General features: G+C 69.3%; 40 protein-coding genes and 6 pseudogenes (2 of these 46 cut by a window edge). 24 read left to right on the forward strand and 22 right to left on the reverse strand.

Translation table 11 applies throughout. The annotated features are described in order from the left end of the window. Together F4560_RS03940 and F4560_RS03945 are read right to left on the reverse strand one after the other, a co-directional pair. Nucleotides 1-576 carry the 5' portion of an SGNH/GDSL hydrolase family protein gene (locus tag F4560_RS03940; RefSeq protein WP_184916345.1) on the reverse strand. 237 nt of this gene lie to the left of the window's left edge, so the window shows 576 of its 813 coding nt (coding positions 1-576); the start codon lies at nt 574-576; its stop codon lies off the left edge, out of view. A 24-nt stretch (nt 577-600) separates the two neighbouring features. Next, nucleotides 601-1,107 carry an NAD(P)-dependent oxidoreductase gene (locus F4560_RS03945; protein WP_312868382.1) on the reverse strand — a complete coding sequence of 169 codons (507 nt, stop codon included), beginning with the start codon at nt 1,105-1,107 and terminating at the stop codon, nt 601-603. Nucleotides 1,108-1,264: 157 nt separating this feature from the next. On the opposite strand from F4560_RS03945, the gene F4560_RS03950 reads away from it, so the two are divergent. The 6 genes from F4560_RS03950 to F4560_RS03970 all read left to right on the forward strand — a co-directional run bounded on the left by F4560_RS03950 (nt 1,265) and on the right by F4560_RS03970 (nt 12,144). Beyond that, complete coding sequence (locus F4560_RS03950; RefSeq protein WP_246477715.1) at nt 1,265-2,158, forward strand: carbon-nitrogen hydrolase family protein; 894 nt, start codon at nt 1,265-1,267, stop codon at nt 2,156-2,158. A 65-nt stretch (nt 2,159-2,223) separates the two neighbouring features. Then, complete coding sequence (locus F4560_RS03955) at nt 2,224-3,030, forward strand: hypothetical protein (protein ID WP_184916349.1); 807 nt, start codon at nt 2,224-2,226, stop codon at nt 3,028-3,030. A 524-nt stretch (nt 3,031-3,554) separates the two neighbouring features. Next, a complete protein-coding gene (locus F4560_RS03960; protein WP_184916351.1) occupies nt 3,555-6,389 on the forward strand; it encodes a helix-turn-helix transcriptional regulator in 2,835 nt (944 codons plus the stop codon). Between the two features lie 33 nt (nt 6,390-6,422). Then, nucleotides 6,423-6,557: a hypothetical protein gene (locus F4560_RS45385; RefSeq protein WP_281391872.1), complete on the forward strand. Its 135-nt coding sequence runs from the start codon at nt 6,423-6,425 to the stop codon at nt 6,555-6,557. A 44-nt stretch (nt 6,558-6,601) separates the two neighbouring features. After that, nucleotides 6,602-10,471 (forward strand): S8 family serine peptidase, encoded by a 3,870-nt coding sequence (locus tag F4560_RS03965; RefSeq protein WP_184916353.1) that lies wholly within the window; start codon nt 6,602-6,604, stop codon nt 10,469-10,471. Between the two features lie 314 nt (nt 10,472-10,785). Further along, nucleotides 10,786-12,144, forward strand: coding sequence for a tetratricopeptide repeat protein (locus F4560_RS03970; RefSeq protein WP_184916354.1), 1,359 nt, complete (start codon nt 10,786-10,788; stop codon nt 12,142-12,144). Between the two features lie 425 nt (nt 12,145-12,569). Here the strand turns inward: F4560_RS03970 and F4560_RS03975 are convergent, their stop codons facing one another. Beyond that, nucleotides 12,570-13,034, reverse strand: coding sequence for a hypothetical protein (locus tag F4560_RS03975; RefSeq protein ID WP_184916356.1), 465 nt, complete (start codon nt 13,032-13,034; stop codon nt 12,570-12,572). A 303-nt stretch (nt 13,035-13,337) separates the two neighbouring features. Between F4560_RS03975 and F4560_RS46470 the strand changes: the two are divergent. Further along, nucleotides 13,338-13,748 (forward strand): annotated as a pseudogene (locus tag F4560_RS46470) (AfsR/SARP family transcriptional regulator); the annotation flags it as partial. Nucleotides 13,749-14,082: 334 nt separating this feature from the next. Then, nucleotides 14,083-14,925, forward strand: coding sequence for a tetratricopeptide repeat protein (locus F4560_RS44010; protein ID WP_376775414.1), 843 nt, complete (start codon nt 14,083-14,085; stop codon nt 14,923-14,925). A 174-nt stretch (nt 14,926-15,099) separates the two neighbouring features. On the opposite strand, the gene F4560_RS03990 is transcribed toward F4560_RS44010, so the two are convergent. The 4 genes from F4560_RS03990 to F4560_RS04005 all read right to left on the reverse strand — a co-directional run bounded on the left by F4560_RS03990 (nt 15,100) and on the right by F4560_RS04005 (nt 17,982). Further along, the gene (locus F4560_RS03990; protein WP_184916361.1) at nt 15,100-15,582 is read right to left on the reverse strand and encodes a YbaB/EbfC family nucleoid-associated protein; all 483 of its coding nucleotides are present in this window, start codon (nt 15,580-15,582) and stop codon (nt 15,100-15,102) included. Next, nucleotides 15,579-16,496 (reverse strand): hypothetical protein, encoded by a 918-nt coding sequence (locus F4560_RS03995; protein WP_184916363.1) that lies wholly within the window; start codon nt 16,494-16,496, stop codon nt 15,579-15,581. The genes F4560_RS03990 and F4560_RS03995 overlap by 4 nt, the downstream gene beginning before the upstream one ends. Before the next feature lie 3 nt (nt 16,497-16,499). After that, a complete protein-coding gene (locus F4560_RS04000; protein WP_184916366.1) occupies nt 16,500-16,808 on the reverse strand; it encodes a hypothetical protein in 309 nt (102 codons plus the stop codon). 226 nt (nt 16,809-17,034) lie between these two features. Beyond that, a complete protein-coding gene (locus F4560_RS04005; protein WP_184916368.1) occupies nt 17,035-17,982 on the reverse strand; it encodes a helix-turn-helix transcriptional regulator in 948 nt (315 codons plus the stop codon). 60 nt (nt 17,983-18,042) lie between these two features. Between F4560_RS04005 and F4560_RS04010 the strand changes: the two genes are divergently transcribed. The 3 genes and pseudogenes from F4560_RS04010 (at nt 18,043) to F4560_RS44015 (ending at nt 19,739) form a co-directional block, all read left to right on the forward strand. Beyond that, on the forward strand, nt 18,043-19,176 hold the full coding sequence (locus F4560_RS04010; protein ID WP_184916372.1) for an epoxide hydrolase family protein: 1,134 nt from the start codon (nt 18,043-18,045) through the stop codon (nt 19,174-19,176). A gap of 169 nt (nt 19,177-19,345) precedes the next feature. Further along, nucleotides 19,346-19,447, forward strand: a pseudogene (locus F4560_RS46475) (hypothetical protein); the annotation flags it as partial. A gap of 52 nt (nt 19,448-19,499) precedes the next feature. After that, nucleotides 19,500-19,739 carry a beta-xylosidase family glycoside hydrolase gene (locus F4560_RS44015; protein ID WP_246477716.1) on the forward strand — a complete coding sequence of 80 codons (240 nt, stop codon included), beginning with the start codon at nt 19,500-19,502 and terminating at the stop codon, nt 19,737-19,739. Between the two features lie 136 nt (nt 19,740-19,875). Here the strand turns inward: F4560_RS44015 and F4560_RS45390 are convergent, their stop codons facing one another. The 7 genes from F4560_RS45390 to F4560_RS04045 all read right to left on the reverse strand — a co-directional run bounded on the left by F4560_RS45390 (nt 19,876) and on the right by F4560_RS04045 (nt 33,282). Beyond that, entirely contained in the window at nt 19,876-20,739 is an 864-nt protein-coding gene (locus F4560_RS45390) for a glycoside hydrolase family 6 protein (RefSeq protein WP_312868387.1), read from the reverse strand. Nucleotides 20,740-20,804: 65 nt separating this feature from the next. Further along, complete coding sequence (locus F4560_RS45395) at nt 20,805-21,635, reverse strand: cellulose binding domain-containing protein (protein ID WP_281391873.1); 831 nt, start codon at nt 21,633-21,635, stop codon at nt 20,805-20,807. Between the two features lie 455 nt (nt 21,636-22,090). Continuing rightward, nucleotides 22,091-24,976: an ATP-binding protein gene (locus F4560_RS04025; RefSeq protein ID WP_184916376.1), complete on the reverse strand. Its 2,886-nt coding sequence runs from the start codon at nt 24,974-24,976 to the stop codon at nt 22,091-22,093. Between the two features lie 243 nt (nt 24,977-25,219). After that, nucleotides 25,220-26,314, reverse strand: a complete 1,095-nt coding sequence (locus F4560_RS04030; protein WP_184916379.1) for a cellulose binding domain-containing protein — start codon at nt 26,312-26,314, stop codon at nt 25,220-25,222. Between the two features lie 81 nt (nt 26,315-26,395). Then, nucleotides 26,396-27,922 carry a cellulase family glycosylhydrolase gene (locus F4560_RS04035; RefSeq protein WP_184916382.1) on the reverse strand — a complete coding sequence of 509 codons (1,527 nt, stop codon included), beginning with the start codon at nt 27,920-27,922 and terminating at the stop codon, nt 26,396-26,398. Nucleotides 27,923-28,376: 454 nt separating this feature from the next. Continuing rightward, nucleotides 28,377-30,710, reverse strand: a complete 2,334-nt coding sequence (locus F4560_RS04040) for a beta-glucosidase family protein (RefSeq protein WP_184916385.1) — start codon at nt 30,708-30,710, stop codon at nt 28,377-28,379. A gap of 112 nt (nt 30,711-30,822) precedes the next feature. Then, entirely contained in the window at nt 30,823-33,282 is a 2,460-nt protein-coding gene (locus F4560_RS04045; RefSeq protein ID WP_184916388.1) for a glycoside hydrolase family 2 protein, read from the reverse strand. 233 nt (nt 33,283-33,515) lie between these two features. Between F4560_RS04045 and F4560_RS04050 the strand changes: the two genes are divergently transcribed. The 4 genes from F4560_RS04050 to F4560_RS04065 all read left to right on the forward strand — a co-directional run bounded on the left by F4560_RS04050 (nt 33,516) and on the right by F4560_RS04065 (nt 40,080). Next, nucleotides 33,516-35,198, forward strand: a complete 1,683-nt coding sequence (locus F4560_RS04050) for an ABC transporter substrate-binding protein (RefSeq protein ID WP_246477717.1) — start codon at nt 33,516-33,518, stop codon at nt 35,196-35,198. A gap of 107 nt (nt 35,199-35,305) precedes the next feature. Continuing rightward, nucleotides 35,306-37,036, forward strand: coding sequence for a glycoside hydrolase family 13 protein (locus F4560_RS04055; protein ID WP_184916391.1), 1,731 nt, complete (start codon nt 35,306-35,308; stop codon nt 37,034-37,036). 1 nt (nt 37,037) lies between these two features. Next, a complete protein-coding gene (locus tag F4560_RS04060) occupies nt 37,038-38,549 on the forward strand; it encodes a glycoside hydrolase family 43 protein (RefSeq protein WP_184916394.1) in 1,512 nt (503 codons plus the stop codon). Between the two features lie 271 nt (nt 38,550-38,820). Continuing rightward, nucleotides 38,821-40,080, forward strand: a complete 1,260-nt coding sequence (locus F4560_RS04065) for an ROK family protein (protein ID WP_184916397.1) — start codon at nt 38,821-38,823, stop codon at nt 40,078-40,080. Nucleotides 40,081-40,274: 194 nt separating this feature from the next. Here F4560_RS04065 and F4560_RS04070 read toward each other — a convergent pair whose 3' ends face one another. Beyond that, a complete protein-coding gene (locus F4560_RS04070) occupies nt 40,275-40,886 on the reverse strand; it encodes a LacI family DNA-binding transcriptional regulator (RefSeq protein ID WP_184916400.1) in 612 nt (203 codons plus the stop codon). A 57-nt stretch (nt 40,887-40,943) separates the two neighbouring features. Between F4560_RS04070 and F4560_RS04075 the strand changes: the two genes are divergently transcribed. The 9 genes and pseudogenes from F4560_RS04075 to F4560_RS45935 form a co-directional block, all read left to right on the forward strand. After that, entirely contained in the window at nt 40,944-41,084 is a 141-nt protein-coding gene (locus F4560_RS04075) for a hypothetical protein (RefSeq protein WP_184916403.1), read from the forward strand. 463 nt (nt 41,085-41,547) lie between these two features. After that, nucleotides 41,548-43,023: a proline-rich domain-containing protein gene (locus tag F4560_RS04080; RefSeq protein ID WP_184916406.1), complete on the forward strand. Its 1,476-nt coding sequence runs from the start codon at nt 41,548-41,550 to the stop codon at nt 43,021-43,023. Nucleotides 43,024-44,307: 1,284 nt separating this feature from the next. Then, a complete protein-coding gene (locus tag F4560_RS04085; RefSeq protein WP_184928886.1) occupies nt 44,308-47,310 on the forward strand; it encodes a 3-keto-alpha-glucoside-1,2-lyase-like domain-containing protein in 3,003 nt (1,000 codons plus the stop codon). A 258-nt stretch (nt 47,311-47,568) separates the two neighbouring features. After that, nucleotides 47,569-47,733 (forward strand): annotated as a pseudogene (locus tag F4560_RS04090) (ABC transporter permease subunit); the annotation flags it as partial. A gap of 89 nt (nt 47,734-47,822) precedes the next feature. Next, nucleotides 47,823-48,077 (forward strand): annotated as a pseudogene (locus F4560_RS44020) (sugar phosphate isomerase/epimerase); the annotation flags it as partial. Between the two features lie 102 nt (nt 48,078-48,179). Continuing rightward, nucleotides 48,180-49,160 carry a helix-turn-helix domain-containing protein gene (locus F4560_RS04100; RefSeq protein ID WP_246477718.1) on the forward strand — a complete coding sequence of 327 codons (981 nt, stop codon included), beginning with the start codon at nt 48,180-48,182 and terminating at the stop codon, nt 49,158-49,160. 29 nt (nt 49,161-49,189) lie between these two features. Continuing rightward, nucleotides 49,190-50,350, forward strand: coding sequence for an inositol-3-phosphate synthase (locus F4560_RS04105; RefSeq protein WP_312868396.1), 1,161 nt, complete (start codon nt 49,190-49,192; stop codon nt 50,348-50,350). A 57-nt stretch (nt 50,351-50,407) separates the two neighbouring features. Beyond that, entirely contained in the window at nt 50,408-50,878 is a 471-nt protein-coding gene (locus F4560_RS04110; protein ID WP_184916414.1) for a peptidoglycan-binding domain-containing protein, read from the forward strand. Nucleotides 50,879-50,972: 94 nt separating this feature from the next. Beyond that, nucleotides 50,973-51,038: pseudogene (locus F4560_RS45935) on the forward strand (hypothetical protein); the annotation flags it as partial. Nucleotides 51,039-51,259: 221 nt separating this feature from the next. Here the strand turns inward: F4560_RS45935 and F4560_RS04120 are convergent. From F4560_RS04120 to F4560_RS46480, 7 genes and pseudogenes are all read right to left on the reverse strand, one after another. Continuing rightward, on the reverse strand, nt 51,260-52,888 hold the full coding sequence (locus F4560_RS04120) for a sensor histidine kinase (RefSeq protein WP_184916417.1): 1,629 nt from the start codon (nt 52,886-52,888) through the stop codon (nt 51,260-51,262). After that, nucleotides 52,885-53,568, reverse strand: a complete 684-nt coding sequence (locus F4560_RS04125) for a response regulator transcription factor (RefSeq protein ID WP_184916420.1) — start codon at nt 53,566-53,568, stop codon at nt 52,885-52,887. Before F4560_RS04125 ends, F4560_RS04120 begins: the two co-directional genes overlap by 4 nt. Before the next feature lie 12 nt (nt 53,569-53,580). Further along, nucleotides 53,581-54,771, reverse strand: coding sequence for an ABC transporter permease (locus tag F4560_RS04130; RefSeq protein WP_184916424.1), 1,191 nt, complete (start codon nt 54,769-54,771; stop codon nt 53,581-53,583). Then, nucleotides 54,768-55,442: an ABC transporter ATP-binding protein gene (locus F4560_RS44030; RefSeq protein ID WP_312868400.1), complete on the reverse strand. Its 675-nt coding sequence runs from the start codon at nt 55,440-55,442 to the stop codon at nt 54,768-54,770. The genes F4560_RS04130 and F4560_RS44030 overlap by 4 nt, the downstream gene beginning before the upstream one ends. Continuing rightward, nucleotides 55,439-56,602, reverse strand: coding sequence for a peptidoglycan-binding protein (locus tag F4560_RS44035; protein WP_312868401.1), 1,164 nt, complete (start codon nt 56,600-56,602; stop codon nt 55,439-55,441). Before F4560_RS44035 ends, F4560_RS44030 begins: the two co-directional genes overlap by 4 nt. Then, entirely contained in the window at nt 56,599-57,156 is a 558-nt protein-coding gene (locus tag F4560_RS04140) for a hypothetical protein (protein WP_184916430.1), read from the reverse strand. The genes F4560_RS44035 and F4560_RS04140 overlap by 4 nt, the downstream gene beginning before the upstream one ends. A 283-nt stretch (nt 57,157-57,439) precedes the next feature. Beyond that, nucleotides 57,440-57,671, reverse strand: a pseudogene (locus F4560_RS46480) (IS5/IS1182 family transposase) (its annotated part continues 4 nt past the right edge of the window); the annotation flags it as partial.

Consider the following 57,671-nt stretch of genomic DNA (forward strand, 5'->3'; position numbering starts at 1 on the left):
CACCGGCACGTAGTCCACTCCGGCCCGCGCGGCCGTCTCCTTGATCGCGGCGTTGTACCCGGACAGCGTGCGGTTGATGTCGGTGTTCAGGTCCTCTCCGAGCGGTGGCAACGACATCAGTGAGATCCGGGCGGTCGTCCGGGCCTTGATCCGGTCGACGATCGCGGTGAGGTTGTCGCGGTACTGGTCCGGTGGTGTGCCGTTGCGGACGTCGTTGCTGCCGACCAGGATCGTCACCGCCGCCGGGCGGCACGCCATGACGTCGGTGTCGACGCGGGCGAGCAGGTCGGCGCTGGTGTCGCCGTTGATGCCCGCGTTGACGAACTCGTACTCCGCGAATTCCGGTCTGTCGCGCAATGCGCCGACCCAGTCGCCGCCGAGTGTGCCCTGGGTCATGCTCGCCCCGGCGTTGACCACGACGGGGCGAGCGCCGGGTGTCCCACCGCAGGCCTCGGCCGGTGCGTTGTCCGGTGAACGCACGAAGGCGAGGTATCCGGCGGTGCCGGTGGCACCCAGCGCGGCGGCCAACAGCAGGCACACCCCGACGACGACGCGCTTCCTGGTGAAGATGCTCATGTTGGTGCTCTTCCGTTCCGTTGGTCAGTTGGCGACGGCGACGGCCGCGCGCACGGTGCGTTCGTCGGCGAGGCAGCGCAGGAGTTGATCGGCGAGGTCGGCGCGCGACACCCGGTTCCCGCCGCGCACGTTGCGGTCGATCTCGGCGCGGTACGTGCCGGTGCGCGGGCCGTCGGTGAGCATCGGCGGGCGGACGATCGTCCAGTCCAGTCCGCTCGCGCGCACCAGGTCCTCCATCCGGCGCATGTCCGCGAAGGAGTGCTTGAGCACCCTGCCGAGGATCGGCTTGACCGCGAACCTGGTCACCGGCCCGTCCGCCTCGTCGACGTGCATGCCGCTGTTGCTGACCACGACGAGCCGTCGCGTGCCGCGTTCCCGCATCGCGGTGACGATCGCGTCCTGGCCTGCGATGGCAGGGCCGATCGCGGTCGGGTCCATCAGGTCCGCGCGCAGCACGGTCAGGTTCGGCGGGCCGCCCGCGAGCGACGCCGGGTTGCGCGCGCGTGCCTCGAACGCGCGTTCCTCGGCCACTTCACAGACGTGACCGAGAAACGGCCGAGCTCCGACGAGTTCGCCGGCTCGCTGGTCGACACGCTGCTCAACGGTCTCGCGCCTCGACAGCCGTGAAACATCCGCTACCTGGGCAAGTGCCATCGTGGATTCCGGGCCGGATGAGGAAGATGGTCATATGAGTCAGACCTTGCGTTTGGCGGTCGCGCAGAGCACGGTGCCCGAGGACCCGTCGGATCGGGACGCTCTTCGTGCGAGTGGGGTGGAGATCCGCGATCTGATGAGGGAGGCGAGTGCCGCAGGAGCTCGGCTTGTGCAGTTCCCGGAGGGCGCGATCACGTACCCCGACAAGTACGCGGTGTCCGGGGGTGGACGCGAGGAGTTGCGCGAGGCGGACTGGTCACGTGCCGCGTGGGACGTGATGCGGGAAGAAGCGGAGGCCGTCGCGGACCTCGCGGGTGAGCTTGGGATCTGGACGGCGTTCGGTTCGATCCACCGGCTGTCCGGGGCGAACCGCCCGCACAACAGCCTGTACGTGGTCTCCGATCGAGGCGAGTTGGTCGGGCGCTACGACAAGCGGTACCTGTCGCACAGCGAGATCAGTTACATGTACACGCCGGGAGTGGCGCCGTTGGTCTTCGAGGTCGACGGCTTCCGGTTCGGTTGCGTGCTCTGCATCGAGGTCAACTTCCCCGAGCTGTTCGCCGAGTACGAAAGACTTGATGTCGACTGCGTTCTGGCATCGGTGATGGTCGACGATGCACCGAGGTCGGTCGTGGCGCAGGCGTACGGCGCGCTCTACAACTACTGGGTCGGCTACTCCGTCCCGGCGCAGTTCAGCGCGACGGCTCCAGCCGGCCTCGTCGGACCCGGCGGACGATGGATCGGACGCTGTAGCAGCGATGGAAAGCCCGGTCTCACCGTCGCAGAGCTTGATCGCGACGCCCCGGACAACGACATCGACGTGGCCATCCGGTTCGCACGGCCGTGGCGCCGCATCGCGCGTGCAGGGCTCTACGAACCCCATGTCGTGCGCGGTGACCCACGAAGCGACACACGCACGGCGTTCTGAACCGTCCCTCCGGCCAAGGTGGATATGAGGCGCTCGGATTCGGTTGCCTCCCTCATAATCCATGGATGGAGTCCTGGGAGCTGCACGCGATGGCCCGTCGGCACCTGATGGACAGGTATGACGAGTTGACCGACAGGTATGCCGCGCTGCCCAATCAGGGGCGGGCGTGGGACGGGTACCGCTACAGCGTCGAGGCGAAGCGCCTCTATCCCCGGTACAACGTGGTGGCAGCGATGTTGGAGGAAGTCGAGCGACTCGACCCCGATCACCTTCCTGCCCCTGGGCCCCTTGCCGCCGCTCTGGTGGATGCGGCGGAGACCGCGCGGTCACCGCTCACCGAGCCGCCGATGAGCCGGGTCGAGGCGGAAGCGATGGAGTTGGAACGTCGGCGGTTCAGTGCCACCGTCCACACCTGGATGTCGACTACGGACCTCGCGGTGGACCCGTTGCCGTACAGGCGTGTGCTACGCCCGGAGGAATCCTCGGAGTGGCGTCGACGGCTGGAGTCGCGGTGGGGCCTGCGTACGTTGTCGTGGTACCCCATGCTCGACGACCCGGTGCCGGAGCAGGTGTTGGTGCTTCGCGAAGAGTCCATGTGGGACGGTCCCGGAGTCGGCTTGGTCCGTGAGGTGCTACACGGCATGGGCCGGGCCCGCGCGGTGGAGCTGCGCGAGTACGGGGCCGGGTACGTTCTGGATGTCGACCTGCTCTCACCCCGCTACACCGGTGCCGAGGGCGTGTGGACCGACGACACCCTCGACTGGATCGCCTTCGCCTCTCACGAAGGAACGATCGCGTTCGGCGGCACGCTCGCCGCGATGCTCCCCGAATCCTGGCCACACCTGGACGAATGGCGCTGGACCGGCTGGTAGCGCCACCGACATGGTGCGGCAGCGACGGAATAGCACACACTTCTGATACTGGGTGATCCGAGTTCGAAGGAATTGGGAATACAGCAGCTTCGTTATTGCTGGATGTCGCGGAGGCAGACGGTTCCGCCGGCGGAGACGACCTGGTGCTGGAGTTCGCGGTTGGAGTCGATGTCGGTCGAGACCACGCCGTCCAAAGCGGGTAGCGGCGTGTTGTCGGGCCGTCGGTGTCGCCGAGCTCGAAGGTGACGTCACCGATCTTCCGGAGCAGCGCTGCCCGTCCCCACCGGTCGGCCGCGAAGGCGCGAAGGCGCGAAGTAGCCGTGGCTCCGGGCCGAGGGGATGAGGTCGACGTCGCCGTTGGTGCTGCGCTCGAACGCCGGTAACAGCTGTGGTGTTTCGCCTGCGTCCTTGACCTGCGTCCTTGACCTGCGTCCTTGACCCCGGTCGTTCCGGGCAGCAGGATCCGGGCTGTGGGTGGTGATATCGCACCAGGTGAGACGGGCCGGCGTGTGATCGCGCCTGCCATGGTGGGCAGGACGGCGGAGCTGGCGGTGCTGTCGGAGACGGTCTTGGCCCTGTCCGCGGTGGTGTCGGTCGAGGGGGAGGCCGGAGTCGGCAAGAGCAGGCTGGTGGCCGAGCTGTTGCGTGGTCCGGCTGTCCGGGGCCGCAGGGTCCTCGTTGGACGGTGCCACCCGATTCGCGAGTCGTTTCCACTCGGGCCGTTCGTCGAGGCGGTCGGGGGGATCGGTGACGGGCTGAGCGGATCCCGGCTGTCCAGTGTGGCCGGTGCGCTGAGGCCGCTGCTGCCGGAGCTGGCGCCGTGGTTGCCGCCGATGCCGGTGTCGCTGGACGACGCGGTGGCCCAGCGGCACCGGGTGTTCCGAGGGCTGGCCGAGGTGCTGGGGGCGGTGTCGCCGGCGGTTCTGGTGCTGGAGGACCTGCACTGGATGGACGAGCAGACCGGCGACTTCCTGACCTACCTGCTCGACGGCGTGCCCGCCGGTCTCGCGGTGGTGCTCACCTACCGGGGTGAGGAGGCGGGCGCGGCTCTGCGGGCGTTGACGGCGCGGCCACCGACGGGCACGGCACTCGCCCATGTCCCGCTCACCGCACTGGACGCGACGCGGACCGGCAGCCTCGCCGCCGCGATCCTCGGGTTGGACCGGGTGTCGGACGAGTTCGCCCGGTACCTGTGGGAGCGCACCTCGGGGCTGCCGTTCGCGGTCGAGGAGGTGCTCGCGCTGGTCCGCGAACGTGGTCTGGTGGTCCGGCGCGGTGACCGGTGGGCCAGGCGGGCGCTGGACCAGCTCGAGGTTCCCCGTGGCATCCGCGACTCGACCCTGGCGCGGGTGGCCCGGTTGTCCGAGGTCGCGCAGCGGCTGGTGGAAGTGGTCTCGGTGGTGCGAACGCCGGTGACGCAACCGGTACTGGCGGCGATGACCGGACTCACCGACTCGGTCGAGGCGCTGGTCGAGGCGGTCGACCGGGGCGTCCTCGCCGAAGCGGGCGGCGGGTTCGGGTTCCGGCACGCGCTGGCCGCACAGGCGGTCTACGAGCACCTCAACCCGGCGCGCCGGATGGCCCTGCACGGGCGTGCCGCCGAGGTGCTGGAGGCGGTCACGCCGACGCCGCTCGGGCAGGTGGCCCACCACCTGCGGCACGCGCACCGGCCGGCGGAATGGGCCTCGGCCGCGGAACGAGCGGCCGCCCAGGCGGCCGCGCTCGGGGACGAGGACGAGGCGGTTCGCCTGCTCGCCGCCGTGCTCCAGAACGCGGAACTGCCGCCGGAGCGGCGTGCGGCGCTCGCGGTCGCACTCGGCTGGGCGGCACTCGACACACTCCACGCACGCGAGGTCACCGAGCCGCTGCGTGCCGCCATCGACCTCGATGTCCCCGCCGCGCTCCGCGGTGAGCTCCGGTTCCTGCTCGCGGTGATCCTCGGGCAGTCGGGGGAGGACCCGGCGGCGCAGCGCCGCCTGTTCCTGGCTGCGCTGCCGGACCTGCCGCACCGGCCGGACCTGCGTGCGTGGGCCATGGTGGGCCTCGGCGTCACGGTCCCGCCCGAGGTGTCGGTGGCGGAGGCGCTGCGCTGGCTGACCGACGCGGTGGCGCTGACCGACGGCATCGACGACCGGTTGCTCGCGGTCTTCGTCCTCGGCAAGGCAGGCGCCATCCTGATGGAGAACGGCGACAACGCGTGGCGTGCCATCGCCGGGCGGGTGGAGGAGCTGACCGGCGGTGCTCCCCGGCAGCGGCGGGAGGCGAACGCCTACTACTCGCTGGGGGTCGCCGCCTGCTACACGGGTCACCTGCCGACCGCGGAGACGATGCTCGACGCCGCGATGCGCGCCGACGCGGCGCAGCAGAACCGCAGGCTGGCGGTCATGATCCGCGCGGGGCTCGCGCTCACGCGCTACTGCACGGGGCGCTGGGACGGCTTGGCCGCCGCCGTCGAGGAGATCCTGGCCGACGCCGCCGACTACGCCACCACCCGGATGGACCTGGAGGTGGTCGCGAGCGGGCTCGCCCTCGCTCGCGGCGACCTCGACCGCGCGGCAGCCACCTCGCGCCGGGTGACCGAGTTCGCCGTCGAGATCGGTGCTTACGAGGTGGTGCCCGCCGCGGCCGCGACGTGGGCTCGCGCCGCACTGGCCCGCGGGGACCTGGCCGGTGCGCTCACCGGCGTGCGGACGCTGCTGGCCGTGCTCGACGCGAAGGGGGTGTGGGCGCCCGCCTGCTGGGCGGTGCCCGCCGCCGTCGACGTACTGGTGGCCGGAGGCGAGCAGGTGGCGGCGCGGCGGCTCGCCGACCGGACCGCCGACGCGTTGCACGGGCTGGACGCCCCGCTGGCCGGAGCGGTGCTGGCGTACACGCGGGGGGTGCTGGACGGCCGTCCGGAGGAACTGGCGACCGCGGCGGCGGAGTTCGAGCGGGTGTCGGCGGGCCACGAGGCGGGCCGGGCGCACGAGGCGGCGGCGGTGGCGTGGCTGGGGGCCGGGGACGAGCGCGGCGTCACATCACTTCGTGCGGCCGTCGCGGTGTACGAACGACTCGGGGCCTCGTGGGACGCCGGCCGCGCCGCTGCGCTGGCCCGTGCGCACGGGGTGTCACTGCCCGCCCGCCACCGCAGCGGTCGTCGCGGCTACGGCGCCGAGCTGTCCCCGAGGGAGCGGCAGGTGGCCGAACTGGCCGTGGACGGGCGGACCAACCGGGAGATCGCGGAGGCGCTGTTCGTGTCCCCGAACACGGTCGGCAAGCACATGGCGGCCGTGATGCGGAAGCTGAACGCGCGATCGCGAACCGAGCTGGTGCGGCTGCTGGTGGACGACCCGGGCAAAGATGGTGCGTTCTTGCCATAGCTGGGCGGCGACCGCGGCACGCAAGGTGTCGCCATGGACGAGACGACCTTCCCGGTGGGTGACACCGACCCCGACAACGCCACCGACCGGGACTCACGGACGCCGCCGGATCAGGTGGCCGAGAACCCGGCCGACGCCGACGACTCCGACGAGTGGCTACCGCTGTGACGTCCCGTCCCCCGGTGACACCCCTGCCCCTGGAAGGAACCCTGATGCGTCGTAGACGGTCATCCGTGGCGCTGCTGCTCGCGGGTGTTGTGCTGCTGGCCGAGGCGGGCCACGCCTCTGCCGCCCCGCCCTCGTCGGCCGCGCCACCTCCGCCGCCCGCGCAGACTCCGCGCGCGGAGGCCGCCGAGTTCGTCCCCGGGCCCACGTTCACCCTGCTGTCCGGCGACCAGGTCCGCCTAGACACGGCCGCCGACGGCCGCCGGCAGGGCGAGGTGGTCTTCGACGCCGGCGAGCAGGACGACATCCGGTTCGACCAGGTCGAGGACGACCTGTACGCGATGCCCGTCACGGCCGTGCGGCTGGTCGGGGAGGGCAGGCTGGACCGGGAGCTGTTCAACCTGACCAAGCTCGCCGAGTTCGGCTACGACGACGCGAGCGTGGCCGAGCTGCCGGTGATCGCCACCTACCCGCCCGCCGAGGCCGGGCAGCGGACAGCGGCCGGGACGGCGGCGGTGCCCGCGGGCGCGAAGCGGACCCGCACGCTGACCGCGATCGACGCCGCGACGCTCAAGGTGGACAAGAAGCAGGCGACCGCCGCCTGGGCGGACCTGACCAGGCCGGACGCACCCGCGCGGAAGGTGTGGCTCGACGGCAAGGTGCGGGCGTCGCTGGACGTCAGCGTGCCCGCGATCGGCGCGCCGCAGGCCTGGCAGGCGGGTCTCGACGGCACGGGCGTCAAGGTCGCGGTGCTGGACACCGGCATCGACGCCGCACACCCGGACTTCGCGGGCCGGATCGCGGTGAGCCAGAGCTTCGTCGCGGGGGAGGAGGTGGCGGACGGACACGGGCACGGCACGCACGTCGCCTCCATCGCACTGGGTTCGGGCGCCGCGTCCGACGGCACGCACAAGGGCGTCGCACCGGGCGCCCGACTCGTGGTCGGCAAGGTGCTCGACAACGCCGGGGACGGACTCGACTCCGAGGTGATCGCCGGCATGGAGTGGGCCGCCGCGCAGGGCGCCAAGGTGATCAACATGAGCCTCGGCGCCGGTCCCACCGACGGCACCGACCCGATGTCCCAGGCCGTGAACCGGATCACCGAGGACACCGGCGCGCTTTTCGTCATCGCCGCGGGTAACGACCACGCTCACGAGACGGTCACCAGCCCTGGCACGGCCGACCGCGCGCTCACCGTCGGCGCGGTCGACAAGACGGCGCCGCACTTCGTCGCGGGGTACTCCTCCAGGGGCCCGCGCATCCTCGACCGCGCCGTGAAGCCGGAGATCACCGCACCCGGCACGGGCATCGTCGCGGCGAAGACCGGTGGCGGGTACGTGTCCCTGCAGGGCACGTCGATGGCGAGCCCGCACGTCGCGGGCGCGGCCGCCATCCTCGCCCAGCAGCACCCGGGCTGGACCGCGGAACAGCTCAAGGACGCACTGGTCAGCACGGCCGACCCCAACCTCGCCGAGGGAGTGACCGAGCAGGGCGCCGGCATGGTCGACCTGGCCGGCGTCACGACGACCAGGGTGGTCGCCACCGGCACGCTCAACCTCGGCGCCATCGAGCCGCCGTACGCGGCGACGAGCGGGACCGTGACGTTCCGGAACGTCTCCGCCGAGCCCGTCCACGCCGACCTGGCGCTGAACCTGCGCAAGGGCCTGTCCGGCAACGAGGCGCACAGCCCGCCGGACGGCGCGGTCACCATCGAGCCGTCCACAGTGGACATCCCGGCCGGTGGCGCCGCCACGGTCCGCGTCACCGTCGACATCGAGGCGCTCGACAGCGCACCCTACTTCGGCTGGCTCGAAGCACGGTCCGGCGACTCGGTGCTCGCCCGCACCACCGTCGGCTGGACCAAGGAGATCCAGAGGCACCGTCTCACCCTCAGGGGTGTCGACCGGACGGGCAGCCCGGCGAACACCTCAACCTGTTCGCTGGTGAACATCATGAACCTGGACACCGGCGAGCAGATCAAGGGCTGGTGGGTGGACGGCCGCGCCCACACCTCGCGCTATGGCGGCCCCGACCCGCTGCTGCCCGCGGGCCGGTACGGCGTGCTGGCGAACGTCTGCACCTACACGGCGGAGGCGCCGTACTTCGTGTTGTCCGACACCATCGGTGGTGCCGCGGAACTGGTCCTCGACCGGGACCGTGAGATCGTCGTCGACGCCCGCACGGCCGAGAAACTCGAGTACCGGACCGAGAAGCAGGCCGAACCGCTCGGTCACAACGGTCACGTGGTCCTGGCGGTGCGGCAGGTGACGGTCCACCACGAGGACGGTGCGATCAGCCATCCCACCATCAGGGTCCGATCCAATGCCGAGGAGATCTACCTCGTGCCGGAGGATTCCACCGCCACGACCGGGACGTTCTACATCCACTTCAGTTCCCACCTGGTGGCCCCGCCGCTGACCATGCGAGCGTCGGGCAAGCGCGTGCCGGCCTTGCACGCGTGGTATCCCAACGAGAGCGTCGACGAGCACAGCTGCGGAAATCTCGTCCGGTGCCATCCGCCGTTCAGCTCCGCCAAGGACTACCAGGTCGTGGACGCGGGCGCCGGCAGCCCCGCCGAACTCGCCGCGGCACGGGTGCACGGCAAGCTGGTGCTGGTGAAGGAGGAGTGGGGCGAGTTCGGGACCTGGCCCCTGGGCGGGCCGCGCGTGGACAAGGTGGCCGCCGACGCGGCGGCGGCCGGAGCCGCGGGCGTGCTGGTCGCCGCCGCCTACCCGGGCACGCACCTGCGGTTGCAGGTCGCTCCCGCGACGATCCCGATCGCGACGCTGCCGGTCGACGAGGGCCGGGAGCTCACCGAAGCGGTGCGACGCGGGTCGGTCTCGGTGCGGGCCGACGGTCAGCCGGTCACCCCGTACACCTACGACCTCAAGTACGAGTTCGGCAAACTGAGGCTCCCCGATCCGGACGTGCGGCACCGGGACCTGGAGACGGTCAACGCCCGCTACCACAGCGATGTGCCGGGCTCGGTCGGCATCGCCGGGAACCACGACGGCTCCCAGCGGCACGCCTTCGCCTACAACGCGACGAAGTTCGCCACGCCGCACACCCGCGTCGAGTACCACACTCCGTCGACGCCGTCGGGTATCGGCCCGCTGCACCGCTACCGGTTCCACGTCGAGAGCGGCCGGACCGTCTACGAGGACAGCCCGCGCAAGCACGTCGGCGGCGCCCGGATCACCGAGGACTACGGATCGGTTCCCGTGGCGCAGGGCCCGGTCGACTACCCGGTCATGACGGCCACGGTCGACAGCGCAGGCAGGGTGGTGCTGTGGCCCGCGGGCGGTGAGCTGTACGTGGCACCGAACGGGCAGGTCTTCGGGTGGCCCAACACCCGGGACGCGGCGCGCGTCGTCCACGACGGCAAGGTGGTGTGCGATGGGCCTGATCTGACCCAACTCGGCTGCGAGACGCCGATGGGCGCCGGCCGGTACCGGTTCGAGAGAGATGTCGAGCAGGACGTCCGCGCCTTCATGACCGCGGTCCACACGGCGTGGGACGTCGACGTCGCGTTCGACGGCGCCGGGGGTGCCATAGAGATCCTGCCCGTCGTCGACCTGCGGTACGACGTCGGTGTCGACCTCACCAACGCGGTGACCGCCGGGAAGTCGTACACCGCGACGTTCACCCCCGGGTACCAACCCGGTTACACCGGCCCGAGTGGTCCGTTCAAGGTCGAGGCGTGGGTGAGCCACGACGACGGCGCCACCTGGCAGCCCGCGGGCGTCGAGCACACGAGAAAGGACGAAGGCGCCGAGTTCCGCCTCCGGGCCCCCAAGGACGCCGAGTTCGTGGCACTGCGGGTCAAGGCGACCGACGCGGCAGGCAACACCATCGACCAAACCATCACCCGCGCGTGGAAGGTGTCACCGCGGCACACCGGCCGTACCCACGAATGACGTCGTTCTGATCCCATTCCCCGGTGTGGAGGGGCCCGCGCGATGGGCCCCTCCACACCGTTCCGGTTGCTCGCCGTGGGCAACCTGAACCGGCCCGGCTTTGGTGGAGGCTCTGATGTGCCCCGAGCTTCGTGGAGTCGACTGGTCGGACTTCATGCCACGATTGGGACGGTGTGGAGCCTTTCACACTGGTCGTCGCGGGCGAGGGCTGAGCCGGAGGGCCGACGTCCCGGCCGGGGCCTTGTCCAAGGTCTTGACCATCCCCACCGGAGGCCGCAAGCCGATGTCGGGGGTGGCCGCTAGGGTGCACCGTCATGAATGCGGCTGATCTCGACTACCAGGCCCGGACCTTGTCCGGCTGCATTCCTCCGCAACTGGTCTCCCGGCTTCTCGAGCTCGGCCACGGGAAGGAAGTGGAGTTCCAGGCCGGCCGTGGGGAGTGGTTCTGCGCGCGTGAGTGGGCACGGCTGCTCGGTGTCCAAGGGCGGCAGGCCGAGGCGTTGGAGGTGCTCGCTCCGTACGTCGCCACGGGCTGGTGGCCGGCCGCCCGCGCCCAGGCGGAACTGTTGGAGAGCTGGGGGCGGGCCGAGGAGGCGATCGCGCTGGCCCGGCCGTACGCCGAGGTCGTAGGGCTTCCGCTGGAGTTCTTCGGGCGGCTGCTGGCCCGGCACGGACGCCGGGACGAGGCGGTCGTGGTGCTGAGCGCCGGAATCGAGGGCTGGTTCCTCGCCACCGCTCTGGCAGAGGTCGTCGAGGGGTCGGGCCGGGAAGAAGACATCGCGGCGCTGCTGTCCGCGCGGATTCCGGCCCAGCACCGGTGCGACGGTCCTTGGTGCTGCCGCGGCCTCGACCCGGACATGGTAATCGGCCTGGTTGCCGCGATCCGCGAGCGCCAGGGCCGCATCGACGAAGCGATCGCCTTGCTGCACACCCGGCAGCAGATCACCTCCGTGAACAACCGCGACCAGTTGGCCGACCTTCTGGCGAGGCATGACCGGATCGAGGAACTGCGTGAGTACGCGGCGTCCGAGTACCACGGGCACGCCGCGCAGCGCCTGGCCGAGGTGTTGGAGGAGCGCGGTGACGTGGAAGGCGCGATCGCTGTGTACCGGCAGCCGGGTGACTCACCGGTCCGTCAGTGTCGCGGTGCGGTCCAGTTGGCGCAGCTCCTGGCCCGGCATGGCCGGTGCGACGAGGCGATCGAGGTGATGCGCGTGCTCGCGGACTCTCCCGGTGGCGCGGAGGACTGGATCGTCGACACGCTGTGCACCTTGTACGCCGACCATGGCCGTGCCCGGGACGGCTTGGCCTACCTCGACACCCTGAAGGCGCGCCGTGACGGCGAGGAGGAGTGGGACTTTTTCAGGATGCGCCTTCGGCTCATGGCCGACTGCGGCTTGCTCGATGAAGCGATCGAGCAGGCGCGGGTGCACCCCGAGGGCGACACCTGGTACGCGGACTGGACCATCTCCGACCTTCTCGCCGAGGCTGGTCGTGCCGAGGAGGCTGTCGCAGTCCTGGAAGCACACGCCCCCGCCAACTGTGACTCTTTGGCCGGCCACCTCATCGACCTCGGCCGGATCAAGGAGGCTGTGGCAGTCCTCCAGCAGCGCAAGTCCGAGCCGGTCGTGCCTGTCTCGACGGGCACTTTCTCCACCGACCCCCCGTTCTGACACCGCTCTAGTTCAGAGAAGCCTGCATCCGATGCCCAGGTTCTGGCCCGACCCCGTCCAACGCGACTGCCTCGTCGAGTTCCGTGACAACCTCATCGCCCGCCGCAGTGGCGCGAGGACCGGATCGACGCGCTGATCGCGGACCATGAGCGTTCGGGTGGGCCACTGTTCATCGCGGGCACGGTGTGGAACCAGGGCACTGTTCGGTGACCACGGCCATCCCCGACGCCTGCGTCAACCCCCGGATTCGGCGGGCCGACCCGCACCTGCCGACGATCCCGCGTCTGTTGCGTATCCTGCCCATAAGACAGATAGGTGCCCTCTGCCCTGAGATGAATGTGGCGTCGCAACCAACATCATCCCAGGCCAGAGCGGCACCTATCGCCATCTACAGCCTCTGCCGCCGCGCTACTCGCGGATTCGGGTCAGGATGGTCGTCCAGGGAGGTTGTCACCCTGAGGAGGAAGGCTCGCCCGGCTCACGTTGCGGATTCGGGCGACATCGAACGCGTATTGATGGAAAATTTCCATCGTGTAAATATGACGCTTGGTGCGGCCGACCAGGTACACTTTACCTGTTTCGATTTCCTTCGCGAGGTAGGACCCGCTGAGCAGCGGTTGCCCGACCGAGATGCCATTGCCGTCAGTGCGCAGCCCGTCCCACCCTGCCCACAGGTTGAAGTAAGTCGCGGTATCGGGGACGTGGTGCCGTAGACCGTCAATTACCAGGTACACCGCCTTCGTGCGAGGGTCCTGGTACCTGAATCCGTTACACCTGTTGCAGACCTCCTGAACTGTCACTGAGTCCGCGGGGTGAGCCACCTCGGTAGCTGAAGCGGGAACGTAATTAACGCCGACCAGTAACATCGCCGACAGGAGGCCGAGCGTCATCCTGGAAAGGATACTCATATAAGGGTCACCTCATAGTTTGAGTTTGTAGTGGGATCAGCGGACTGGCTTCGCGGTGCGCCCCGTCAGGAGCCCTGACTTGCGTGTCCACGGCAATGGTCCCGCTGACGATCTGAATGCCATGGTGCTCGCTGTCCTCTCTCGGGAGTTGTGCCTGATCACGGTCGGCGAGACACCATGGGGAAGCCTTCGGTGAACCTTGTAGGCGGCCACAAGGTCGGGTAGAGAGGTGGGTGGGGGTGGGGCGGCGTGGTCGAGTTCCGGTTACTGGGCACTGTCGAAGTGATGGTCGATGGTGTGCCGATCGATGTCGGGCACGCCCGTCAGCGCGACATACTGGCGGTGTTGCTCATCGATGTCGGTCAGGTGGTGCCGATCGACCGGCTGGCTGACCGGGTGTGGGGTGCGAGGCTTCCGCGCCGCCCGAACGATGCGCTCTACAGTTACCTGTCACGGTTGCGCACGGCGTTTCGCGGCATCGATGACGTCACCATCAAGCGGCAACGCGGGGTGGCGCTGTGGCGCGGAGGGGCGCTCGGCGAGTTCGATTCACCCTGGAGCGACTCCGTCCGCGCCGATCTGGACCGCCGGCAGCGCTACGCGGCCGCGCTGGAACGCAACGACCTCCGTCTCCGGACCGGACATCACGCCGACGTGCTGGCCGAACTGTCCGACGAGGCGATGCTCGATGAACGCGCCGCCGCGCAACTGGTCGAAGCGCTCCAGCTCGATGGGCGCCCGGCCGATGCGCTTGGAATCGCCACCGGGGCGTTTCCGGATGCACGACCTCGTACGGCTTTACGCCCGCGAACTCGCCGGCACGGTCGACAACCCGTGCGATCGGAAGGCAGCCCTCGATCGGCTTTTCGACCACTACCTGCACACGGCTTCCGCGGCGATGGACTTGTTCGCCGTGCACGAGCCCTACCGGCGTCCACCCGAGCCGGCGCCGGGGTGCGCGACACCGGGCTTCGCTGGTTACCTGCAGGCGCGCGCCTGGCTGGACACCGAACGGCCGGCCCTGCTGGCCATGGGAGCCCACGCCGCGGCGTTCGGTCTCGAGCGGCATGCCGTGTGGCTTGCCGCGGTCCTCTACCGCTACCTCGACGTCGCAGCGCACTACGAAGACGCGCTGGTGCTGCACAGCAATGCGCTGGCGTTCACCGATCCCGGCAGTTTGGCCCGGGGGATCGCGCACCATGCCGTGGGCTGGACGTTGTTCCGGCTGGGCCGTGCGGACGAAGCTGCCGAACATCTCCGGCAAGCCCTGTCCAGCGCGCAAGACCACCGATCCGACCTCCTCGAAAGTGCGGTGCGCGACGGACTCGCTTCAGTCCACGACAGGTCCGGCCGGCGGTCCAGCGCGCGCAAGCAGCACGAGCTCGCACTCGCCGCCGCCCGGCGCGCCGGCCACACGCACCTCGAAGGAATCGCCTTGTGCGGTCTCGGCGAACACCACAGCTCATGCGGTGATCACCAGGAAGCTCTTCAGCACCTGCGAGAAAGCGGCCGGATCATCAGGGAAATCGGTGACGGTGGCCTCTCGGGACGGATATTCGCGGCGCTGGGACGGACCTACGTAGGACTCCGCAGGACCGACGAAGCCGCCCGCTATCTCCAGCGCGCCCTGCACTTCGCCCGCGTCGGCCGAAACACCAGCCTCGAAGTCAGCGCACTCAACGATTTCGGCGCCATCGTCACGGCAGCTGAAGCGCTCGATCACCACGAACAGGCGCTTGAACTCGCCAAGAGGATCGGGCACCGGCACGAACTCGTCCGAGCCCACCACGGCCTGGCCGAGGCACACCGGCAGTTGGGCAACCACACGAAAGCCGCAGCACATCTCGAAGCGGCCGACAGCACACACTGGTGAGCAGGTCACGCAGCCGGTTCACACCGCGCACCCAGTCGGCCATGAGGTCTTCGCGGTGCGCGGTGAGCTCGCCCTATCGGGCCGGAAAGCGGCGCACTGGTTTCCCGGCGGGGTTGTCGGCTTTCGCGAACGCGGAGCAGGACCCCTCCGTCGACACTGGTCGGCGGCTGATCGCTACCAGCCCTCGTCGCGCAGCACGGCTCGCGGCTCGTCGTCGTCATCGTCCCGGCTCGCGGGCTTGGGACGGGACGGCGCGGGGCGGGACGGCACCGGGCCGGAGGGTGTCGGCTGGGGCGTGGGTGCAGTCGGCAGGAGCGGAATGTCGCGGAGTACCCCTTCCGCCCGTAGTTCCTCGTGCAGGCGGTGGGTTTCGGAGCGGACCTGCGCGGCTGCCCGTTGCACGGCGTCGACCACGAGTCGGGCGATGTCGCCTTTGGCGGTCGGGGAGATCCGAAGGTCGACGAGCATGCCCCCGGAGTCGACGGTGGCCTGCACGGCGTTGTCCGGCGATGTCGCCGTGGCGGTGATGTTCTTCATCCGCGACTGGGCTTGCAGCATGGCTTCGTTGCGGCGCTTCATGCGGCTCAGGCGCTCGCCGGTGGCCTCTTGCAGTGCTGCCGCCCTGGCGTTGATCGCCTCCGGGTCCATGTTGGTCATCGGCCCTTACCCACGCCCGCGCCCGTCTTGCCGATGCCGTCGTCCGGGACCAGAGGGCCGGTGTCGACCTTCTTGTTGATCTCCTCGCCCTGGTCGGAGCCCAGGTTGAACTCGCGCGGGTCGAAATTCGCCCGGGTCGCGATGGTGGGCGGCTCCGGGTTGACGTCCGGGAGGTGCGGCTTGTTCAGCAATTCGTCGAGGATGTTCCGCAAACCCTGTTCGAGCGCCGCGAGTTGCTCCTCGTAGAGGCGCCGCAGACCTTCCAGCCCATCCGCCAGGCGCTGCATGACGTCGCCCTCGTTCTCGCCGCCGTCGCCGAGTTCGATGATCACGCTGCCGATGCCGGACAGGAAGCCCAGGGCGGCGCCCACGAGACCGCCTTTGGTGATGGCGCCGCCCACGGTGCTCGAGAACACGCCGACCACCGCGCTGCCGACCTTCCAGCCCTGCATCTCGTCGTCCTCCGCCGCGGCGGCGAGGCCACCGTCAGCCTGCCCCACGAGGTCGAGCAGGTCCGATCGCACGGCGAGGAGCAGCGCTTGGTAGGCCTTCATCACGATGGCGACGGCTTCCAGCGCCTCACCTTGGCGCAGGACGGCGGCGTGCATGTTGTTGAGGTAGGCCTCGAAGTTGTCCGCGGCCGTGCCGTGCCAGTCGGCGATGTCGGTCGCGGCGCTGCTCAGCGACTGCGGGGCGTGCGATCCGACTTGCATGGAGGCGTCCTCGAACGACTGGCGCATCAGGTCGGCGGCCTCGTCGTCACCGGCGGTGAACGGCAGGAAGCCGTCGTGCACGCGCTGGGTCAGCGGCGTGACCTGGCCCCAGGTGATCGTGGTCGTGATCTCGGCGAAGTACTCGGCGTAGATCATCACGCGGTCGTGCCACGTCGAGTTGGCCGGGATGAGCCTGCCCATGGTTCACACCTGCCCGTCGGCGTAGCGGTAGCGCTCCACGATCTCCAGCACGGCTTGCCGGGCAAGGTCGAGGTTGTCGCGGTTGTCCTTGATGTCGCGGAAGACCTGGGCGAAGACCTCGGTCCAGGCCGTCGTCACGCCGTTCAGCACGTCCGTCACGTCCGAGCCGGACGCGAAGGCGTTGGCCGACATCGAGAGCGTGTCGCCCACGTAGCCGCCGGCCACCTCCAGGTCGGTGATGGCCATCGGCAGCTTGTCGGTGGCCACCCGTCGCAGTTCGTCCACCTCGACGGAGAACCCGTCCCCGGTCATATCAGCCCCCCTTTCGGCTTGTCGGCCAACGTAACGGAGCGTGTGGGAGCGGTGCCGGGGAACAGGGCAAGTCGACTTCGATTCACCCGCTTGACTCACTGCCGGATCAGCCGGCCTGCGGTCACAGGGAGACTGCGAAGAGGTGGGTCATCGCTGGGAACCATTCCCTGAGCCTGTGGGCGGGGCTCCTTGCACCTTCTCGGGGGCTCGCACAACCTTCCATGGTTCAGGCGCGGGCGTAGCGTTCCGCGAGGGTGCGCAGCAGTGGCCTGAGCTCGTTGGGTGACTCGACGGTGAAGTCCATGCCCAGCATGCCGATGTAGGCGGTGATCGTGTCGAGCGAGTCGGCGCCGGTGACGAGGACCGAGGTGGTGTCGGTGACCGTCTCGACCACGCCGACGGCGGGGTGGATCCGGTCGAGGACGGCCTGCGCCGGGGCGTCGACCCGCAGGCGTGCGTGGACCTGCCAGCCGCTGAACGCGACACGGCGCATGGTGAAGCTGGTGTAGTCCTCGTCGGGGAGGGTGGTGGGGGCGAACCGGCGGTGGGTGCGCATGCGTGGCGTGATCCAGTCCGCCCGGTAGACGTCCCACTCGCCACTGGACGGGTCGCGGGCGACGAGGTACCAGCGTCGCTTCCAGGCGAGCAGGCGGTAGGGCTCGACGAGCAGCGAGGTGTCGCGGTAGTCGAAGCGGAACCACTCGACGTCGTGGATCGCGGTCGCGATGGTGCGCAGCACGGCGGGGTCGACCTCGGGGTCCGGGGCGTCGGTGTCGGTGTTCTCCGGCGCGTGGTCGACGACCGAGGCAAGCGCCTCCACCGTCGGCCGCAGGCGTGGTGGCAGGACCTGTTCGAGCTTGGCCAGCGCGCGGGCGCTGGAGGTCTCGAGCCCGGCGATGCCGCGGCCGGCGCGCAACCCGATCGCCACGGCCACCGCCTCCTCGTCGTCCAGGAGCAGCGGGGGGAGCTTGCCGCCCGCTCCGAGCCGGTAGCCGCCCGCTGCGCCGCGGGTGGCGTCGACGGGATAGTCGAGCGTGCGCAGGCGTTCCACGTCGTTGCGGATGGTGCGGGTCGTGACGCCCAGCCGGTCGGCGAGTTCGGTGCCGCTCCACGACGGGCGTGACTGGAGCAGCGCCAGGAGCGCGAGGAGCCGTGCCGATGTGTCCGCGGTCACTGCGACATCCTCCGTCTTATAGGAACGGGCCTTTCCTATATGCACTTTAACGTCTGTGTCATGACGAACACGGAGATCCGCCCCTTCCGCATCGAGGTCACGCAGGCCGAGCTGGACGACCTGACCGGTCGCCTCGACCGCACCCGCCTGCCGCAGCCGGCGCCGGGCGACACCTGGGAGCACGGCACCCCCAACCACTACCTGCGTGAGGCCGTGACGGCGTGGCGCGCGTTCGACTGGCGTGCCGCCGAGGAGCGCATCAACGCCCACGCGCACTTCATCACCGAGATCGAGAACCAGCCGATCCACTTCATCCACGTCGAGTCGCCGCACGAGGGCGCGACGCCGCTGCTGCTCGCGCACACCTACCCCGGCTCGTCGGTCGACTACCTCGACATGATCGGCAGGCTCACCGACCCCGTCGCCCACGGCGGGCGCGCCGAGGACGCGTTCCACGTCGTCGTGCCGGACGCACCAGGCTTCGGCTTCTCCAACCCGGTCACCGAATCGGGCTGGACCACCGCCCGCGTGGCCCGCGCCTACGACACCCTCATGCGCAGGCTCGGTTACGAGCGCTACGGCGTGCACGGCTCCGACCACGGCGCGATGGTCGCCCGCGAACTCGGCATCCTCGCCCCGGAGGGTTTCCTGGGGTTGCACGTGCTGCAGCTGTTCTCCTTCCCGTCGGGCGACCCCGCGGAGTTCGAACGACTCGAACCGCGGGACTACGCCGGTCTGGAGCACATGCGGTGGTTCCAGAAGGTCGGCGGCTACAACACCATGAACGCCAGCAGGCCGCAGACGGTCGCGGCCGGGCTCAGCGACTCGCCGATCGGGATGCTCGCCTACAGCGAGCTGTTCAACTCCTTCGGCAACGGCACGTCCCTGGTGCCGCTGGAGACCATCCTCACCGAGGTGTCCGTCAACTGGTTCGCGAACGCCGCCGCGGGCATGGCCCGGTCCTACTTCGACAACGCCGCCGTCCCCGCCGACGAGCCCGCCCCGGTGAACGCCGCCCCGACCGGCGTGGCCGTGTTCGCCGACGACTTCCAGACCATCAAGGTGTTCGCGGAACGGGACAACTCCGACATCGTGCACTGGAGCCGTTTCGAGAAGGGCGGCCACTTCGCCGCACTCGAGGTCCCGGAGATCGTGGTGGACGACATCCGGACGTTCTTCACCGCACTGCGGTGAACTCCCTGAAACGGCCTCCCGACCCCCGGTCTGCGACAGGCGGAACGGGGGTCGGGTTTTCTGCCTCGGTCAGCCCACCGGCCGGCACCCGAGCCGCCTCACACCCGTGAAGTGGGTCGACGGCTGGCCCCGCGTCGGACCCGTCAACCTCACCGAACGCGCACCCGCCGTGTGGCACCCCGTCGAGCCGGACCCGCCGCGTGACGACTTCGACACCGCGGACCTCGCACCGCGGTGGATCTCCCCTTACGCGCGTCTCGTCGACTCGTGGTCGCTGGCCGACCGGCCGGGGTGGCTCACGCTGCACGCCACGGCACGTCGCCGTGATCGCCCGGATCGGACCACTGCGCCGGCGCGTGGCCGAACGACCCGTGCCACCCGGCCCGCTGACCCTGGCAATCACCACCCGCACGGACGACACGGGCGCACCGGACCTCGTCGGCTTCCACGTCGACAGCGAGCTGCTGGCCGAGCTCGACGGCCGCTACCTGTCCACCGAGGTCGCCACCGGCTTCACCGGACGGGCGATCGGCATGTACGTCACCGAGGGCACGGTGTTGTGATGACCGGTCGGATCCAGTCACCGCTCGTTCGACGGACCACCTGAACGCTTAACCGCAAGGGAAAAGTCCGTAGGCGGTGCCCAGGGGACGCCGCCTACGGGTGTGCAGTGCTTGTTCAGTTGTCAGTCACCCGATGTCACAGCGCCGGGTAGGCGTTGCGCATGAGCTCCTGGAACTGGGCCGAGAACCAGTGGCCCGAGAGCGGCGCGTTCGCCAGTGCACCCGACATGTTGTTGCCGTTGCGGATGTTGCCGGTGTACGTGGGGTCGCACATGCGGTCGAAGCCCTTGCCCTCGTCGTTCGGGATCTGGGTGCTGGAGCCGTCGGACTCGCCCGGCGGCTTGATCCAGACGTAGGCGTCGATACCCGGCTTCGGAGCGGCCGTCGGACGCTCGCCCAGACCGGCGCCGGACTGGTTGCACCAGTTGCCCTTCTGGTGACGACGGTCGATGCGCGACTCGTTCACGTAGGTGGTCGGGTCGCCCGAGGTCGACTTGGCGGTGGGCCGGTTCGGGCCGCCCCAGCCGTTGCGCGAGGTGTCGATCAGCATGCCGATGCCGCTGTCGAAGCCCTGCTTCACCAGTTCTGCGCGCATCGCCGTGGCGAAGCCCACCTCACCGTTGAAGTCGTTCCAGTCGATCCACTTCGAGGCCTCCTTCACCGGGCGGCCGCCGACGTTGTCGTCGACCGTCCAGAACGGCTCCTCCAGCGCGGAGAAGTTCGCCGTGTTGGTGATGAAGCCGTGGATCTTGTCCTTGGTGGCGCCGTTCTTGCCGAGGAGCGTCGCGAACAGCTTCGCCGCGGCGAAGAAGTTGTCGTACTGGGGATCCGCGTCGCCCCAACCGATCCAGCCGTGGTGGCCGGCGTCGATGTAGTTGTAGACGTTGCCGATGGCGCCGAGTTTGCCGATGGAGTAGGAAATGCCCTCGACGTAGTTGCCGTTCTGCTTCATGACGTCGCAGTTCGGCGTGGCGGTGGCGCGCGGCGACACGTTCGTCACCAGGTTCGGCAGCGAGTCGATCTCGGTGACCGCGACGATGCGCAGCTTCGAGTACGCCGGCCGGGCTACGATCCGGCGATCTTGTCGATGTACTCGGTCTTGTAGCGACCGATCTCGTCGGCCTTCAGCTCACCGTTCGACGCCAGCGCGGCGCAGTCGCGGCCGGGCAGGTTGTAGACGACGAACTGGAACACCAGCTGACCGTCCGCACGGGCCGCCCGCTGCTTCTCCGCCTCGTTCAGGTGATCGACCAGACCCATGGAGCCGGTGGTCGGCGAGCCGTTGCCGGTGATCGCGCTGATCCGGTCCAGCCACACACCGGTCGGCTGGTTGGCGATCCGCGAGCCACCCGGCTCGGCAGCCGCCTGACGCGACCACTGCGGGTTGACGTACACGCCCGCGCCCACGTACGGGTTGTCCACCTTCGGACCACCCGGGTTGGTGTCCGTGGAGGTCGTCGTGGTGGTGGTGCTGGTGGTCGTCGTGGTGTCGACCGTCCCCGTGCACACCGTGCCGTTCAACCGGAACGACGTGGGCACCGGGTTGGACCCGTTCCACGAACCGTTGAAGCCGGGTGCCACCGAAGCACCGGTGCCGAGGTTGGCGCTCCAGGAGGGGTTGCGGACCGTCACGCGGCTCCCGGACTGGGAGAACTCACCGTTCCAACCCTGCTGGACCGACTGGCCGGCGGCGAAGTCCCACTCCAGCGTCCAACCGCCGGAGATGGCGTCACCGAGGTTGGTGACCGTGACGTTGGCGCCGAATCCGCCTTGCCACTGACTCGAAACTTGATACGACACCCGGCAACCGGGCGCCGCATTGGCGGTGGCGGTCGAAGCCACCACCCCGGCGACGGACAAAGCCGCCACCGAGGTCATCGCCAATGCCCCGGTCATTTTCCGGGATCGTACGAACGTGCGCAGACTCATGCATCGCCTCCTTGCGAGCAAACCACCATTCGGGAGCGCTTCCGGAAATGTCCCCTAAATAGATCCACACGAGACCGAAAAGCTTCTGGGAGCGCTCCCAGAAGAACCATAACGCGCGGTGCCTGGCACGCGCCGAAGTCGAGGAATAGATGGGTATGCGCAAGAAACTCCTGCACTGATTGTTGGCTGGTGCTTGCCGGCCGATTTGAGTGAGTAGACCGGCCCCGGCACGCCCGATCCGGCTACGCGTGGGGGTCCGATGAGCTGTGCCGATGCGTCGCCGACCGGCCGCGACAACGAAGTGGGCGACTGCGACCGCTGCGGCACCTATGTGGGCGGCAGATCGGTGTCCGACAACGCTCCGGCAGCTGCGCGGGCAGCCTGACAGCACATTGGCCGCAGGTCCCGCTCTCGACGGGATCTCAGCCGAGGCGGTCCGCGCGCAGTTGAGCGCGTGACGTGATCTCCAGTTTGCGGAACAACTGGGCGACGTGCCGATCGACCGTCCGGGAGGACAGGACGAGCTTGTCGGCGATTTCGCGGTTGGTCTGCCCGGCCGCGACCATGCGTGCGATCTGAGCCTCCCGGGGTGAGAGGTCGTTGCCGTACCCCGGTCGTCCCCGTCGGGCCGGTTTCGCGCTGCCGAGGGTGTGCAGGGTGTGGCGGCAGCGCACGGCGTCCTTGGACGCTCCGAGTCCGTCGAGGGTCTCCACCAGGTCCGTGAGCAGCTCGACGGCCTTGTCCGGGTCGGACGGCGCCAGGCCCGTCGCCTCGTGTTCCCTGGAGATGGCGGCGAAGTACGGTGCACCCATCGCCTCGTAGCCTGCGGCGGCCTGCCTGAAGTGGCCGACGGCCTCGGTGTGCCGGCCCCGAGCTTCGGCCAGCGAGCCGCGGCACTGCGCGAGCGCGGCGAGCACGGCCGGCGCGTCGCGGCCGGCGATGCCTTCGGCGGCCTCGTCCACCAGTCGTTGGGCGTCCGCAGTCCGTCCGGCGGCTAAGTAGGCGGTGACCGCGACCGGAGCCAGCACGCCTGCCCAGGGCCAGCCGTCCGTGAACCGCACGGCGGCAAGTCCCCGCTCGACTTCCGCCGCCGCTTTGCCTGCCGCTTTGCGTTCCAGCAGGATCGTGGCCAGTCCCGCGATCCCGCTGATCGCCACCGGAACGATGGCGTCGTCGGGGTCGTGGGCGCCGGTCCTGCCGAAGTGCTCGACCGCCGCCGCCCGGTCGCCGCGCGCCGCGGCGAGCCACCCGAGCACCTGTTCCAGTTCGCCGGTCACGCTGGTCACGTCGCGGTACTCCTCGATCAACCCGCTCGCCCGTTCCGTCAGGCCTCCCCACCGACCGGTGATCCAGTCCAGCCGCGCTTCGGTGGTCCGGCCGGTGGCGACCACGTACGACGCGCCGCGCTCGGTCGCGAGCCGCAGCCCGTCGCGCAGGAACCGGGCGCCCAGGTCGAGGTGGCCCAGCCACACGCAGGCGTCGGCGACGGCGCACCGCAACCGGGCCAGCTGCCGCTCACCACCGTGGGTGTCCGCGCGCTGGGGCATCTCGTCCATCCCCGTGAGGTACCCGCGGTGCAGACGGGATCCGAGCAGATCGGCTGCCAGGGAGATCCGCAGCTCGCCCGTCGCGGTCACCTGGTGAGTCTCGGCCCGCTGCCGCCACAGATCGAGTTCAGCGGGCGGCACCGTGCCCAGGTACGGCGTCGCGAGCACGGCCGCGGCGCGGGCCACGAGGTCGGGCCTGTCCACCGACTCGTCGATCGCGCGGTGGAGTTCGGCCCGTCCTTCCCGGATGCGGCCGATCTGCCGGACCAGCAGCAGGGCCCGGTGCAGGCGCACCTCGCCGCGCACCGCCGTGGTCAGCCGCGGGTCGAGCAGCAGGTGTTGCAGCATCCCCGTCGGGTCCCGCTGCTCCAGCCCTGTGCTGGCGATGTGCCCGAGCTTGATCGCCAGCCGGTCGACGACATCGGCGGGCAGCGCCGCAACGGCGAGCAACCGCTGGAGCAGCGTGGTCGCGGTCGCCGCGTCACCGGAGTCGACGGCCCGGTCCACCGCGGCCTCTGCGTAGGTCACCCAGTCCGCCGTGCGGCCCGCCCGCTCGCTGTGCTCGGCCAGCTGGACCAACGGTCTCGGTTCGACGTGCTCCAGTGCGTCGACGGCGCGGTCGTGCAGGGCGGCACGCTCGGGAGAGCTGATCCCGTCGTAGACGGCCTGACGGGCCAACATGTGCCGGAAGCCGTACCGCAACCCCTCCACCTCGTGCAGGACATGTCCGTCGACAGCGTGCGACAGCATTGTCCGCAACCTGTTCTCCGGGACGCCGCCCACCTCGGCGAGCAACGCGGCGGGCGCGGGCGTGCCGAGCACGGCGGCCGCCTCGACCAGGTGAACCGCGGCGGTGGGCAGGGCGGCGAGGCGATCGGCCATCGCGTCGCGCAGGAGCACTGGGACCTTGACGGCGTCGAGCAGCTGTTCTGCCTGCGCGCTGCCCGCGCGCACCGCCCCTGCCGGGTCGCGTAAGGCGCGCAGCACCTCCTCCACGACGAACGGGATGCCCGCGGTCCGCTCGTGCAGCCGGGCCGCGAACTCCGCCGACACGCTCTCCACGCCGAGGATCGCCTCGGTCAGCCCCCGCACACCGTTGACGTCCAGCGGCTCGATCTCCAGCACCGCGACCAGGCCGCCGGCAGCGGGCCGGAACTCCGCGCCCAACGGGCTGCCGCCGTGCAAGTCCTCCCGTCGGTAGGTGAGGACCATGGCGAGGTCGGCCGGCGGCTCGCCGGCCAAGAAGCGCAGCAGCTGGCGCGTGCCGTCATCGGCCCAGTGCAGATCTTCCACCACCAGCAACGCCGGACCGAGTGCGCCGAGGAGTTCGCGCACCGCCCGGAAGAGCCGGTGCCGCTCGGCCCGCGGATCACCCAGCGGCGGCAACGGGGCGGGCAGCTCGGCGGCGATCTCGGGCAGCAGCGGAGCCAGCGCGCCGATCACCGGATTCAGGCTCGGCTGCCGGGCCAGTGCCGGCCCCACGCCGCGCAGCGCCTCCAACAAAGCACCGTAGGAGAACGTCTCACCGACCCGTTGACAGTGGCCGACCAGCGGCAACACCGACCCCAGGTCGCCGGCGAGCAACTCCGACACCAGCCTGCTCTTGCCCACCCCCGCCTCGCCCTCGATCAGCACGACCGCCGGGCGGCGCACGACGACCTCCCGCAGCACGGCCAAGTCACCGCCACGCCCGACCAGAACAGGTGAACCGGCCCGGAACCAACCACCGCGGCCCGTCTCCGGGCCGCCAACCCGTCGCATCACCGCACCTCCAAAGCGCACCGATCGACGTCCTCGGACGCTGAACTCGAACGAGCAGGCCGTCCGGGCTCCCTCCGACCGGGTCGTGGATCAGACGGCGGTGCGGGTCGGGTCACGCCAGTGCCTATACCCCGTCCGACCGACGGCTGCTTCACGTCCACGAACTCCCGGATCGCACTGTCGGGAACGGGCGGTGCCGCCACCGGCGGCGGCACCGACACCGTTGTCGTGATCCGTGCGTGGTCAGCCGAGCGTGCAGCTGACCGCAGGTGTCGTGTCGGCGCCGCTCCGGCCGGCCAGGAAGCCGAACGTGGCGGTGCTGCCGGGCGCCAAGGCGCCGTTCCAGGTGAGGTTCCGCGCGGTCACCGTCGTGCCGTTCTGGGTGACGTCGGCGTTCCACGCCTGGGTGATCCTGCGGCCGTCAGCGAAGTCGAACGTGGCTGTCCACGCCGAGGTCGCCGCCGTCGTGCCGTTGCGCACGCTCACTTCGCCCTGGAGCCCGTCGCCCCACTGGCTGATCACGCGGTAGGTCGCGGTGCAGGTCCCGGCCGGTGTGGTCGTCGTGGTCGTGGTCGGAGTCGTGGTGGTCGTGGTGGTGGGTGTGCCGTCGAGGACAGCGGCCAAACTGGGGTACCAGCGGTCGGCCATCTTGCGGACGCCGGCGTCGTTGGGGTGCACGCCGTCGTAGGTGTCGACGGCGATGTCGAAGCCGGTCCACTGGTCGACCAGGGTGATGGGGGACTGCGCCGTGGTCTTGCTCGTCACCAGGGACGGGATGGCGTTGTTGAGCGCGACCACGTGGGTGCACTCGGGGCAGTGCATCGGGATGATCTTCGCCATCAGGATCTTGACGTTCGGGTTGTCGGCCCGCATCTGGTCGATGAGCTTGGAGTAGGCCGCGATGACGGCGTCGATGGGGCGGAAGTTGCCCCACATGTCGTTGGTGCCCAGGTGCATGAGCACGACGTCGGGACGGGCGGCGTCCAGCCACGCCGGCAGCTGGTTCTGGTCGGCGATGCCCGTGGCCGAGTAACCGCTGTGGCCCTCGTGGTCGGTGTCGAACGGCACCGAGCAGCCGCCGCTGGACTTGGTGCCGACGAAGTCGACGTTGGTGTAGCCGGTCTTCTGCAGGCGGTCCCAGAGGTAGGCGCGCCAACAGCCGGGGGCTTCGGTGATCGAGTCACCGAGCGGCATGATCCGCACCGGCGCCGCTGCCGTCGGCGGCGGTGCGGCGGCGGAGAACGCGGGCTGTGCCACGACGAGCGCCGATACCGCCAAGAGGGAGGCCGCGATCAGGGCGAACAGGGCGGGTGTTCCGGGCTTGCTTCGTACGGACATGGGTCGTCCCCTCGGGGCGACCGGCCCGCCGGGGATAGGCGGCGGGCCGGTCGTGTCTGATGGAGCCGTGCAGGTAACCGGTTAGCGGACCGCGTAGGGGTCCTGGGCGAGCAGGTGGGCCTTGTAGCCTTCGCCGACGCCGGGCTCGGGAGTGCCGTTCCAGTCCTTGATGAGCACGGCGCCCTGGGTGCAGCCCCACGGGGTCCAGGTCCACGGGAGGTAGCTGACGTTGTGGGCGTCGGCCCAGTCCGCCACCCGCTGCATGTAGTCGAAGCCGCAGTCGTCCTGGCCGAACTCGCCGAGCACGACCGGGACCTGCTGGGCGATCGGGGCGATGTGGGTGTCCCAACAGGTCTCGTTGGCGCAGGCGTTGAAGCTGTAGGCGTGCCAGGACGCGGCGATGTTGTTCAGCGGGTCGGTCGGCTTGTACTTCAGCCACTCGCGCATGTTGTTGCCCCACTCCAGGCCGCCCAGCATCAGGACGTTGGTCGCACCGGTGGCCCGCACCGCGTCGACCAGGTCCTGCATGCCGGCGACCTCGTACGGCAGACCCGTGCAGGTGCCGCCGTCGCGCCAGCACTGCCAGCCCAGGGTCGTGTCCCAGTTCGCGGGCATCTCCGGGTACGGCTCGTTGAACAGGTCGAACACGACGGCGTCGTTACCCTTGAACGTGTTCGCGACACCGGTCCAGAACTGCGGGGAGTACTTCGCGTCGGTCATCGGCTTCTGGCACACCGCGTGCTCGTCCTTGCAGTGCCAGTCCGGCGCGTTGGTGTAGGCGCCCCAGGTCCAGTGCAGGTCCAGGATCACGTTGATGCCGTTGGCCACCAGCAGATCCACGTAGTCCTTGATGGCCTGTTGGTAGGGGGCGCCGCTGGGCGTGCCGTACACGCCCAGCCAGCACTCCTCGTTCAACGGGACCCGCACCGCGTGGATGTTCCAGGTCTTCATCGCGTCCACCGACGCCTGGTCCACCGGACCGTTGTCCCACATGCCCTTGTCCTGCACGCAGGCGAACTCGGCAGTGGAGCGGTTCACGCCCAGCAGCCGGTACGGCTTGCCCTCCTCGGTGACCAGCTTGTTGCCGGAAACCCGCAGCTCCGGCGCCGCCCCGTCGACCGGCGGAGTGGTGGTCGTCGTGGTCGTGGTGGTCGTCGTCGGGTCGACGCCGGTGCACGCGGCGCCGTTGACGGCGAAGTCCGTCGGCTTGGCGTTGGTGCCGCTGTAGGCGAAGTTCGCCCCCGCCGAGACGCTGCCGTTCACGGCGATGGTGCCGTTCCAGCTCATGTTGGTGACGGAGATCTGCTTGCCCGACTGCTTCCAGTTGCCGTTCCAGCCGTGTTGCAGGGTCTGGTTGCCGGCGTAGGAATAGGTCAGCGTCCAACCGCTGACCGGCGACGAGCCGAGGTTGGCCACGGTCACGTTGGCACCGAAGCCACTGCCCCAGTCGTTGGCCGTGTAGTCGACCCGGCACGCGAACGCCGCCGCGGCGTTCGCGTCACTCGCCCACGACCCGCCGGCCGCCGCCAGCAGGGCCGTGCTCGCGATGGACACCACAGCGCCCACCGCGGCCAGCGCGGTACGGCGTTTTCTGGTTCTTCCCAACATCAGCACTCCTTTGTGCGGGGTGACGGTCCAGTCCGTCACCATGTTCTTCCGAAAGCAGTTCAACTGACCGGGAGGAAGGGCCACCGAATTGAGGGTGGACCGGCTCCGTTCGAGGTGTCCCGGTAATCCTGGGAGCGTTCCCAGGGGGACCGTAGCGAAAATGTTGAGAAACCTGAAGACCCCGTGCGGAAACGGCTGGTGCGTATCATTTCGTCGACTTCGCGTCAGATGGGCGTCGAGGAAAAATGGGTTGCCGAAATCCGGAGATGTGGCCGATTGTCTGATGTCGGCCATCAACTCCTGGCTTTGGTGTTTCTTATCTGCGGAATCCGGTCAACCCGTGGGCGATCGTGATCGGTGGCGACCGCCCGCCGAGCCGCTGTCAGGCGGCGGTCGATCCAGTCGCCGGCAGTTGCCGTCGGAGGCCGCTACGTGTTTCAGCACCGGTTCCTCCTCACTCGTCGAGGTGGCGCAGGACGTGGGTGGTGGTCAGCCGCCGGTAGTGGCCTGGGTGGACGGGTTCGCCGACCAGCCAGACCTCGGTGTGCAGCGGCAGGTGGCCCGCGGATGGGCCGGTGGACAGGGTGATGCGGCCCGGTTCAACGACGCGGCGGCCGTCGACGCCGGTGAAGGAGAACGCGTCGGTCGGCACGTCGAACAGCACCACCCGGGCCTGTCCGGGTTCCAGCGCGACCCGGGCGAACCCGACGAGCTGGACCAGGGGGCGTACCACCTGGGCCACCGGGTCGGAGGCGTAGAGCTGCACGACCTCGTCGACCGGGCGGTGCCCGCTGTTGCGGACGGTGACCCGGACTTCCACCGATCCCGTGGTGGGTGCCTCATCGTCGGTGGTGGCCAGCGTCTCGTAGCGCACGGTCGAGTAGGACAAGCCGTGGCCGAACGGGAACAGCGGTGTCGGGTCCAGCGCCGAGATGCCGTCGGTCTTCGCGCCCAGCAGCGGCTGGAGGTAGGTCGAGGGGTTGACCGACGGCAGCCTGGGCACTTGGACGGGCAGCCGTCCGGAGGGGTTGACGCGTCCGCTGAGCACCCCGGCCACGGCCGAGGCGCCTTCCACACCGGGGAAGAACGCCTGCACCACTGCGGCGGCGCGGTCTGCGTACTCACCGAGCGCGTAGGACCGACCTGACACCACGACCAGCACGGTCGGCGTGTCGGTGGCCAGCACAGCGTCGACCAGGCGGCCCTGCAACCCCGGCAGGCGCAGGTCGGGCACGTCGCAGCCCTCACCGGAGGTGCCGTCGCCGACGAACAGCAGGGCGACGTCGGCCAGGGACGCGACGCGAACGGCTTCCGCGATCCCGGTGGCGGGACCGCCGGAAACCTCGACACCCCGGGCGTAGTGGACGGTGGCCTGCGGGTACTCGGCTTGAACCTGTTGCCTGATCGTGGCGATGAGCAGACCCGCACCGCGTTCGGGGTTGCGGTGCAGCACGTGGTTGGTGAAGGCGTAGCCGCCCATCAAGGTCAGCGGGTCGTCGGCGCACGGACCCAGCACGGCGATCCGGGCCCGACGGCGCAGTCTCAGCGGGAGGGTCGCGCGGTCATTGGCCAGCAACACCACCGACCGCTCGGCGATCATGCGGGCCAGCCACCGGTTGTCGGCGCTGTCGAGGTCCACCTCATCCACTGCCACCGGCACGACGGGGCCTCCGTCGAGCAGGCCCAGCTCGACCTTCTGCCGCAGCACCCGGCGCACGGCCTCGTCTACCAGGGATTCCTCGACGTCACCGGCCCGCACGTGCTCGACCAGGTGCACGCCGTACCCGCGCGTCTCGGGCAACTCCACGTCGATGCCGGCGCGCAGCGCGAGCACCCCGGCCTGCCCCTCGTCGGCGGCAATCCGGTGCATCGAGGCCAGGAACGGGACAGCCCAATAATCGGCGACGACCGTGCCGGTGAACCCCCACTCCTCGCGCAGCAGACGCCGCAGCAGCTGGGCGTTCGCCGCGGCGGGCACACCGTCGACGTCGGTGTAGGAGTTCATCACCGACCGTGCCCCGCCCACGCGCAGCGCGATCTCGAACGGCGGCAGGATCACGTCGGCCAGCTCGCGCGGTCCGATGCCGGCCGGCGCGTGGTTGCGGGGGGAGCGGGAAGTCGCGTAGCCGGCGAAGTGCCTGAGGGTGGTGATGATCCCGGCCTCCTCCAACCCCCGCACGTAGGCCGCGCCGAGCTGTCCGACCAGGTACGGGTCCTCCCCCAACGTCTCCTCCACCCGACCCCACCGGTAGTCGCGCACCACGTCCAACACGGGCGCCAAGCCCTGGTGCACGCCCACCGCGCGCAGGTCACGTCCGATCGCCGAGGCCATCTCGCGTACCAGGGCCACGTCGAACGTCGCCGCCCACGCCAGCGGCGTGGGATAGGCCGTCGCGCCGTAGGTGGCGAACCCGGTCAGGCACTCCTCGTGCACGATGGCCGGAATCCCGAACCGGTTGCCCGCCACCACCCGCTCTTGGAGCGTCCGCAGCCGCTCGACGCCCTCCGCGACGGTGACCGGCGCGGTGCCGAAGACGCGGGTCAGGTGCCCGATCCCGCCGCGGACCAGATCGTCCACGTCACCGGTCGCGGACGCGGTGAACACAGCGGGCATCGGCGCGGACTCCGTCGCGGAACCGCCGTCGTCCTGGCCGAGCCACACCGAGCCGAGCTGGGCGACCTTCTCCTCCAGGGTCATGGCCGCCAACAACGCCTCCACGCGGTCGTGCACGGGCAGGGCCCGATCGCGCCAGGGTGCGTCTGATTGGGTGTTGATCAGCGATGTCATGGTTTCCCTTGAGGTGGTGTCAGCCCGTGAAGGCGCCGTCGAGGATCCCGGCGACCATTCCTGCTACGTGTTCACCGCGCCCAGCACGGACCGGATCAGATACCACGGCGTTTCACGCTGAGGTGTGTGAACCTCCCGTCACCAACGTGTTGGCGCAGCTGAGCACCCGTGGGTGCAGCAGAACGGTCGGATCCCGCAATGATTCCGAAGTACGGACGATGAAGTGGTGCGTTTCTCCGGCGGTGAGCGAGATGAGCATGTCGTCGACGACCGCGTCGGCGGCCACTTTGTCGACCAGCAGGCCGAGGTCACGCACATAGGAGGTGGCCCGGACGTCCACGCGGTATCCGCCGGCTACGGGTGTGACGTCGGCGGTGAACGGCTCCGGGTGGTAATGAAGGTCGAGGTCTTCGCGGAACAGGTGGTGGGCGCGGACGCCGTCGACGGTAGCGATGAGCACTTCGCTCGTCGGGTCGGCGGGTTCGAGGAGGTGATCGGCCAGGTCGAGCCGGGCGGTGGATCGGGGTGGCACGTCGAGCCGCATCTCGGCGGTGGACAGCACCTCGCCGGCGAAGTCCTGTCGGGTCACGTGCGCCGTGCCTGTCCAGGGTTGGTCGTCGTCGTTGACCGCGACCAGGGTGGGCCTTCCTTCGCGTGGCTGGACGGTCAGCAGCCGCGGCGCGAACGCGTGCTTGAGGGCGTAGTAGAGGGGTTTAGGGCGTTCGTCGCTGTCCACGGCGGCCCAGGAGATGGCCGGCCAGCAGTCGTTGAGCTGCCAGACCAGTGCTCCGGCGGTCCGTGGCCACCAGGAGCGGTAGTGCTCGATGCCGAACGCCACGGCGCGGGCCTGGTTGAGTTGGGTCGCCCAGTGCCACTGCTCGAAGTCGGTCGGGACCGGCAGGTGGGGTGCGAGGCCGCGGTCGAGGTTGCGGTTGCCGTTGACGGCTTTCTGGTGGAGTCGGAACGCGGGCGAGGTGGGCGTCAGCGGCTGGCCGTGGATCCATCGGGTGAGGGTGGTCCAGGTGGGTGGCCCTTGGAAGCCGAACTCGGCGCTGAAGCGGGGGATGTGGTCGCGGTAGTGGGTGTAGTCCAGGATGTTCCAGACGTCCCAGTCGTGACGGGTGCCGTGGTGGGCGTCGTTGGGCGGCAGGTCGCCGGGGCTGTACGGGCTGCCGGGCGCGTACGTGCGGGTGGGGTCGAGTTCTTCGACGATCTTGGGGAGCAGGTCGTGGTAGTAGCCGCTGCCCCAGGTCCGTCCTTCCAGGCTGTCCTGCCATCCCTCCCACTCCGCGTAGGCGGGGAGGTTCTCGTTGTTGCCGTTCCACAGCACTAGGGACGGGTGGGAGACCAGGCGGGTGATGTTCTCCCGCGCCTCGGCCTCGACCTCTCCCAGTAGTGGCTCCTCTTCGGCGTAGTAGGCGCACGCGAACGGGAAGTCCTGCCACACCATCACGCCGCGTTCGTCGCAGATGTCGTAGAAGTCGTCGGTCTCGTAGATGCCGCCGCCCCACACCCGCAGCATGTTCATGTTCGCGCCGACGGCCTGGTCGACCCGACGGGCGAGCCGCTCACGGGTGACCCGGGTGAGGAAGTGGTCGTCCGGGATCCAGTTGGCGCCCTTGGCGAAGACGCGCTTGCCGTTGACGACGAAGACGAACGGGGTGCCGAACTCGTCCGGTTCGGTGTCCACGGTGACGGTGCGGAACCCGATCCGGCGCCGGACCGCGTCCACCTGCCTACCGTCGGCCAGCAGCGCGACGGTCAGGTCGTAGAGCGGATGGTCGCCGTAGCCGACCGGCCACCACAAGTCGGCGTCCGGCACGAGCACGGTGACGTGCGCGGCGTCGCCCGTGACGGCCAATGCTTCCGTGCGGTCGCCGACCGTGACCAGCGCGGTGTAATCGCGATCCGCGGCACGGTCCAGTTCCAGGTGCACGTCGACGCGGCCGGTGCCGTCGGCGTCGACGGTGACCAGCGGGCGCACATCCGCCAGGCGGGCAGTGTCCCAGCGTTCCAACCGGACGGGTTTCCACAGGCCGGCGGTCTGCAGGTCAGGTCCCCAGTCCCAGCCGAACGAGCAGGCCATCTTGCGGATGGCGTTGTACGGGTGCGGGTACGCACGCTTGCGCCAGCCGAGGTCGGACTCCGTCTGCTCGGCGTGGTCGAGCGCGGACCACAGCGTCACGGTCAGGTCGTTGTCGCCGTCGCGCAGTGATGCGCCGACGTCGAAGCGGTAGCCGCGGTGCATGTTGGTGGTGTGGCCGAGCACTTCGCCGTTCAGCTCGACGGTGGCGACGGTGTCGATGCCGTCGAAGACCAGGTCCACCCGTTCACCGGCCTGCGGCGTCTGCGCCGCGAAAGTGGTCGAGTACTGCCAGTCGACGCGGTGCATCCAGGTCAGCTCCGCCTCGTTGCGGTCGAGGTACGGGTCGGGGATGAGGTCTGCGGCCATCAGGTCGAGGTGGGTGCTGCCGGGGACCCGCGCGGGCACCTCCAGGTCGGCTAGGTCGGCCGGCACCGGGCCTTCCACGGCGCGCAGGCGCCAGCCGTCGTGCAGGTTCAAGCGCGTCATGGCGGCTCTCTTCCTCGTTGGTCGACTCAGGGCGAAGCGCATCGAGATGGTTACTCAGGGAGGTGAAGTAAGTCAACACCTGGGTCTGCAGTCGCCAAGGCCTGTTGAGACATAGCGCGCCGATTGAGGGCGGTTTGCCCGTTGACGGCTTAGTTAGAGGACCTAATAATGACCGGGCGCAGGGTGAGTGTCGTGACGCGTCCTGCGAACCGCACGTCAAGGAGGACGTCGTGATGATGTCGAGAAGAGCCAGCGCACGTGTGCGCGCCGCAACCGCGATGCTCGCCGCGGCGGTCGTGGCCGTGGGGTGCGGATCGTCGGGTGCACCGGCCGGGGCCGAGAGTTCCACCCTGGTGGCCTACACCGGCGCGTCCGGCGACTTCCAGATCAACTTCAACCCGTTCGCGCCGAGCAACCTCGGCGGAGGGGGCACGATCTTCCAGCCCCTGTTCTTCTACAACGTCCTCCGCGACGCCGACCCGACACCGAGGCTGGGCACCGAGTTCGCGTGGAACGAGGACGGCACGCAGCTGTCCATCACCCTTAGAGATGGCGTGACCTGGTCCGACGGCGAGAAGTTCACCGCCGCCGACGTCGTGTTCACCCTCGACATGATCACCAAGCACAAGGGCATGAACAACACCGGCTACGCCGGGCGGGCCGAGGCGGTCGACGACACGCACGTGACCATCGCATTCGACCGACCGTCCTTCCTGGACGGTCCGTCGGTCCTCGGCAAGACCTACATCGTGCCGGAGCACAAGTGGAAGGACATCGCCGACCCGGCGGTCGCCGTGGTGAAGGACCCGGTCGGCACCGGCCCGTACGTGCTGGACGAGTTCAAGCCGCAGGCGTTCACGTTCAAGGCGAACCCGACCTACTGGGGCGGTGAGCCCGCCGTCAAGAAGGTCCGCTACCTCTCGCTCTCGGGCAACCAGGCCGGCGCCGCCGCGCTCAAGGCCGGGCAGATCGACTGGCAGACCGGGCCCGTGCCGGACATCAAGGACGTCGGGAAGACCTACCCCGGCTACCAGTCCACCATCACCCACGCCAACCAGATCGTCCTGGTCACGTGCAGCAGCGCCGCCCTGGGCTGCCAGGGCCCCCAGACCGACCCTGCCGTGCGTCAGGCGATCTACCACGCCATCGACCGGACCCAGACCAACGCGCTGGCGTTCGAGAACACCAGCAGCGACATCTCACCCAGCTTCCTGCTACCCGGACGCGACGACGCACTGCTCTCCGACAAGCTCCAAAACAAGACCGCCCCGATGCGACCGGACCAGGCCAAGGCGCAGCAGATCCTGGAGAGCGCCGGCTACGCCAAGGGCCCCGACGGCATCTACGCCAAAGACGGCACACCGGTGGCGTTGACGCTCAGCGTCGTCGCCGGCTGGACCGACTACATCACCGCGGTGGACACCATCGGTCAGCAACTCCAGCAGGCCGGCATCAAGCTCACCCCGCAACAGGTGTCCTGGAACGAGTTCGTCGACTCCAGGGACCGCGGCGCGTTCCAGCTGATCATCGACTCGCTCTACCAGGGCCCCGCGCCGGACCCGTACTACCTCTACAACTTCTTCTACAGCACCGCGCAGACCGCCGCCGTCGGCGCCAAACCCGGCCCGAACGTCAGCCGGTTCTCCGACCCGCAGGTCGACCAGGCCCTCGACGCGCTCAAGCTCCTCAACCCCACCGACACCACCGCCCGGCAACCCCACCTGGACACGATCCAGACCCGCATCGAGCAGGCGATGCCCTACATCCCGGTCCTCACCCAGGGCACGGTCAACGTCTACCACGAAGCCAAGTTCACCGGCTGGCCGACAAAGGACGACCTGTACGCCTCCCCGGCGGCCTGGGCGCACCCCGACAACGCGGAGGTCTTCATGCGCCTCCGCCCCACGGGGAAGTAACTCCCCGGTCCGTCTGCCGCCACTGGCGTTCTTCCTGCTCTTCCAGCACATGCCCGTGCGCGGCGTGGACCCCGGCGCGGTCGAATCACACTCCATTTAGGACATCCATGACTCTCGACCAGACGGTCAGCCCCACACTGGACACCGCCCCGTGGTGGACCTCGGCCGTGGTCTACCAGGTCTACCCGCGCAGCTTCGCCGACTCCGACGGCGACGGTGTAGGTGATCTCAACGGCATCACGTCGCGGTTGGAACACCTGGAGCGGTTGGGCGTCGACGTGATCTGGCTGTCGCCCGTCTACGCCTCGCCACAGGCCGACAACGGCTACGACATCGCCGACTACCAGGCGATCGACCCGCTGTTCGGCACCTTGGAGGACTTCGACCGGCTGGTCGCCGAGGCGCACGCCCGCGGCATGAAGCTGGTGATGGACCTGGTGGTCAACCACACCTCCGACGAACACCCCTGGTTCGTCGAGTCCCGCTCCTCCAAGCACAACCCCAAGCGCGACTGGTACTGGTGGCGCCGGCCGCGGGAAGGGTTCGAAGCCGGGCAGCCGGGCGCCGAACCGACGAACTGGCAGTCGTACTTCTCCGGCCCGACCTGGACCCTCGACGAGGCGACCGGCGAGTACTACCTGCACCTGTTCGCACCCCGGCAGCCGGACCTGAACTGGGAAAACCCGGAGGTCCGGCAGGAGGTGTACTCGATGATGAGGTGGTGGCTGGACCGGGGCGTGGACGGCTTCCGGATGGACGTCATCAGCCTGATCTCCAAGGACCCCGCCCTTCCCGACGGCGCGACGACCGGCGCCGGCGGCCTCGGCGACGGGTTCCCGCACTTCAGCAACGGACCGCGCGTCCACGAATTCCTCCAGGAGATGCACCGGGAGGTGTTCGACGGCCGGTCCGGCGACCTGCTGACCGTGGGGGAGACGCCCGGCGTCACCTGGGCAGACGCCCGGCTGTTCACCGACCCGGCACGGCGCGAGCTGGACATGGTGTTCCAGTTCGACCACGTCTGCCTCGACCACGGCCCCGGCGGCAAGTTCGACCTGCGCCCGCTGGACCTGCGCGACCTCAAAGCCTCGATGGGGCGTTGGCAGGAGGAGTTGAGCGAGGTCGGCTGGAACAGCCTCTACTGGTGCAACCACGACCAGCCCCGCGTGGTGTCCCGGTTCGGCGACGACGGCGAGCACTGGCGCGAATCCGCCACCGCCTGGGCCACCGTGCTGCACCTGCACCGCGGCACGCCCTACGTCTACCAGGGCGAGGAGCTGGGCATGACCAACGCGCCGTTCGCCGGCGTGCACGAGATGCGCGACATCGAATCCCTCAACCACTACGCCGAGGCCATCGCCGCGGGCGGCGACCCGGAGTCGGTGCTGCGCGGCCTGCGCACCATGGGCCGCGACAACGCCCGCACCCCCGTGCAATGGGACGCAAGCCCGCAGGCCGGGTTCACCACCGGCCAACCGTGGCTCGCGGTCAACCCCAACCACACCTGGCTCAACGCCGCCGCCCAGTACGACGACCCTCGCTCCGTCTTCAACCACTACCGCAAGCTCATCGAACTGCGCCACGCGCTCCCCGTCATCGCCCACGGCGACTTCCGGATGCTCCTGGCCGACCACCCGCACCTCTACGCCTACGAACGCACGCTGAACGACGACCGACTGCTCGTCGTGGCCAACCTCAGCGGCACACCGCACACCGCGGCACTGGACGGCGACTGGTCCGCCGTCGACCTGCTGCTGTCCAACGTCGACGAACCATCGATCGTGAACGGCCGGATCTCCATGGAACCGTGGTCCGCGCACGTCTTCAGGAAAAGGTGAGATGAACAAGCCGATCATCCCCGGCATGCACCCCGACCCGAGCGTCTGCCGCGCGGGTGAGGACTACTACCTCGCCTGCTCCAGCTTCGAGTACTTCCCCGGCGTCCCGATCTTCCACAGCCGGAACCTGACCGACTGGGTCCAGATCGGCAACGCGCTGGACCGGCCGGGCCAACTCCGACTGCCCGCCGGCACGGCCGCCTCCAGCGGGATCTACGCCCCGACGCTGCGCCACCACGACGGCCGGTTCTGGCTGATCGTCACCAACGTCGCGGGCGACGGCAACCTGCTGTTCCACACGGAGGACCCGGCGGGTCCCTGGTCCGACCCGGTGCGGCTGCCCGACGTCCACGGCATCGACCCCGACCTGGCCTGGGACGAGGACGGCAACTGCTGGTGCACCTACGCCGGCGTCGGCCAGGTCCGCATCGACCCGACCACCGGCGAGACTCTGGGAGAACCCCGTGCGCTCTGGTCCGGCACACCGGGCGCCCACGCCCCCGAGGCGCCGCACCTGTACAAGATCGGCGACCACTTGTACCTGATGATCGCCGAGGGCGGCACCGAACGCGGTCACGCGGCCTTGATCGCCCGCGGCCCCACGGTCAACGGCCCGTTCGAACCCTGTCCGGACAACCCGATCCTGACCCATCGGGGCACCGATCACCCCATCCAGAACACCGGGCACGCAGACCTCGTGCAGGCGCCCGACGGCTCGTGGTGGATGGTGCTGCTCGGCGTGCGCCCGCGCGGGGGGACGCCCGGCTGGCACGTGCTGGGTCGGGAGACCTTCCTCGCGCCGGTGCGCTGGGTCGACGGGTGGCCCGTCGTCGGCGAGCCGGGGACCGACTCACCCACGTCACCGCACCCCACCGCCACCGAGCCCGTCCGGGACGACTTCGACAAGTCCGACCTGCACCCCCGCTGGATCTCCCTGCGCCACCGGCCCGCCGACCACTGCACCACCGAGGCCCGACCCGGGTGGCTCACCCTCCGCGCCGAGGGCGGTTCGCCGGACGATCCGGACGTCACCTTCGTCGGCCGCCGTCAGCAGCACCTGTCGTGCCGCGCCCGCGCCGCGATCGACGCCACCGAGGGCAGCGGCGGCCTGGTGGTGCGGCTGGACGAACGGCACCACTACGCGATCGAGGTGGCCGACGGGCAGGTGAGCGCCTATGCCCGGATCGGGCCGCTGCGGTCCCTGGTGGGGTCCGCGCAGGCGGGACCGGGCGAGGTGGTGCTGGAGATCGCGATCGCCGAGCCCCGGACGCCGACCGACTCCCACAACGGTCCCGACACGGTGACCCTCGGCGTCGTCCGACCGGATGGCACTCGCACCGAGCTGGCCCGCCTGGACGGCCGCTACCTCTCGACCGAGGTGGCCGGGGGCTTCACCGGACGGGTGATCGGCATGTACGCGTCGAGCGGCGCCGTCCACTTCGACTGGTTCGACTACGAACCGGTCGAGGCCGCCGCGGACGACACCACGAAGTGGGACTCGGAACAGGTGTGACGACCCCACGGCATGCCGATGGATGCCTTCCGGAGTTGACCACCGCCCGTTGAGCGATGACGCGTTGGCGACGCCGCCGGGCGGCGCGGCCGAGTTCGGGACCGTCGCCGGCAGCGACTGCCAAGCCAGCCACGCCACCCTTCTTTAGGTTGCCTTTGAAACAGAAAGCGCTGATGGTGGCACCTGAAGGCAGTGACGGTGGGCGACCCGGTGGGCCGGGGATGGGCTAAGTGAAGTAGCCTGGCGAAAGGGTGCGGTGAAGGAGGAAATCGTGGCGAGAAGCCCGGTCTGGGCAAGCCGGCCGAAGACGCGAGGCGTGGTGCTGGACGTGATCAGAGCGGCGCGCTCGATCAGCCGGGTGGAGCTCGCGACGGCGACCGGTCTCACCGGGGCGACGATCTCCGACGTCGTGCGCGAGCTCCTGGGCGACGGCCTGGTCGTCGAGGCCGGTCGTGGTGCGCCGACGGGTGGCAAGCCGCGCACGATGGTCCAGCTCAACCCGCCCGCCCGCTACAGCGTCGGAGTGCAACTCGAGCGCAACGCCTGCGTCATCGTGGTCGTCGACCTGGCCGGCCGACCGGTGGCGCGCACGTCGTTCCACGGCGTGTCGTCGATGCCGCCGGAGCAGGCGTTGCCGCTCGTGGCGTCCCGAGTGGACACCCTGCTGACGACGGCGGGCGTCGACCGGGAGAAGGTGCTCGGGGTCGGCCTGGTCAGTTACGGTCCGCAGGACCGGGGTGCGGGTGTGCTGTTGACGCCGCAGCCCACCGAGGACTGGTACGACTACCCCGTCGCGCCGCGCCTCGCGGAGAGCCTGGACCTGCCCGTGCTGCTCGACAACGACGCCGCCGCGGCGGCCATCGGCGAGTACTGGATGGGTGCGGTGGACCCGCAGAGCACCTATGGCTGCTTCTACATGGCCACCGGGATCGGCGGCGGGGTGGTGGTCGCCGGCGAGGTGTACCGGGGCAGCACGTCGAACACCGCGGAGATCGGCCACATCTCAATCGACGTCAACGGCGACGAATGCCCGTGCGGCAACGTCGGGTGCCTGGAGAACTACGCCGGCCCATCGGCCCTGGTGCGGCAGGCGCTGGCGATGCCGGACCTCGCCCGGCGACTGGCGCTCGACCCGGCCGCCGACGACTTCCTGACCGAGTTCGCACGGATCGCGGCCGCCGCGAACGCCGGCGATCCCGAGGCCCGCGAACTCGTCGAGCGGTCGGCGCGCTACATCGGTCACGCCGCGGTCACCGTGGCGACCCTGTTCGACCTGGACACGATCGTCCTGGCCGGACAGAGCTTCGCGGTGGCGGGCTCGATCTACCAGGCCGTGATCCAACGAGAGCTGGACCGCCGGTTGTTCGCCCGCAAGGCCCACCCGGTGCGGGTGGTGCCGTCGGTGAACGGGTCGGACGCGGCCGCGATCGGCGGGGCGATCCTCGTCCTGCAGAGCGAGCTGATACTCGGCCACGGCCGCTCCGAGGACGGAGCACGGCAGGTGCCCGCCGGCGCGGTCGAGGCACCGTGACCGTTCGCGCTCAGCGCTCGTGTGATGCGGCGGAGAGCTGTCCCTGTGTTCAAGCACGGCGTGACCGGCGGTTGGCTTCCGGGGCGTTCGCGGCGTGGCTTGTCAGGCGCTGCCGCCGCGTACCAGGTCGGTGGGCAGCAGGAGGCCGGGTTCGTCGTCGTGGCCGTGTTCGACCTGGCGCAGGCAGCGGGCGATCAGTTCGCGGGTGATGCGTTCGACGGGGATGCGGGCGGTGGTGAGGGTGGGTTCGGTGACCAGGCCGACGGCGCCGCCGTCGCGGCGTTGTCCACGTCCACCCAGTGCTGGGGCAGGTCCGGGGCGAGGCGGCCGAAAGAGGCGAAGGGGATGTTGCTGTCGGCCAGGAAGCGGGCCCGCTCGTCCTCCACACCGGACTCGGACAGCACCACCGCGTCCACGGCGTGCCGGGCCGCGAGCTCCTTGAACACGCCAAGGGGGTCCTCGTGGTGGTGGGTGAAGACGAGCACCTGGTGGTCGACGTCGGCGCCGGCCTTCACCAGGGCGAGCAGGAAGTGCAGGGTGAATCCCTGTGCCCGGTCGAGCTGCTCGCCGAAGATGTGGTAGCCGATCTGCATGGAGCGCCGTGAGCGCAGGGTCTGCGCGGCGCGGTTGGGCTGGTAGCCCAGCTCGTGCATGGCGCTGGTGACCTTTTCGTAGGTCGCGGCGGAGTAGTACTCGTCGCGGCCGTTGAGGACGTTGGACACGGTCTGCCTCGACACGCCCGCGGCGGCGGCCACGTCCACGATGCCGACGCGCCGTCTTCCCTGCTCCGTGCGGTTCCCAGGCACCGGTCCACCTCCTCGTCCTGAAACATCATTCACCCTATGTGACCAGTCGGGCACGTCATGCTCGAGGACGTCCGGATCGACCCCACCAGCCCTGCGACCACCTCCACCCCGATCACCTTCGCCGCCGTTCCCTACTTCCTGTGGGGCAACCGCACGCCCGGACCGATGCGGGTCTGGATACCGACCACCACCGCGTGACGAAACACCTGTCGGTCTCTGTTGCCCAATTCGGCTGTGCGGCGAGGTGGAGTCTGGCGAGGTGGCTGGTGCTCCGCTGTCCGGTGAGGTGCCGTTCCACCGTGCGTCCAGGCGGATCAGGTTGAGGGCGGTGGCGGCGAAGACATGGGCGAGGCGGGTCTTGGTCAGCCTGGTGTAGCGGCTGCGGCGGACTCCGGTGGCGGCGGCCGCTTGGTGGACGGTGTGCATTGTGGACGGACCGGGCAGGATCGGCAGGCGGTGACGGGACAGCGATCCACCGCCCGAGTCGAACAGGCGGACAGGACCAGCAGCGTCGTGCCGCTCGTCGCGGCGTGTCGGGTGTTCACCGGACACCACCGCGTGCATGGGGTTTCTAGGCTCGCCCGTACGGGTGGCTCCATGCCTGCGATCCGTACCACCCGGACACTGGTCACCGGAACAAAGACGGCAGGAAATCGGCTTCATGAGCAACCAGCAGCCACCTTGGCAGCCGTACCAAGGGCAGCCGCATCACGGGCAGCCGCACCACGGGTACCAAGGCCGACCGCAACCGGCGCAGCCGTACCCTCAGCACCCGTCCCAGCACGCGGCGCCGTATCCCGGTGGCGGCTACCCCGGCGCGCCGCAGGAAGGCCGGCGACCACCCAAGCGAGGCACGAAGGGCAAGGTCTTCCTCGCGATCGCCGGTGTGGTCGTGGTCGTCGCCGCCGCGGTGACGGGTGTCGTGCTCTACACCGGCGGCGGGTCGGGTGGCGGGCCGGACTTCGCCGAGCGACCCGGTGCCGAGGAGGTGGCCTTCCCCGACCTGGGCAAACTCGGCTACGACGCCGGGCCGGACGCCGTGTGCGAGTCGCTCGGCAAGATCATGACCGCGCGCGGCTACGAACGCGCCGGCAGCAGCTCGAAGTTCGGCATCACGTGCTTCTTCGACACACCGGCCGCCTCCGTGCTGAAGGACGGCACCACGCACCTGAGCGTCGGGATCTTCGTGATCCGCGGCGCGGACGCCGACCGCGGCTACCGCCTCAAGATCGACAGCATCACCCGGTTCCGGGAGAAGCCCACCGCCCGCGAATCCTTCGTGCTCAGCGAGTTGACCGAGTTCCCCTCAGGCGATGAGGGATTCTTCGCGCACAGCGAGTTCAAGGGCAACCCGGACAAGCACTCGCTGGCCACGGTCGGCTTCCGGTCGGGCGACGACACGGTCGTCATGGAGATCAACGGCAGCATCCGCAACCTCAGCGGCGACCAGCCGAACGACGCGATGCCCGAGGCGGAGCTCTACGGCGAAGCGGTCGACATCGTCAAGGCCATGAACGGCGACGGCTCGGCCGGCGCGCCGCGGATCAAGCCGGCTCCGACGCAGGAGTACCCGGGGCTGCCCCCGCTGAAGAAGCCACGACTGGCCGAAGGCGACGGCGCCGACGGGCAGTGCGCCGCGATCACCACCGCGGCCCAGCAGCTGGTCATGAAGCTGAAGAAGGCGGACGTCGCGTCGAGCACCAGCACCGTCCTGTGCCACTACGACCACGCCGCCGACTACCACCAGAAGCGGATCCTCCACCGCCTGGAGGTGACGGTGCGAGACTTCAGCGCCAACCAGAAACTGTCCGCCAGCGGTGAACTCGGACGGGACCTGCTCACGATCTTCGAGCAGGCGGCCGAGAAACCCCAGTCGGGTGACAAGCGGAAGAGCACCCAGGGCCCGCTGTACTCGCTGCCGGTGGGCACGTCCGGCTACATGGTCTACACCAAACAGGAAGGCGCGGACGGGAAGAGCTCCGCCTGGATCAAGGCCGCGTACGTGCAGGACAACATCTACTACCGGTTCTACCTGACCGGAGCCAGGTTCGCCGACGGCACCACCGATCCGGTCGCCTTGCCCGAGGAGCAGCTCGTGGCCGACCTTCTGAAGATCCTGACCGCGATGGACCGCTGACGGGTCACCCATCGTCGAGGAGCCGCCAGGCGGTGAGGGCCGGTCTCACCCGGATCAGCCCGGGTGGCTCGGTGAGCGTGCAGGTGCAGGAGGCCGAGGTCATCTCCGGACTGAGGTGGTTGATCCCGGACCACCAGGGGACCAATCAGCTCCCCATGTCCACCTCGGCGACGTGGTGCGGGCGAGCGGTCATGCGCTCGGTTGCCAACCGGTTCGACGGTCTTGGCTTTACTGACAGTGGAGTATTGCGCTGGTAGCTCCGTGCGGATACGTTGTCGAAACATCGCTCAGGTCGAACCGGTTCGATGGCAGATGGACGATTCCAGTTGCAACGCCGCCGCCTGGAGGGACTACGTCATGAAGGCCTCCCCGTTCAGTCGCCGCGTGACCGCCGCCTTGGCTGCGGAGGGACTGGTCCTGCCCGTGTGTTTCGCCGCCGGGGACACGGGTGGTGCTGAAAGCCAATCAGGACACCGGCTTGGACGCGTCGCAGGCGTCGCCCAACCTGGTGGTCGCCGGTGGGGGCGCAGAGCAACGGCGGGGCCATCGCCGCCTTGACCGTCATGCCGGATCGCGACGGCGCTGTCCGGATCCGCAGTCGTGTGCTTGTCGGCGATTCGAATTGCGCGACACGACGCGCGACAAGGCCGTCCGGCCGACCAGGTGGGAGCCCGAGGTGGTCGCATTCCACGGCCGGGCGCACGACATTTACCGCGTGAAGAACCGGCGCCGGCCGGCCGGCGCTCGGACGACGTATCGGAACGGGACGCAGCAAGCTCCACCAGGGCGCGACGGCTGGCCAGATGCGAAACTGACCGGCCGTGTCGTCCTGGGTCTTCTTGACCGGCGACAAATCACCTGCATAACGTAGGGGGGCTATCGAAACCTGTCTCCGGGAATTGCTGCCCGCGCGGAGGACTGACTCAATGTCGAGCTCGCTTAACGATGTGCTGCGCGTTTCGTGGCCCGACTGCGACCGGACTCCGGGTCGGAAGACCGGCGTGTCATCACTCTGGAGCACTTCGATGCCGCGGTTACTCGGTCCGAACTTGAAGACCGGTGTACTGCGCATAAGGGCTGCGAGTGGCCTTTCGACCGCCTGTGCGGTTCAGTGCTCAGGTCCGTCTGCTCGACGGACGCTGAACAGGCAGGAGTCGACGTCGCGCCTCTTCACGCCTGTGGTTGGTTAGTGGATCAGCGCGTGTCCGTCGAATGACCGGCACATTCGGGCCGGCATGCGTCCACCTCCGTTCGCGTTCGACCACTGATGATCTGGAGACAAGTATGCCGTTTTCGGTTCGCCGACCGGTGAGGCGACCGTCAAACAAGTCGTTGCCGATTGCCGCGGCCCTGCTCGCGGTAGGTACGAGTTTGGCGATTGTCCCGCCTTCGGCGCAGGCTCAACAGGATTTGCCGCCGCAGCAGTCCGGTGTGACCCTGCGCGTGTTCGACCTGCAGGTCGACCTGGACAAGCTGTGCAAGCTCAAGGCGGGGCAGACTCCCAACGTCGATAAACTGATGTCCACAATCGACTGGAGCTCTTCCGACGATTTCGGGATCAAAGATCGCTTCCTGTCGGAGACGACGGCCAACCTCAACGTCCCGACCGCGGGCGCCTACACATTCCGGCTCACCAGTGACGACGGCTCCCGCCTCTACATCGGTGACAAGACGGTGATCCTCCACGACGGGGTGCATGCGGCGACATCCGTCGTCGGCTCGATCGACCTGACCGCCGGCTACCACCCGTTGAGGATCACCCACTTCGACCGGCTGTACGACCAGCGGCTCCTTCTGGAGTGGCAGCCGCCAGGCGCCGACAGCTTCACCGTCGTGCCCAACTCGGCCCTGAGCACCGAGGCCGATGTCACGCGTGTCACCGCACCGGGTAAGAAGGAATGCGAGGCCGGCCGCGACTCCCCGGGTGACGGCCTGCCGCTGACCGGCGTCCACCCTGGTTACACGTTGACCAATCTGCGCCCGGCGGGTTTCCAGCCGCAGGTCACGGGGATGGATTGGCTGCCCGACGGCAGGCTCGCGATCTCCACCTGGGGTGGCACCTACAAGCAAGCAGGCGAGGTGTACCTGCTCGGCAACGTCACGGGCACCACCGACCCGAGTCACGTGACCGTGCAGAAGTTCGCCCAGGGTCTCAACGAGCCCATGGGCATCAAATTCGTCGACGGCAAACTTTACGTGTCCGAAAAGGACGGCCTGACTGAACTTGTCGACAGCAACGGTGATTCGGTTGCCGACGACTACCGCACGATCGCCACGTGGGAACAGGGCGGGAACTACCACGAGTTCGCCTTCGGGCTGCTCTACGCCGACGGCTTCTTCCACCTCAACCTCTCTGTCGCGATCAGCGGCATCGGCAACAGCACGGACCCGCAACCGGCGCCCAACCGCGGCACCGCGGTGAAGGTCAACAAGGCCACCGGTGAAGTGACCTACGTGGCCGGCGGCCTGCGTACCCCGCACGGCATCGGGTGGGGTCCCGAAGGTGAAATCTTCGTCACCGACAACCAGGGTGACTGGCTGCCGTCGTCGAAACTGGTCCAGATCAAGGAAGGCGGGTTCTACAACCACTACAACAACCCGGCGGGCCCGTTCGACGACCGACCCGTCACCCAGCCCGTCCTGTGGATCCCTCAGAACGAGATCGGGAACTCGCCGGTCAACCCGGTGTTGCTGAAAGAGGGCCCGTTCAAAGGCCAGCTGGTCATCGGCGACGTCACGTACGGTGGTCTCCAACGCGCCTTCTTGGAGAAGGTGAACGGGCAGTACCAGGGTGCGTTGTTCCGGCACACACAAGGCCTCGAAGCCGGGGTCAGCAGGCTCACCCTCGGCCCGGACGGCGCGATCTACACCGGTGGCATCGGCGCAGGTGGCAACTGGGGCCAGCCCGGCAAGCTCGGCTACGGCCTGCAGAAGCTGTCTCCCAACGGGTCCAATCCGTTCGACATGCTCGCGATGAGGGCGGTCAAGGGTGGATTCGAGATCGAGTACACCCAGCCGTTGTCGACCGAAACGGCGCAGGACCTGGCAGGGAAGTACGAGTTCGAGCAGTGGCGTTACCAACCGACCACCGACTACGGCGGCCCCAAGATCGACCAACAGTGGCCGCAGGCGACTTCGGCCACTCTGTCCGCAGACGGCAGGAAGGTGACCGTCCTGGTGCCGGGCCTCAAGCCTGGCCGGGTGGTCCACGTCCGTTCGCCGCGCCCGTTCGCGTCCACGACAGGTGAAACCCTGTGGAGCACCGAGGCTTGGTACACCCTCAACACCATTCCCGGCGCAGCGACGAAGGAGTACCAAGCTGAAAACGCCCACCTCGAAGCCGGCGCGGGTGTCGCCTCGAACCACCCGGGTTTCTCGGGTACCGGCTTCGTGGACGGGTACTGGAACAAAGGGGCAACCACCACGTTCACAGTGGACGCAGCCCAGGCGGGCAGCCACAACGTGGCCCTGCGCTACTCCAACGGGCCCCACGGCGGTAAGGGGACCAAGAGCGTCTCGGTGTACGTCAACGGAGTGAAGGTCCGGCAGACGCGGCTGGCTACTACCGTCGAGTGGAATTCGTGGTCGACCCACACCGAGGCCCTTGACCTGGCTGCCGGGAAGAACACCATCGCCTACAAGTACGACCAAGGCGACAACGGTTACATCAACCTCGACAAGATCGACGTCACGCCGACCGAACGGACAAACCTGTTCAAGGGCAACGACCTGACTGCATGGGAGTCCCTTGACGGAGGTCCGGCGACCTGGCCTGTGGCAGGCGACACCGTCGAGTCCTACGGCGGGGACATCCGCACCAAGCAGGCATACCGGGACTTCCGGTTGCACGTCGAGTGGTGGCAACCGCAGTTCCCGCCCGAGGTGACCGGGCAAGCCCGCGGCAACAGCGGGGTGTACCTGCAGGAGCGGTACGAGGTCCAGGTGCTCGACTCCTTCGGCCTCACCCCGGGTTTGGACGACGCGGGTGCCATCTACGGCAAGCGTGTGCCAGACGTCAACGCAGCCACGGCACCTAAGACGTGGCAGACCTACGACATCACATTCCGCGCTGCGCGGTACGACAGTGCGGGCAACAAGGTGGCCAACGCCCGCGTCACGGTGGTGTGGAACGGTCGGGTGGTCCACAACGATGTCGAGATCGATGGTACGACGAGGGGACACAGCCTCCCCGAGAACGACTCGCCCGGTGGAATCCGGCTTCAGGACCACGGTGACGCCGGCGAGAACCCGAAGTACCGCAACATCTGGATCGAGCCGCTGAGCTGACACGTCGGGAAGGGAGCCGCCGTGCTTGTACGGCGGCTCCCGAACTCGTGTCAGCACGTCGCTTCGCTCCCAGGACGGTAGCCGGGAGCGTGGCGTAGGCGCATGATCGCTGCATGACTTAGCGCTCTCTGCGCAGCGGACGCCGATGCGGAATCCTTCGCCGCGCCGGGTGGCGGCTACACCTGTTGCCGGCATGGCGGGGACGGCGGATCCACTCCGAGCAAGGAGTGGGTCCGCTCGCATCGTCGGCCCATCGACGTGGTGGCGGTCGTCGGCTGGGTGGTGCTCAACCGCACCACGTTCGGCCGTCGTACCTACGCAGTCGGCGGCAATCCCGAGGCAGCCCGGCTGGCCGGTATCAACGTGCGGCGGCACACGGTGCTGCTCTACACGCTGTTGGGTGTGTGCTGCGGCATCGCCGCTGCAGTGCGTCCTGACCGCCGTCGAGGACAGCGCCGCCAGCCGCACCTGGCACGCCGTCCGACGACCCTTTGGCACCGGGAGAGAGACCAGTGACGCGTCCGATCACCCTGTTCACCGGCCAGTGGGCCGACCTGCCGTTCGAGGAAGTCGCCCGCCTGGCCGCCGACTGGGGCTACGACGGCCTCGAGATCGCCTGCTGGGGCGACCACCTCGACCCCTGGCGAGCCGCCGAGGACGACGACTACATCGCCGACCGAAAGGCGATCCTCGCCAAAGACAACCTCACAGTCTGGACGATCTCCAACCACCTCACCGGCGTTGAATGGGAAGACGCCGGGGTGGACCGACTCCTCGGCGCCCCCGAAGCGCTGGAATTCGTGCGCAAGCATGCTTTCGACCCACCCACGGCGTCCTTCGACGCCGTCTTCTCCAGTAGCGAGTGACCAATGGTGTCGACAGGTGCACCGGCCCAGGGCGGGGACGGTCCATGGTTGGTGGTACCCCCGTCGCTTCGAGCTGTTCGGCTCGCCCTGGGGTTGTCCTCACAGGCGGTGGCAGAGAGGGTCGGCGTCACCACGGCGTGCCTGCTGCGTTGGGAACGCCGTCAGCGCACACCGTCCCCGGAGGCCATGGCGGCGTTGGCGAGCGTTCTGCGCTTGTCGGTGCAACAGACGGCCGCCTTCTTCGTCGAAGGACCGGAACACCCCGGCGTCGACGACACCCTGCCGGGCCGAGGGCTGCGGACGCTCCGCCGGAACCTCGGCGTTCCGACTCGGCGCATCGCGGACGCGCTGGGCGTCACCGTTCGCACGGTGTACCACTGGGAGAAGGGAGGCACCAGACTCCCGGTCCGGTTGCTGGCCCCGCTCGCCGAGTGCCTCGGCACCAAACCCGACGACCTGGTCGAGGCGTTGCGCGAGTCCACGGGCGGTGCACCAGCCCCGCTGAGACCGAATGGCGAACTGGCACGTCTCCGTCAGCGAGCGGGTTATTCCCAGGTGCAGGTTGCTGCTCTGCTCGATGTTTCGCGGACGACTCTGCGTGGTTGGGAACGTGGTGAGGTCGTGCCACCCTGGCAGGCGATCCGGTTGATGGCCTCCTTCTACCGGGTGCCGTTGGCGGCGTTGGCGGCGTTGGCCAAGGCCGGGACGCCGAGCTTCCTGGATCCGGGGACCTGGTTGCCAGGGGAGCTGCCGGAGTTGTTGCGGGTGTTGCGTCAGTGGAACGGGTTAACCCAGGCGCAGGTCGGCGAACACTGCGGTACCAGCAGCGCCACAGTGCGGGGCTGGGAACGTGCCCGGCAGCGGCCACAGCCCTCTCAACAGCGTCGTCTGGAATGCCTATACCACTTACCGCCGGATTCCCTGACCCATGCCTACGCCGCATCACCACCGATCAGCGGTCACGCGAACCGCGACGCCTGCTGACCCGCACCGACCCGTGAACAGGAGTAGCCGTGGTGCAACGAAGGACCGGGCTGTGGTTGATCGGCGCACGCGGGTCGGTCGCGACGACGGCGATCAGCGGGCTGCTGGCGTTGCGGGCGGGCCTGGCGCCGCCGACCGGGTGCGTGACCGAACGACCGGAACTGGCCGGGGCGCCGTTGCCCGGCTGGGACGACCTGGTCGTCGGCGGGCACGATGTGGTCGACACGGCGTTGGTCAAACGGGCGGAGCAGTTGGCCGACAGCGGTGTGGTGCCGCACCGGCTGCTCGGGCCCATCGCGGCCGGGTTGCGGGCGGCGGACGAGGAGATCCGGGAGGGCTATCACCCGGTTACGCACCGGGGCAGTCAGGCGGACGCCGCGCGGCGGCTCGGCGCGGACATCGCGGACTTCCGGGAGCGGCACGGTTTGGCGCGGGTCGTCGTGGTGAACGTGTCCTCGACGGAGCCGCCGGTCCCGGCCATGCCGGAGCACGACGACCTGGCGTTGTTGGAGGAAGCGCTGGCCGATCCGGCGCGTGCGGTGTTGCCTCCGAGTTCGGTGTCCGCGTACGCGGCGCTGGTGGCGGGTTGTCCGTTTGTGGACTTCACGCCGTCGACCGGTATCGCGTTGGCCGCGCTTGATCAGTTGGCCCGTCGGGAGCGGTTGCCGTACGCGGGGCGTGACGGCAAGACGGGTGAGACGTTGTTGCGGACGGTGCTCGCGCCGATGTTCACCGCGCGGGCGTTGCGGGTGCGGTCGTGGGCGGGGACGAATCTGCTCGGTGGTGGTGACGGGGCGACGTTGGAGGACCCGGCGCACGCGGACAGCAAGATCGTGTCGAAGGCGCGTGGTCTGGCGGCGTTGCTCGGGGACGACGTCACCGCGCCGCTGCACATCGACAACGTGCCGGATCTGGGTGAGCAGAAGACGGCGTGGGACCACGTGTCGTTCGAGGGGTTCCTCGGTGCGCGGATGTCGTTGCAGCTCACCTGGACCGGGCTGGACTCGTCGTTGGCCGCGCCGTTGGTGTTGGACCTGGCCCGGTTGGTCGCTGCGGCGCACGCGGCCGGTGGGCGGGGGAGTTGGGGTGAAGGCGTACGCGGAACTCGTGCGGGCACCGCGTTGCCCACTGGCACATGTATACGAGCTCGGGCCCACAGTCAAGAGCGTCGCTGTCAAGCGTTCACCTGACACCACCCGAGGCGCTTCGTTCCTAGCCTGATCTTCACACGAGGGGAAAGGAACGACATGACGAAGACAACAGGGGTACTTCGGCGGGCAGGCGTGGGGCTTGCCGCGATGCTCATGGCCACCATCGGCGCCGTCGCCTCGACGGGCACGGCGGCCGCGGCGACTCCGCTCTGCGAGAAAGTGCTGGCTCGGTCGATCAACGGCATCGCGATCTACGTCCCGGCCGCCGCCAACGGCAGCCAGACGTGTCACATCAGCCGCAGCCAGGCCGCGAACACCACGATCGTGCGCCACCTCCAGCGCACGATGATCAAGTGTTACGGCGCCCTCCACCTCGTGTCGCCGTACCAGGACGAGAAGATCGTGAACCTCACCGCGGACGGGGACTTCGGCCCACGCACCGAGGCGGCGCTGAAGGCGGTGCAGAGGAACATCTACGTCACGATCGACGGGAGCTACGGCCCGATCACCCGCGACGCCATGCGGTTCATCAAGACCGACGGTTCGATCTGCTACGACTACCGCTGAACGAGCAGCGGTTTCGGCCGATGGGCCCTGGCCAGGATGGGCACGTGGCTGCCCCCGGGAAGCAGACCAGCCGTCGCGCTGTGCGCCGCGAGGTGTGCGGACGCTGGAGCTGCCGCCGGGGGCGGCCCTGTCGGAGAACGAGCCGGCCGCCGCGCTCGGCGTGAGCAGGACACCGGTCCGGGAAAGCCTGTTCCTGCCGGCGGACGAAGGCCTCGCGTGGAAAGGCGCACCGCGAGTCGCTGCCTGGCACGGGAGCGGGCACTGTCGAGTCGCACATGAGCGTGGAAGAGTCGGCATTTGTCCGAGTCGAGGTACGCCACGCCGGTGGGCGCTTGGCGGCACTGAGCAACGCGATCCTCCTGACCTGAACCCCGGTGCCTGTCACAGTCGGTTGCCAAGCCGGACGCGGCGGAGTGTGATCGTGAACGTCGTGCCGATGCCGGGTGTGCTGGTCACCGCCACAGTGCCGCCGTGGTCGGTGACGATCTGCCGGACGATCGCAAGCCCCAGGCCGCTGCCACCGGTCGAACGGCCGCGAGCGGCGTCTCCGCGCCAGAACCGGTCGAACACGTGCGGCAGGTCGTGTTCCCCGATGCCGGTTCCGCTGTCCCGGACGCTGAGGACGACAGTCTCGTCGTCGCCGGTCAGGGCCAGTACGACGGCGCCGCCGGGTGCGGTCGCGCGGACCGCGTTGGTGACCAGGTTGGCCAGCACCTGCCGCAGCCGGTCCGGATCCGCGTGAACCACGGCCGGGCCGCGCGCATCGACCCGCAGGGCGAGGCCGGCGCGAAGGGCGAGCGGGCGGTGGAGAAACGCACAGCCCTCAAGCAGTTCGGCGGCGTCCAGGTCGATGCGGTGATAGGTCAGGGCGCCGGCTTCGGCGAGGGCCAGGTCTTGCAGGTCGTCGACAATTCGCTGCTGTAGCAGGACTTCCTCGTGCAGCGACTCGACCAGCTCCGGTGTCGGAGCGATCACGCCGTCACGCATGGCCTCCAGGTACCCACGCAGGTTCGCGAGCGGTGTGCGGAGTTCATGTGCCACGTCGCCGACGAGGCGCCGCTGACGTTCCTCCGCCGCCTGCAAGTCCCCGGCCATGCGGTTGAACGACCGACCGAGTTCGGCGATCTCGTCACGGCCGGACACCGGCACACGCCGGCTCAAATCTCCCGTGCCGACACCGCGCGACGCGGCGGTCAGCGCCCGGATCGGCCGAAGTACGCTGCGGCTCAACAACAGTGCGCCGAGGATCGCGACGAAGGCGACGGCCGCGGCGACCGCGGCGACCGGGCCCGCGGCCAGTGAAGGACTGCTCTCGTCCAGTGCGCCGAGGTAGACCTGAAGCTCTGCTGGGGCGAAGGCGTCGATGCGCCGCGAGAACGCCGACTGCACGCATTCGCGTATGCGCTCGGCGGTAAGGCACTGTTCCAAGGTGTTCACGTCCGCTCGCTCTTCCTCAGGGCTGGGCGGTGCCGGCACACAACCCGCGGAGTGACCGGACACCGGTGTGAAGACCGTGATGCCGTCGGCGTCGGTGCCCACGGTCACCTCGACGCCCGCCTTGGTCAGGCACCTGGCGTAGTCGGTCGCGCTGCGATAGCGCCACAGCGCGATTGTGGCGATCTTCGGCAATGACCTGTCCGGAAGTGCGTCGGGGAATACCAGCTCCGGACGCGGGTCGACCAGGATGGGCGGGCCGGCGACCGGTCGTGCGGGCTGACCGGCCAAGACGTCGGAGTCGGCGAGCAGCGCGCCGGAGCCGGTGGTGAGCCGGATGCGCTGCCCGGTCGTCGTGGCGAGGTCGTGCACGAGCGAGTCGACGCCGTCCCATCCGCCGTGCACCTGGCCGTGACGGCGCAGGTCCGTCGTGATCCGGTTGGTCTCCTGCTGTCCGGCGGTGACCGACTCGCGGACCTGACGGCTCGCCTGGGTCAGCGTCAGCCACGCGGTCACCGCGGTGGAGACCACCACGACCAGCATGATCAGCGCGAGCGCCCGCAGGCGGAAGCTCATGACGGTGGTTCCGCGAGCCGATAGCCGCGCCCGTACACCGTTTCCACCCGCACCGACGCCGCGCCGAGCTTGCGGCGCAGGTTCATCACGTGCGCGTCGACCGTGCGCTCCAGCACGTCGTGGTCGAACCCGAATACCCGGTCGATGATCTGCCCCCTGGTGAACGCCCTGCCCGGCTCGCCCGCGAGCACCTCCAGGATGCCGAACTCCTTGGCGGTCAACGGCGCCGACGTCCCCGCGACCCGCACCTCGAACCGGGCGGTGTCGATCTCGACGTCACCGACGACGATCACCGGGGACTCACCCGCCTGAACGACCTTGGCACGCCGCAGCAACGCCCGCACCCGCGCGGTCAACTCGCGTGGGCTGTAAGGCTTGGTGAGGTAGTCGTCGGCGCCGAGGTCCAGCCCGAGCAGCATGTCCTCCTCGGTACTGCGGGCGGTGAGCAGCAGGATCGGCACGTCCGACTCGGCGCGCAGGATCCGGCACACGTCGAGCCCGTCCACGACGGGCATCATCACGTCCAGCACGATGAGGTGCGGCTTGGCCGCCCTGGCCCGGTCCAGTGCGGACCTGCCGTCCCCCACCACCTGGACCGCGTGGCCCTCCCTCTCCAGGTAGATCCGGATCAGGGCGGCCTGTTTGGGGTCGTCCTCCGCCACGAGGACGCGCGTGCTCACTGCCTGTCCATTTCAGACGGTCGCCAACGCCACGGTGGGCGCGAGCCTGCTCGCCCGCACGGCCGGGTAGAGGCCGGCGAGCGCGCCGATCAGCAGGGTGGCGCCGATTCCGACCATGGTGATCCACATCGGCACTACCGTCGGCCAGCCCTGGCCGACCGCGTAGCCCGCGGTGATCAGCGTGCCCAGCACGGCGCCGCCCGCACCGCCGAGCAGCGACAGCAGCAGCGACTCGGCGAAGAACTGACCGCGGATCTGGCCACGGGTGGCGCCCAGCGCGCGGCGCAGCCCGATCTCCGACCTGCGCTCCAGCACCGAGATCACCATCGTGTTGCCGACGCCGACGCCGCCGACGAGCAGCGCCACGCCGCCGAGCCCGAGCAGCAGCCCGGTGAACGTCGCGTCGGTGGCCTCCCGCGCGGCCAGCGCGTCGGACGGCCGGGACACCTGCACCTCACCGGGGTTCTGCGGCTTCGCGGTCGCGGCGAGCACCGACCGGACGGCCAACACCTGGCTGTCCACCGCGCGCAGGTAGATCGTGGACGGATTGCCCTCGAACCCGAGGTAGGTCCGCGCGGCATCCCAACCGACCAGCGCCGCGTTGTCCACCTCGGGCGCGAGCGGGATCGGATCGAGCACACCGGCAAGCGCGAACCACTGTCCGCCCAGCCACAACCGCACACCGGGCGTCCGCACTTCCAGCCGCTGCGCGGCCAGCGAGCCGAGCACGACCAACGGAAGCTGTTGTGTCGCACCGGTGAACCACGCTCCATTGTGGATGGTGCCGCCGAGCGTGGCGAGCAACCCTTCCCCCGCGGCCAAGACCGCGATGCTGCCGGTGCGGCCGACCGGAATGTGGTCGTTGCGGTACACGTTGGCGTGCATCACGCCGGTGGCGGCGACCGTTCGCACCGGCTCGATGCGCGAGATCATCATCACGGACTCCTTGGGCAGCACGGTCTGTTCACCAGTGAAGGTCTGTCCGGGCGCCACCCGCAGCAGGTTCGTGCCCAGCCCGTCGAGCCGACGATCGACCTCCGCCTTGCCGGACACCGAGATGCCGACCACGCCGATCATCGCGGCCACGCCGATCGCGATACCCAGCGCGGACAGGAACACCCGCAGGGGACGTGTGCGCAACCCGGACGCACCCAGCCGAATGACGTCCGCCGGACGCAAGCGCGCCGCACGCAGCCCGCTCATCGCCACTCCTCCCCGACGATCCGGCCGTCACGCATATCGATCCGCCGCGCGAGCGTATCCGCGACGCCGTGGTCATGCGTGATCACCACGACAGTCGTGCCCGTCTGGTTCAGTCCGCGCAACAGATCCAGCACAGCCGCACCGGACGCCGAATCCAGGTTGCCGGTCGGCTCGTCGGCCAGCAGCAGCGCGGGTTCACCCGCCACCGCACGGGCGATCGCGACGCGTTGGCGTTCGCCGCCGGACAGCTCGTGCGGCAAGTGGGTGAGCCGGTGGCTCAACCCCACCCGGTCGAGCGCGGCCCTCGCGAGCCGTCTGCGCCTGCCGATCGGCACGGCCGTGTAGAGGAGTCCCTCGGCGACGTTGTCAAGCACCGACACCCCCGCGGCAAGGTGGAATTGCTGGAACACGAAGCCGATCCGCTGGGCCCGCAACGCGGAGACTTCGCGGTCGGACAGGGCGGCGACGTCGTGGCCGTCCACCACGACCCGGCCGTGCGATGGGTGATCGAGCGTGCCCATCAGGTTCAGCATCGTGGACTTGCCGGACCCGGAAGGCCCGACGATGCCGACCAACTCGCCGTAGCCGATCTCCAGGTCGACGTCCCGCAGTGCGGTGACGCCACCCGGATAGCTCTTCTCGACATCGGACAGCCGCACGACGGCGTTCACGCTGGAACCCGCACGCGCATGCCCGGCCCGATACCGTCCCCGTCGACCTCGACCCGGGCGTCGGCGAACAGCCCGGTGGTGACCGCGACGAACCGGCCGTCGTCGAACTGCAGCCCGTACCCGCCCTCGGCGAGCGCGACCAGAGCGGACACCGGGACGGACAATACGTCGTCCCGCTTCTCGGCGACATAGCGCACGGTCACCGGGCTGCGGTCGAGGGAGCCGAGCGCGTTCTGATCGGGAACGTCCACCACGACCTTGAGGCCGGGCGTGGCCTGACCGCCGGAGGGCTGCGCCTGAGCCTGGGTCGGTGTCGCGCTGACGATCTTGCCGGACACCGTGCGCCGGTCGGGCAGGGTCACCTCGACCTCGGCGCCGACCACCGCCCATGCCGCGTCGTTCGCGGGCGCGGACACGGTGACCTGCCTTGCCGTCGCGGTGACGGCCAGGACGTCACCCGTGGCCGAAGCGCCGAGCCGCACGGCCGAACCCGCGATCCGCAACGCGCTCGGTGCGTAGTACACGTCCCCGGCTTCGACCACACCGGTCTCCGTGACACCGAGGTTGCGCTGCCAGCGTTTGACGGCGGCCGTGGTCTGGGCGTTGAACGTGTCGTCGACGGCAAACCCGCGGTAGCCCAGCACCGCCAGGTTCGATTCGAACTGGCGCACGTCACGCCCCTTGAACGGCACGGGGGGAACGGCAGGTGCGGACGTCGGCGGGTCTTGCGCTGCCCCGGTTCGCGACGGCGTGCTCGGTGACCGCGTGCTTGGTGACGACGTGCTTGGTGACGACGGAGCCTGCGGTGTCGTCTCGCCCAGCCCACGGTACATCGGCAAGTCACCGAACAGCAGCACCACCGGACGATCGTCCACGCGCAGCAGGGTTTCGCCCTGGTTGACCACCGTGCCCTCCGGTGGCAGCCAGGTCACCACGCCGGTGGCCCGCACGGAGATCGGCGTCTCCACGCCATAACCGAGCGTTCCCTCCACGGTGGCGGCCCGCGCCAGCGGACCCTTGGTGATCTCGACGGTGAGCGGCGGCTCCGGCGCGGCGGCGGTCGGAGCGCCGCGGCCGCCGATGCCGAGCGTGCCGGCTACCGTGATCGCGACCGCCAGCGCCCCGGCCCCGACGCCCAGCCAGACACGTCGACGGCTCACCCTTGGCCCTCACCGGGGTTCTCCGGGGCACCGATGATCGACGCGCAGGCACGTGTGGCCTGCCGCGCTCCCGCTGAGTCCTGGTTCCACTGCTGCCGATCTCTCGGTGTGTAGCCGTCCGAGCCGGGGTCGGGGAAGTCGGGTGCGCCGTTCTGCTGCATGCACCGGGCGTACTGGAGGCGGACCTCTATCTCCTCCGGTGTCATCTTGGGCTTGCGCATCTCCTCTACCTTCTCCGGCACGGTAGGCAGGAGCGACGCGCATTTCTCTTGTGCCGCGGCGAATTTCGGGTCGCTCTTCAGTGCTGCGGGATCACCGGGGAAGGTGACCGTGCCGGTCGGATCGGGATCCGACACGTCGAGCCCTTCTCCCCGCAAGCACGTCACCCAGGCACGCACACCGTCGACGTAGGCCGTCACCTCGTCGGTCGCGTTGGGCTTGGCCGCGCTCTCCGTCCCGAGCGCCGACGCCACCTGCGGTTCCGCCCCGCCACCGCACCCGGCCAGGGCCAGCAGCGCCAGACCGGCCAGCGTGACCCTCGTCGTGATCCTCATGTATCTCCCATCTCGTCGAGTCGCGACGTTAGAGAGAACCCATGAAGAACCTATGAAGATCCAATCCGATCGGCATGCCGATGGGTTTCTGCTGGTCGCCTGCCCTGTGCACCATCCGGCTTGTAGATCAGGCTCTGCCGGAACACGCCGTCGTCAGGGCTGCCGGCGCCCTGGGGCAGCATTCCTTCGTAGTCCACGGACTCCAACGACCGCACGGCGTTCAACAACCCGGCGCGCGTCATGTCCTTGTTGTCCGCCGCCTTCCGCAACGCGGTCCGGCGCCCCGGTCGGCGAGCACGGCGACGACCTCGTCGAGGTAGCGGTAGCCGGTGGCGCGGGAGGTGCCGTGATCGCGCGCCAACGCGGTGATGCCGGTGTTCTGGCGGAACCAGCGCAGGCCCAGTACCGCCTGCCCGTAGCAGGTCAGCGCCCTGGTCCCTTCCGGGTGTCGCGCTCGCCGCGTTCGGCGTGGAGCAGCCGACCGAGGTACTGGCCGACATCGTGCGGTGCTCGAA

The sequence above is a fragment of the Saccharothrix ecbatanensis genome, assembly GCF_014205015.1.
Taxonomy (GTDB): domain Bacteria; phylum Actinomycetota; class Actinomycetes; order Mycobacteriales; family Pseudonocardiaceae; genus Actinosynnema; species Actinosynnema ecbatanense.

Excerpts from the sequence above, each read along its gene's own strand:
- F4560_RS04120 (WP_184916417.1), bottom strand. The coding sequence starts at position 52,888 with ATGAGCTTCCGCCTGCGGGCGCTCGCGCTGATCATGCTGGTCGTGGTG.
- F4560_RS04035 (WP_184916382.1), bottom strand. The coding sequence starts at position 27,922 with ATGTTGGGAAGAACCAGAAAACGCCGTACCGCGCTGGCCGCGGTGGGC.
- F4560_RS03970 (WP_184916354.1), top strand. The coding sequence starts at position 10,786 with ATGAATGCGGCTGATCTCGACTACCAGGCCCGGACCTTGTCCGGCTGC.
- F4560_RS04025 (WP_184916376.1), bottom strand. The coding sequence starts at position 24,976 with ATGCGACGGGTTGGCGGCCCGGAGACGGGCCGCGGTGGTTGGTTCCGG.
- F4560_RS03955 (WP_184916349.1), top strand. The coding sequence starts at position 2,224 with ATGGAGTCCTGGGAGCTGCACGCGATGGCCCGTCGGCACCTGATGGAC.
- F4560_RS04100 (WP_246477718.1), top strand. The coding sequence starts at position 48,180 with ATGGTGTCGACAGGTGCACCGGCCCAGGGCGGGGACGGTCCATGGTTG.
- F4560_RS03990 (WP_184916361.1), bottom strand. The coding sequence starts at position 15,582 with ATGACCAACATGGACCCGGAGGCGATCAACGCCAGGGCGGCAGCACTG.
- F4560_RS04000 (WP_184916366.1), bottom strand. The coding sequence starts at position 16,808 with ATGACCGGGGACGGGTTCTCCGTCGAGGTGGACGAACTGCGACGGGTG.
- F4560_RS04085 (WP_184928886.1), top strand. The coding sequence starts at position 44,308 with ATGCCGTTTTCGGTTCGCCGACCGGTGAGGCGACCGTCAAACAAGTCG.
- F4560_RS03965 (WP_184916353.1), top strand. The coding sequence starts at position 6,602 with ATGCGTCGTAGACGGTCATCCGTGGCGCTGCTGCTCGCGGGTGTTGTG.
- F4560_RS03975 (WP_184916356.1), bottom strand. The coding sequence starts at position 13,034 with ATGACGCTCGGCCTCCTGTCGGCGATGTTACTGGTCGGCGTTAATTAC.
- F4560_RS04010 (WP_184916372.1), top strand. The coding sequence starts at position 18,043 with ATGACGAACACGGAGATCCGCCCCTTCCGCATCGAGGTCACGCAGGCC.
- F4560_RS03960 (WP_184916351.1), top strand. The coding sequence starts at position 3,555 with ATGGTGGGCAGGACGGCGGAGCTGGCGGTGCTGTCGGAGACGGTCTTG.
- F4560_RS04030 (WP_184916379.1), bottom strand. The coding sequence starts at position 26,314 with ATGTCCGTACGAAGCAAGCCCGGAACACCCGCCCTGTTCGCCCTGATC.
- F4560_RS04060 (WP_184916394.1), top strand. The coding sequence starts at position 37,038 with ATGAACAAGCCGATCATCCCCGGCATGCACCCCGACCCGAGCGTCTGC.
- F4560_RS04050 (WP_246477717.1), top strand. The coding sequence starts at position 33,516 with ATGATGTCGAGAAGAGCCAGCGCACGTGTGCGCGCCGCAACCGCGATG.
- F4560_RS04140 (WP_184916430.1), bottom strand. The coding sequence starts at position 57,156 with ATGAGGATCACGACGAGGGTCACGCTGGCCGGTCTGGCGCTGCTGGCC.
- F4560_RS04055 (WP_184916391.1), top strand. The coding sequence starts at position 35,306 with ATGACTCTCGACCAGACGGTCAGCCCCACACTGGACACCGCCCCGTGG.
- F4560_RS45395 (WP_281391873.1), bottom strand. The coding sequence starts at position 21,635 with ATGACCGGGGCATTGGCGATGACCTCGGTGGCGGCTTTGTCCGTCGCC.
- F4560_RS04110 (WP_184916414.1), top strand. The coding sequence starts at position 50,408 with ATGACGAAGACAACAGGGGTACTTCGGCGGGCAGGCGTGGGGCTTGCC.
- F4560_RS45385 (WP_281391872.1), top strand. The coding sequence starts at position 6,423 with ATGGACGAGACGACCTTCCCGGTGGGTGACACCGACCCCGACAACGCC.
- F4560_RS44010 (WP_376775414.1), top strand. The coding sequence starts at position 14,083 with ATGGGAGCCCACGCCGCGGCGTTCGGTCTCGAGCGGCATGCCGTGTGG.
- F4560_RS04075 (WP_184916403.1), top strand. The coding sequence starts at position 40,944 with ATGCTCGAGGACGTCCGGATCGACCCCACCAGCCCTGCGACCACCTCC.
- F4560_RS04080 (WP_184916406.1), top strand. The coding sequence starts at position 41,548 with ATGAGCAACCAGCAGCCACCTTGGCAGCCGTACCAAGGGCAGCCGCAT.
- F4560_RS03995 (WP_184916363.1), bottom strand. The coding sequence starts at position 16,496 with ATGGGCAGGCTCATCCCGGCCAACTCGACGTGGCACGACCGCGTGATG.
- F4560_RS04040 (WP_184916385.1), bottom strand. The coding sequence starts at position 30,710 with ATGACATCGCTGATCAACACCCAATCAGACGCACCCTGGCGCGATCGG.
- F4560_RS03950 (WP_246477715.1), top strand. The coding sequence starts at position 1,265 with ATGAGTCAGACCTTGCGTTTGGCGGTCGCGCAGAGCACGGTGCCCGAG.
- F4560_RS04130 (WP_184916424.1), bottom strand. The coding sequence starts at position 54,771 with ATGAGCGGGCTGCGTGCGGCGCGCTTGCGTCCGGCGGACGTCATTCGG.
- F4560_RS04045 (WP_184916388.1), bottom strand. The coding sequence starts at position 33,282 with ATGACGCGCTTGAACCTGCACGACGGCTGGCGCCTGCGCGCCGTGGAA.